Source organism: Noviherbaspirillum massiliense JC206 (assembly GCF_000312045.1).
In the GTDB taxonomy this organism is placed as follows: Bacteria; Pseudomonadota; Gammaproteobacteria; order Burkholderiales; family Burkholderiaceae_D; genus Noviherbaspirillum; species Noviherbaspirillum massiliense.
Map to the genome: position 1 here is coordinate 240,629 of NZ_HE978635.1, position 54,554 is coordinate 295,182.

A 54,554-nucleotide genomic window follows, 5' to 3' on the forward strand; every position below is an offset into this window, starting at 1 on the left:
GCTCGGCTTCGTATTCATCACGATGGGAATCACCATCGTCCAGGAACGCAGGACCGAACGCGTGCTGGAAACGCTGCGCGACCTGTCGAGCCCGCGTGCGCTGGTGATCCGCGATGGCGAGCAGGAACGTGTTCCGGGCCGCGAAGTCGTCAGGGGCGACCTGCTGGTGATCGAGGAAGGCGACCGGGTGGCGGCCGACGCGGCCCTGATCGAAGCCCACGACTTGCTGGTGGATGAATCGCTACTGACCGGGGAATCGGTGGCGGTGGCCAAGCAGGCGCCGGACAAGGCGCCCGGCCCGGAACAGACAGATTCGGGCGACGCAGGCAGCCGCGTGTACTCGGGCACCATGGTCGTGCAGGGCGGCGGGCTGGCGCGCGTGACCGCCGTCGGCGCGCAGACCGAACTCGGCAAGATAGGAAAATCCCTGCAGGCACTGCCGACGGAAAAGAGCCCCTTGCAGCGCGAGATCGGCATGCTGGTCAAGCGCTTTGCCCTGCTCGGCAGTGCCGTCTCGCTGCTGGTGTTCACCCTGTACGGCATCGCCCGCGCCGACTGGATGAACGGATTGCTGGCCGGGATCACCCTGGCGATGTCGGTGTTGCCGGAAGAATTCACCGTGATCCTGACGGTCTTCATGGCGCTCGGCGCCTGGCGCATTTCCCGAAGCCGGGTGCTGACCCGGCATACGCCGGTGATCGAAGCCCTGGGTTCGGCCACGGTCCTGTGCGTGGACAAGACCGGGACGCTGACGCAGAACCGCATGTCGGTCAAGGCAGCCGTCATCGATGGCCGGGAATTCGCGATCGAAGGCGCGCACCCCGACACGCTTCCGGACGAGGTGCGCCGGCTGCTCGAATGCAGCGTGCTGGCAAGCGAGATCATGCCTTTCGATCCGATGGAAAAGGCCATCCACCGCAGCCTGGACAGCCTGTCCCCGGACGCCGGAAAGGCACATCGCGGCTGGTCGCTGGTACATGAATATCCGCTGACGCGCGATTTCCTGGCAATGACCCATGTGTGGGAGGGGACGGATGGCTGCCGGGTGGCGACCAAGGGCGCGCCGGAAACGATTGCACGCCTGTGTCGGCTTGGCCCGGAGAAAACGAAAGAAGTGCTGGAGCAGGTGCGGCAACTGGCGGCGCAAGGCATGCGCGTGCTCGGCGTGGCCCGGGCATCGTGCACCGGCAAGCCCTGGCCTTCGCAGCCGGATGCCTTCGCCTTTACCTGGCTCGGGCTGATTGCACTGGCCGACCCGCTTCGCCCGCCAGTGCCGGCAGCGGTGCGGGAATGCCACCAGGCGGGCATTCGCGTGGTCATGATTACCGGCGACTATCCGGCAACCGCCCAGGCGATTGCCAAGGAAGCCGGCATTCCGTCACACCGCGTCATGACCGGGGCGGAACTGGAGTCACTCGACGCCGCTGCCCTGGCACAAGCCGTGCGCGAGGTGCAGGTATTCGCGCGCATCCGCCCGGAGCAGAAACTGCGGCTGGTGACTGCCTTCAAGTCGAATGGCGAGGTGGTGGCGATGACCGGCGACGGCGTCAACGACGCACCGGCGCTCAAGGCGGCGCATATCGGCATCAGCATGGGCGAGCGCGGCACCGATGTCGCGCGCGAAGCTTCCTCGCTGGTGCTGCTGAATGACGACTTCGCATCGATCGTGCATGCCATCGGACTCGGTCGCAGGATCTACGACAACCTGCGCAAGGCGCTGACCTATATCGTCGCGGTGCACCTGCCGATCGCCGGCATGGCGCTGCTGCCTCTGCTGCTGGGTGCGCCGCTGGCGTTCGCGCCGATTCATATCGTGTTCCTGGAAATGATCATCAATCCTGCCTGCGCGGTGGTGTTCGAGACGGAGCATGCCGAGAGCGGCATCATGCAGCGGCCGCCGCGCAGCATAGCCGAGCGCCTGTTCGGCGCACGTGATCTGGCGTTCGCCGTCCTGCAGGGACTGGGGCTGCTGGCAGTCGTTGCCGCCATATATTTCCTTGGCTTGCGTGCCGGTCTGCAGGCCGCAGAAGCCCGGGCTCTTGCCTTTACCTGCGTGGTGCTCGGCAACCTCAGCCTGATCGTCGTCAACCGCTCGATGCGGCATGGCGTGCTGGAATTGCTGCGCATCCCGAACCAGGCGCAATGGTGGGTGCTGGGAAGCACTGCCGTGGCGCTGCTGGCGGCGCTGTACATTCCTGCCCTGCAGAACGTATTCCATTTCGCGCCGGTGCAGGGGCGCGACCTCATGTGGCCGGTCGCCGCCGGCATTGCCGCCATGGCGTGGTTTGAATTCGTGAAATACGGCTTCAGACAAAAGACCTTGTAAACCGGCCGCGCAGTGCCTGTGGATGTGCTTCCCATATCTGCCAGGAAACGTAGAAAGCGAAGACTTTCTATGTTAGCGTTCTTGCAATCCCACCTGGAGAAAGGCAGACCACATGAGTTATGACCTCATCATCCGCGATGGCCTGTTTTTCGACGGCAGCGGGGCGCCCGGCCAGCGGCGCGATATCGGGATCAAGGATGGACGCATTGCCGCCGTCAGCGCAACGCCATTGGAGACCAGCGGCGCCGAAGTCATCGAAGCTGCCGGCCGCTGGGTCATGCCCGGCTTCCTCGACACCCACACGCATTACGATGCCGAACTGCTCGTTGCGCCCGCCCTGAAGGAATCGGTGCGCCACGGGGTGACCACCGTCACCGTCGGCTCCTGCTCGATCAGCATGATCCTGTCCGAGCCGGAAGACTGTTCCGACCTGTTTACCCGCGTCGAATCGGTGCCGCGCGCCCAGGTGCTGCCCTTGCTGCAGAAGCGCAAGACCTGGTCCACGCCACGCGATTACGTGGACTTCCTCGAGCGTCATCCGCTCGGGCCGAATGTCACCTCTTTCCTCGGCCACTCCGACCTGCGGGTGAAAGTGCTGGGCCTGGCACGCGCCGTCGACCCGAACGTGCACCCGACGGAAGAGGAAATGCGGCGCATGGAAGCGATCCTGGAAGAAGGCCTGGATGCGGGCCTGCTGGGCCTGTCCACCATGACCCTGCCCTGGGACAAGCTGGATGGCGACCGCTTCCGCTCGCGGTCCCTGCCTTCCACGTATGCGAGCTGGAAGGAATACCGGCGCTTGAACCGCATCCTGCGCCGGCGCGGCCGCATTCACCAGGGCGCGCCGAATGTCGTCACCAAGGTCAATGCGCTGCTGTTCCTGTTTGCCAGCTGTGGCCTGTTCCTGCGCAAGCCGCTCAAGACCACGCTGATCACCCTGATGGATCCCAAGGCCGACCGCTGGCTGCATCGCGTCGTCGGCAAGCTCGCGCATTTCGCCAACAAGGTTTTCGATGCCGATTTCCGCTGGCAAGCGTTGCCGACGCCGTTCGAGGTGTATGCCGACGGCATCGACCTCGTGATTTTCGAGGAATTCGGCGCCGGCCAGATGGCGCTGCACCTGACCGAGGAAATTGCGCGCAACGCGCTGTTCCAGGATGAAGCCTACCGGCGCAAGTTCCGCCGCGACTATGAAAAGCGCTGGTCGCCGCGCGTCTGGCACCGCGATTTCCACGATGCGCGCATCGTCGGTTGCCCGGATGCCGCGCTGGTCGGCCAGACCTTCGGCCAGGTGGCCGACGCGCGCGGCATCCATCCGGTCGATGCCTTCCTCGACCTGGTGGTGGCGCACGGCCGCCTACTGCGCTGGCATACGGTGATCGCCAACGACCGGCCGGAAGCGGTCAAGCGCATCATGCAGGAGCCGGCCATCCTCGTCAGCTTCGCTGATTCCGGCGCGCACATCCGCAACATGGCTTACTACAGCTTCCCCCTGCGCTTCCTGAAGCTCGTGCGCGATGCCGAGCGCGAGGGCCGGCCGCTGATGCCCATCGAAAAGGCGGTCTGGCGCGTGACGGGAGAGCTGGCCGACTGGTTTGGTGTGGATGCCGGCCATTTGCGCCTGGGGGATCGCGCCGACGTGGTGGTGGTAAATCCCGAGGCCCTGGATGCGCGCCTGGAGGCGTATCACGAAGCGCCGATGGAAGAGCTGGATGGCCTCATGCGCATGGTCAACCGCAGCGATGGTGCGGTCGACGCCGTGCTGATCAGCGGCCGGGTCGCTTTCCGCGACGGCCGGTTTGCGCCGGACTTTGGTCATGCACGCGGTTACGGCCAGTTCCTGCCGGCGGGTGCCGAGGTTCCGCCTGAAGCCCGGGGCAAGCTGGAGCAGGCTGCGTGAAAGCTTCTGCCGGCCCGCGCCGCTGCCCCTGAAGTCCGGATTCGCGCTTTTTACTCCGGCTGGAGCCGGCAGAACCAGCGAAAGAGTTTCGACTCGAACGACTGTTTCCGATTCTGTTTCACAAGTGCCGCCAGGTTTTGCTTGACCTTCCCGTTGTGGGAGGCTTTACACTTCATAAGTGTCCCGTCTGCAAGCATGGCCGTGTGCTAGACTAAAAATCATGAGTCGCATTCTCAAGACGTTAATTTTTTGGCTGCTGATCCTTGCCCTGCCCATCCAGGGCATGGCTGCTGTTGCCACTGCGTCATGCGGGACGGCTCATCACGATGCCTTGGCTTCCATCGCGGAGCATGACCATTCCGACCATACCCGGTCATTGGCTCAGGGTGGACATGATGCGCACGGAACTGCTGCCATGGACGGCCACCACGGGTCCGATAGAACTTCTTACGAGCACCAAGACCACAAGCACTCGTCGTGCAGCGCCTGTGCTGCATGCTGCTTCGGCGCGGTTGCTCCGCCTCCCTTTGCAGTCTGGAATCCTGCAATTCCCCCCTCGCAATCCGTCATCGTCGCATCTCCTGTTCTTGTCCTCGGTTTTGTTCCGCCGGGCATTGACCGCCCTCCACGGCGTCGTTCCGCCTGATCACAGCTAAGCGCAAACGCCAGGATCTGCCTGCGTCTTGAGCGCTTTGGTCCATCGCGCGCATCCCTGCGCTCGCATCAGAATTCGAGGAATACGATGTCAATACAGAAATTACTTGCCATGACGGCGGCTGCCATACTGCCGCTTGCCGCGATCGCACAAGAAAAACAAGCCGGCTGGAATCCCGCCGATCCGAATTCTCCCGCAACGCAATTCCAGTACGAGTCTGCGTTCAAGGCTTACCTTGCCGCCGATGACGAGGGCGCTCCGCCGGACCAGGGATGGCGCGCCGCCAATGCCGCGCTGGTTCCGCAAGACGGGCAGCAGGGCAGCCAACAAGGAGACTCCGCCGGACATGCCGGGCATGGGGCAGGTATGGAGGGCTCCATGAACGCCATGCCAAGCCATGCGCATCACATGATGTCCCCTGCACCCGTCCAGGCTGGCGCGGCTCCGGCAGTGGAACGGGAACCGGCCGGCCACGGCCACCATCATCACTAAGCGAGACTGCGATGACAATTAAAAAGTGTTCACGCTCCGCAATGGCAGTTGCCGTCGCGCTGGCCACACTTACCCTGGCGGGATGTGCAACATTTTCCAGGGACGGCGGCTTCGACACCGTGTCGGCGCTGACCAGGGAAAGAACCGGGCAAGGCGTGCAGAAGCCCGCCACCGATGCGGATGCCACTGCCCGGTCCCAGGCAAGGCAGTTGCTCACGAAGCCGCTCACACCGGATTCAGCCGTGCAAATCGCGCTGTTGAACAACCGGGGATTGCAATCCGCGTTCGCTGAACTGGGCATTGCCGAGGCTGAGCTGGTGCAGGCCGGCAGAATGCGCAACCCCGGTTTCTCCTTTGGCCGCCTGCAGGGCGGGGGCGAAATCGAAATCGACCGCAGCGTGATGTTCGACCTGGTGAACCTCCTGACCGTCCCCTGGCGCAGCGGCATCGAGCAGCGCCGCTTCGAGCAGGCCAAACTCGCCGCCGCGGCGCAAGCCGTGCAGCTCGCTGCCGACACCCGCCGCGCCTATTTCAACGCGGTCGCCGCCGCACAGACGGCGCAATACATGGAGCAGGTCAAGGACGCCGCCGAAGCCAGCGCCGAACTGGCGCGCCGGCTGGCCCGGGTGGGCAACTGGAGCAAGCTGGACCAGGCCCGCGAACAAGCCTTCTATGCCGACGCGACGGCGCAACTGGCCCGTGCTCGCCACAACGCCGTGGCCGCGCGCGAACAGCTGACGCGCCTGCTCGGCGTATGGGGCGAGCAGGTCGAATACAAGTTGCCGGAACGTCTTCCTGATTTGCCACAGGCGCCGAATGAGCTGGGCTACGCCGAACAGAAGGCCATGGAGCAGCGCCTCGATGTGCTGATGGCCAGGCGGGACGCGGAGGCGACGGCCAGTTCCCTGGGACTGAGCAAGGCTACCCGCTTCGTCAACGTGCTCGAAGCCGGCTACCAGAACAAGAGCCAGACTGGCCAGCCGCGGCAGAACGGCTACGAAATTTCGCTCGAGCTTCCGCTGTTCGACTGGGGCGGCGCGCGCACGGCAAAGGCCGAGGCGCTCTACATGCAGGCCGTGCACCGCACGGCGGATATCGCGGTACGTGCCCGGTCCGAAGTGCGCGAAGCGTATTCGGCCTACCGGACTTCCTATGACGTGGCCCGGCACTACCGCGATGAAGTCGTACCGCTGCGCAAGAAGATTTCCGACGAGGTCCTGCTGCGCTACAACGGCATGCTCGCCAGCGTGTTCGAATTGCTCGCCGATGCGCGCGACCAGGTCAGCAGCGTGAACGCGGCCATCGAAGCGCAACGCGACTTCTGGATTGCCGAGACCGACCTGCAAGCCGCCATCAATGGCAGCGGCGGCAGCCCCACCCCGCTCCGGGCATCCGCATCCGGCGGTGCCGCCAAAGAATAAGCTGAAAGGATTTGCATCATGGTATCTCGCAGAGATTTCTTCAAGAATGCTGGCGTGCTCGCCGTCGGCGCCGGTCTTGTGAGCCGTGTCGGCGCTGCGTCGCTGCCGGAAGCGGCCACCATGGATGGCCCGGCCACCAAGGCGCCACCTCCGCCACCCAATGGCCGCCCGTATCGACCGGTCATCACGCTCAACGGCTGGTCGCTGCCCTGGCGCATGAACAATGGCGTCAAGGAATTCCACCTGGTGGCCGAGCCAGTCGTGCGCGAAATCGCCCCCGGCATGAAAGCCAACCTGTGGGGCTACAACGGCCAGTCGCCGGGGCCGACCATCGAAGTCGTCGAAGGCGACCGCGTGCGGATTTTCGTGACGAACCGCTTGCCGGAAGCCACCAGCGTGCACTGGCACGGCCAGCGCCTGCCGAGCGGCATGGATGGCGTCACCGGACTGACGCAGCCCGCCATCCCGCCGGGCAAAACCTTTGTCTATGAATTTGTCGCGCAGCGCGCCGGTACCTTCATGTATCACCCGCACGCGGACGAGATGACGCAAATGGCAATGGGCATGATGGGGTTCTGGGTCACGCATCCGCGCAATCAGGCCGATCATTCGGTCGACCGCGATTACGTGATGCTGCTCAGTTCCTACGACATCGACCCGGGCACCTACACCCCGCGGGTCAACACCATGACCGAGTTCAACATCTGGGCAGTGAATACCCGCACCTTCCCCGGCATCGCGCCTATCGTTGCCGCCACTGGCGACCGCGTGCGCATGCGCATCGGCAATCTGACGATGACGAACCACCCGATGCACCTGCACGGCTTCTCGATGGAGGTCACGGGTACCGATGGCGGCTGGGTGCCGAAGAGCGCGCGCTGGCCCGAAACGGTGGTGGACATCGGTGTGGGCCAGATGCGCAACGTCGAGTTCATCGCCGATGTCGCCGGCGACTGGGCATTCCACTGCCACAAGTCGCATCACACCATGGGGCCCATGGGACATGCCGTCCCCACCATGATAGGCGTGAAGCAGGATGACATCGTCAAGAAGATCAACAAGCTGGTACCGGAATACATGGCGATGGGCGACAAGGGCATGGGCGACATGGGCAGCATGCAAATGCCGATTCCGGACAACACCTTGCCGATGATGGATGGGCAAGGGCCGTTCGGAAACATAGAAATGGGTGGCATGGTCATGGTCGTCAAGGTGCGTGATGGCCTGCCGCGCAACGACTACCGCGATCCGGGCTGGTATCAGCATCCGAAAGGGACCGTTGCCTACGAATGGACAGGCGAGGTACCGGCCGCTCCGAAGGCTCCCGCCGTCGACAGCGGCAAACCCGGCCTTGAACTCAAGGTCCGCAAGCCGCAGGGTCACAATCACTAATGCCTCTGACAGGAACCCACATGAAAGCGTCACGCAAATTTGCCCTATCCATGCTGTTCGCTGCGGCTGCCGCAGCGGGCACCACTGCAGCATGGGCACACGCGAGCCTGCAAAGCGCCGAGCCCGCAAAAGATGCGGAGGTCGCCGCGCCGAAGGAAGTGACGCTCCGCTTCAATGAGAAGCTGGAAGCTGCCTTCAGCACCGCCAGGGTGGTGGATGGCAATGGCAAGCCCGTGACCACCGGGAAGGCGACGCTCGACTCGACCGATCCGTCGGTCATGAAGCTGGCGCTGCCGCCACTGGCGCCGGGCAAGTACACGGTCCAGTTCGTGGTGGTCGGACACGACGGCCACCGCCGCAAGGGTGAGTACGCCTTCTCCGTGAAGTAAGGAATGGAATCGACCTTCCCCCAAGCGGCCTCGACGGCGCTCGTCAATATCAGCCTGGCGTGGATAGCCGGCGTGCTGGCTTGCCGCTTCTGGCTGATAAAGCGCACAGCACGGTGGCAATCAGCCGTCGCCCAACGACTGTCGCGAGCGACGACCATCGGACTGGCGGCCTGCATGGCGGCGATTGTGCTGTCACTGTGGACCGAGTCTGCGCTGATGGGGGATGTCCCATGGCTCGACGCTTGGCCTGCATTCCGCGACATGCTCGTCTCTACCCACTATGGTCATGCGGGCATCGCTGCGCTGGGGATTCTCGCGCTCGCGATCGCTGCACAGCTGGTCCTGTGCAGGGCCTGCAGCGAACGATGGTGTCTGATTATTTTGAGCAGCCTGTTTGCATTGCTGGGCGTGGCAAGGGTGGCCATTGGCCATGCCTACGAACACGGCCCCTTCAGTCTGGCCGTCGTCGTGGAATGGCTGCACATCGTTTCCATGTCGCTTTGGGCGGGTATCGTGTTTGTCGCAGGCTGGCTGGCGCTGCCCGGCGTGTTACGCGCGGAAGCGCAACCCACGACTGAACGCACGGCGTTTCTGACGTCGATGTCCGACTGGGCTGCCGGCGCGCTGGTCGTCATCCTTGCGACAGGCGCTTACAACGCATTCCGAGTGCTCGGAAGTCCAGCAGATTTTGTCCGGACGCCATACGGTAACGTTCTTCTGCTGAAGCTTTGCCTCGTCATTGCTGCCATCGCCCTGGGTGGCTTCAACAAGTTCGTCGGTCTGCCGGCGGTCTTGCAGTCCGCAGACGGTCAGCAAGGACTACGCACCGTGATTGCAGTCCTGCGCGTGGAGTCGATTGCCTTACTGCTTGTCCTGGCAGCCGCAGCCGTGCTGACGAGCAGTGCTCCGCCAGGCACCTGATATCAACCCTGTTATCGCTGTTCCAAGGAAAGGAAACACATCGATGAAAATTATTGTAAAAGCCGCATTTGCCGCCGCCGTACTCCTGACGGCTGTGTCGACCAGTTTTGCCCAGTCCGCCCAGGCCAGCTCCGCCTCGGTCGATGCGATGTCCACGGGTGAAGTGAAGAAGGTCGACAAGAGTGCCGGCAAACTCACCATCAAGCATGGCCCGCTGAAGAACCTGGGCATGGATGCGATGACCATGGTCTTCCGCGTGAAAGACCCGGCCATGCTGGATCAGGTGAAGGTGGGCGACAAGATTAACTTCGTTGCAGAGAACCCGAACGGGCAGTTGATGGTCACCCGGCTTGAGAAGCGGCAGTAAGCGGTTCACGCGCCAGCATGGAATCATGCCGGCGCTTGCGCTAGAGGTGTGACTAGCTCGTGACCTCCACAAGAAGAAATGGTCATGCTTGCCTTCCGAGCACGCATACAGAATGTAGGGCGCGCCACGCACGCCGGGATGGCATGGTGCGCGCGGCGCACCCTACGTTCCCTAGCGGATGGGCCGATTCCCCGAATGTGGATTCCACAAGTCTGAAAGGGAAAGAAAGTAGGGTGCGCCATGCGCACCGGAAATGCATGGCGTGCATGCCGCACCCTACTTCCCCAAGGCGTATTGAACTGCGTTCCGGGTGACGTCATGCCGGCAAAAAAGAGCGCGAAGAGGGCGCTATTTTCTGCCCTGTGTTTTTCATCAAATCATGAACTGCGCATGAAGAAATTGTCATGCATGTCTTTTACGAACGCATGCAGCAGGCCTGAGCGGTGCAAGACAAATCGACCGTGGAGAAAGCATGACGAGCACTTCCAGGACGCTCCTGGTTCTCACCCTGATGCATGCAGTCCTTTCGGTTCTCCAGGCGCGGAGAGGGCGAGCGCAGCAACCATGCGCGATGGACATGATCCGATGTCCTCCACGGCGGACCGGCTGCGCGCTGCTTCCGAACTGCTCTAGTCCACGCAATGCTACCCGTGATCGGAAAAGTCCTTGACCTTCCCACCAATGGAAGGTCTACAGTGAAAGTACATCAATCATCGGAGGTACCGCAATGTATGTTCTTCAGGTAGAACGGATGAAGTGCGGAGGCTGTGCCGGCCGTGTCACCAAAGCCGTGCAAGCCATCGACAATGCCGCCAAGGTGGACGTGGACCTGGCGAACAAGTCGGTTCGCGTCGACTCGCAAGCGAATGTCGAGGCAATCGTGTCCGCCATCGCCACGACGGGCTATCCAGCAACGGTGAAAGTTCCGGCATGAGGGCAAGCCGGCGGGGCGGTTCACCGCTCCGCAGGCATACTTGCAGGCCGGCTTGATAGGCGAAATGCAATTGCTACTCTGCAAGGCGCCATCCCTCGCATCGGGAGCGCCTGCCAGATCCAGTCATGGCTGTCTGGCCCTGTCCACTCCAAACAAGGAATGGCTCCCAGAATCAACGTAAAGAAGGAAACGACATGAAACGGCGCATCTTTTTGCAGGCCATCGTTGCCAGCACTATCGGCTTGAGCGTTGTGGCGAGTGCTGCGAATCCCGTCATTGAGGTCTACAAGAGTGCCTCCTGCGGCTGCTGTGAAGGCTGGGTAAAGCATCTGCGCGAAGCGGGTTTCACCGTCAATGCACATGACGTTGCGAATCCCTCGGACTACCGGGAAAAGGCCGGCCTGCCGAATGAACTTGGTTCTTGCCACACCGCGATGGTTCAAAACTATGCGATAGAAGGGCATGTGCCGGCAGCGGAAATCAAACGCCTGCTGGCAGAAAAGCCCAAGGCGAAAGGCTTGGCAGTCCCGTCCATGCCAATGGGTTCGCCCGGAATGGAAGGCGCCCGGAAGGACGCTTACGATGTTTTCCTGGTACGCGCGGATGGCCGCTATACCGTCTATAAGCATTACAACTGATTGAACGAGGGCCAGGCCGGGATGGCATGAAAATGCGAGCAGCGGCAAGACTGGCATGCACATTGCAATGCCGGCCGCAGCCATCCCCCGGTTAAACGCGTGAAGTACGTGTCTTGAGCAACTGCCCTTACCCGGCGCTTCTGCCGACTATCAGAACGGCTGCAACGGCGCTGAAGACCGCTCCGGCATAAAAGGTGGTCGATGCGCCCCAATGTTCCCAGAGTCCGCCGGCGATCGTACTGGCGAGCAGCATCGCAATCCCGCTGGCCAGGTTGAAGAAGCCGAACGCAGTGCCCCTCAAGGCGACAGGCGCCGTTTGCGCAACCATTACGGCAAGCAGCCCTTGCGTCATCCCCATATGCAGCCCCCACAGGCCGACCCTAAGGAGCACAGGAATCCAGTGACTGCTTTGCGCCAGCACGATGTCCGCCATGATCAGCAAGCCAAGTCCGATAAGGAGCAGGATTTTGTGGCTCATCGAGTCGGCCAGTTTCCCGAACGGGTAGGCAGACAGCATATACACGATGTTCATCGCCACCATGACGAGCGGTATCAGGGCTTGCTGCATGCCGCCTTGCATGGCCCTCAGTACCAGAAAGGCTTCGCTGAACCTGGCCAAAGTGAAGAAGGCGCCGATTGCGACAATCCACCAATAGGCGGCAGTGAGCTGCTCGAGGATATCGGACTGTATAGGATTGACCCGCCTTGACGCAGGTCCGCGCTCCGGCTCCTTCACGCCAGCCGCCAGCAACAGCACGGCCAGCCCCGCGGGAATGACGGCAATCCAGAAGATGCGGCGAAAGTCGTTGGCCCACAAAAGCATCAGTCCTGCGCCGACCAGGGGGCCAAGAAACGCACCCGCGGTGTCCAGCGACTGGCGCAAGCCGAATGCCGCGCCTCGATATTCGGGAGGCGTGATATCCGCGACCAGGGCGTCGCGGGGAGCGCCGCGGATGCCTTTCCCGATGCGGTCGAACACCCGTGCCGTCAGGACCACATTCGCCGATGTGGCGATCGCGAAGAACGGCTTGCTCAGCGCGCCAAGTGCATAGCCCGCGACCGCAAGCCATTTCCGCTGGCCCAGGTAGTCGCTGAGGACACCGGAAAAGACCTTCACGATCAGCGCCGTGGCCTCCGCCAGCCCCTCGATGAATCCCACCGTGGCGACACTTGCTCCCAGCCCGGAGACGAGAAACATGGGAAGCAGGCTGTGGATCATTTCCGAGGAAATATCCATGAGCATGCTCACGCAACCGAGAACCCAGACCGACGCGGGAATCTGCCGCAATGTCGCAAATCGTTCTTCTGCCATGGACTTCCCGCCTTTTGCCGATATTCCGTTATTGGGATTGAAGGGCCTTGGTAGCGGCCCGGTACTTCCAGTATGTGTGTACGCCGACCAGACAGAGCGCGAGCCAGGCGACTGCCTCCGCCATGCCGGCGAGGACGTCGCTCAGATAATGCACGCCCAGGTACATGCGACTGAGCGACACGAGTGCGACCAGCGCAAAGGTGGACAGGACAATCGCCACCCGCCACCGCCATGAGCTTGTCTGCGATACCAGGTACGCTGCCAGCAGGCCGAAAAAGAGAGTGCTGCCCGAAGCATGGCCGCTGGGGAAACTGTACGAGTTGAGCGTGAGGATCGGATGTTCAAAGCTTGGGCGGGCGCGCTGAAAGGCATACTTCATCAGCACATTCAACAGTGCGCCACTGGGAACCGTGACCAGCAGGCACGTGAACCAGTACCAGCTTCGTTTCCAGATGAAGTACAAGGTCGCAACCAGAAGGTATATGGGAATGGCGACCGGTCCGTTGAGATGACTGACTGCCAGCATGAATTGGGTTACCGACGGCGTTGCCCGCTCGTGAAACCAGTTCGTCACCTGTACATCCACGATGGTGAGCGGGTCGCCGGTCAGCATATCCTCGGCGATACCGCCAAAGAGCCAGCTTGCGCCAACCAGGACCAGCGCACCCAGGGTCAGATGCAAGCCGAGGTAGCCGCTCGGTGACAGGCGCGCCCGGACAAATGCGATTTGTGGCGCATACCGCTGGCGATACCGGACCACGCGGGGCTGTGTCAGGAGCCGATACCACCTCTGCCGCAACTCCTGTTCGTTGCGTGTCGCCACCCGGTAAAGCCAGACAAGGCAGAAGCCAAAGAGAGCGATGCCGCCAACGATGGCACTTGCCTCGCCGATCCAGTGTTGAGCGAAGCGCCAGCTCTCGCCCAGGAAGTAGCCGAGCAACACGGTGGCCGACGACCACAGTACGCCGCCCAGCGCGTTATAGGCCAGGAAGATCCGGTAATTCATGCGTGTCGAGCCGGCGAGGAAAGGGACGATCGCGCGCGCGAAGCCGACAAAGCGGCCAAGAAGGACCGACTTGCCGCCATGGCGCTTGAAGAAGGCATCCGCCTTGTCGATCCGTGCTTGGTTCAGGCCGAAACGACTGCCGTAGCGGAGCAAGGCTGGCCGGCCAAAGTGCCGCCCCATTTCATATCCGATGCTGTCCCCGATCACCGCGCCGACTGCCACCGCCCAGATGGCAAGGTCCAGGTCCAGGACGCCCTGTGAAGCGAGAAAGCCGGTCACCAATACCAGGCTTTCTCCCGGTACCAGGAGGCCCAGGAAGGCCGCCGACTCGAGCGCAGCGCCGGCAAAGATGATCAGATACCCGAAGTACCCGATACGGCTGATGAGGTTGATGAGGTAATCAAGCATGCAGAGTGACCCGCGGCCAAAACTTCAGGATGCCATGCCGCGGGTGCGAGCATAGCAATAACGAACGGGGTGATTGGCATCGATGTGCCGGCTCAGTTTCCCGCGCACCCAGCTGTACCGGTTCCATCAGGGTTCAAATTAGTGCCCATAAAACATAAAAAGCCTGCCTGGCATGGCGCGATGCGGCAGGCGGCGCGGCAGGGCATGGGAGCAATTCCTTGGACCTTGCAGGGGCGCTCCGCTGTTTCTTTTCATTTTCAGCATTTCCCTTGTTGTTTTCATTATGTGTAGTAGAGTTATCTACATGAGTGTAAATACAACAACATGGCTGCTGCTGGTCGCGACATTGCCTACAGCCAGCACCACGGCGCGAATGCGGCTATGGCGCGGGATCAAAGCGTTGGGATGCGCGACCTTGCGCGACGGCGTCTATCTGCTTCCAGAAGGAAACGAGCGTGCCGTGGCACTCGCCGAACTCGCCAGTCAAACCAATGCTGAAGGCGGCCAGGCGTGGCTGATGAATCTCAGTACGAGGTCTGCCGACGACGAGGCGGCCTTCCATGCCCTGTTTAACCGGGCAGAAGACTATGCCGAACTTGCCGCCCGCCTTGCCCAGGCCAGAAAGGCTTTGGCAGCGCAAGGACGTGCGGAGATCGCCAGGACCGTGAAGCGGCTTCGCAGGGAGCTTGAGGCCATTCAGCGCATCGATTTCTTTCCTAACGACGCATCGCTTGCCGCACAGGCAGCCTGGGCTGATTTCCAGGAGATCGCCGACACGTTTCTGTCTCCGGATGAACCGCATGCCGAGATGCGGCCCATTCCACGCCTGGATCGGGCCCGCTACCAGGGGCGTACCTGGGCGACACGGCGGCACCTCTGGGTCGACCGGGTGGCGAGTGCATGGCTGATCAAGCGTTTCATCGACCGCGAGGCGAGGTTTCTCTGGCTCGACAGCCCGGCCCATTGCCCGCCGGACGCGCTGGGCTTCGACTTTGACGACGCGGCATTCACCCATGTCGGGGACAAGGTCACGTTCGAAGTGCTGCTCGAAAGCTTCGGCCTGGAGAACGACCGTGGCTTGTCGCAAATCGCGTCGCTCGTACATTTTCTCGATGTCGGCGGGACTGCTCATCCCGAAGCCACCGGGTTCGAAGCCATTCTGTCTGGCGCGCGGGAACGCCTGCGCGACGACGATGACCTGCTCAGGGAGTTCAGCCATGTGCTCGATTCGCTTCACCGCCATTACAGCAAGGAGACGACAACATGACTGATGTTCACCAGGCTCCGCGGTACACCCTCTGGCAGATGGTGCTGTACATGCTGCGCCTCGGTGCGCTGGGTTTTGGCGGCCCGGTCGCGCTGGTGGGCTACATGCATCGCGACCTTGTGGAAGACAGGAAGTGGATTACCGACAGCGACTACAAGGAAGGTCTGGCTCTCGCGCAAATGGCGCCCGGCCCCCTGGCGGCCCAGCTCGGCATCTATCTCGGCTTCGTCCACTACCGTATTCTCGGCGGGACGCTCGCCGGCCTCGCCTTCGTCCTCCCCTCATTCCTCATGGTAGTGGCGCTCGGCTGGGCGTATGCCCGGTTCGGCGGCCTGTCCTGGATGCAAGCGGTGTTTTACGGCGTCGGTGCAGCCGTGATCGGCATTATCGCGATCAGCGCGAAAAAGCTGACACAGAAAAGCATCGGCAAGGACAAGCTGCTTTGGGCGATTTACCTGTTGCTGCTGGTCGTCACGGTGGTGACCGAGTCGGAAGTAGCCTGGCTTTTCATCGCGTCCGGCGTCGTCGTCTGGTTGCTGCGCGCTCCGCCGAAATGGCTGACACGCAGCAGCGTCCATGGCGCCGCGCTTGCTCAAATGCCGTTCGCGGGTGCGTGGTTCGGGACAGCCGATGCCTCGCTGCTGACGCAAATCGGGCTGTTCTTCGGCAAGGCCGGTGCCTTCGTGTTCGGTTCCGGCCTGGCCATTGTGCCGTTCCTGTATAGCGGAGTGGTGCAGGAGCACCACTGGCTCAATGAAAAGCAGTTTGTCGATGCCGTGGCGGTCGCCATGATTACGCCCGGACCAGTGGTGATCACGGTCGGATTCATCGGCTACCTGATTGCCGGCCTGGCAGGGGCGACCGTCGCAGCGCTCGCCACATTCATCCCCTGCTACCTGTTCACCATCATCCCGGCACCGTACTTCAAGAAATACGGCAAGTTGCCCGGGGTGGTTGCGTTTGTGGACGGCATCACTGCAGCGGCCATCGGTGCCATTACCGGCTCCGTGATAGTGCTGGCGCGGCGTTCCATCGTCGATATTCCGACAGCTGTCATCGCCATCGTCGTGGCGGCTTTGCTCTGGCGATTCAAAAAACTCCAGGAACCCGTGGTCATCATCGCGGCCGCAGTTGCCGGCTTGATTTTGTATCCGCTTATGCACAACTGACATACCACCATACAGCCCATTTAGAAGCCCGGTTGATGTTTCTGGATGACTGGCGGCGCGGCTAGACGCGGGACAGGCCAAGTCCGCACAAGCAACGATCGAGTTCACTTTCCTGGAGGTGTCGTCATGAAATGGATTACCCGAGAGCGCCCGAAAATCGACCGCATTGCCTGTCCCTGGCTCATCGCCCGCTTCATCGACAAGGAACCCGAGTTCCTGTATGTCCCTGCGAAGGAGGTGCTGGCCGTTGCGGAAAAAGCCGGCGCCGTCCCCTACGACATCCCAGGCGTAGAGATGTCCCATGTCGGAGACCTCTGCAGCTTCGACGCCTTCCTGAACAAATACGACCTGTCTGACCCGGCGCTGCAGCAGCTGGCCGAAATCGTGCGGGGCGCCGACACTTCCCGGCTGGACCTCACGCCGCAGTCGTCGGGCCTGTTTGCGCTTTCCCTTGGTCTGTCCGCCATCTGTTCGGATGACCAGGAAATGCTGCGGCACGGGATGGTCATGTATGACGCGCTGTATGCATGGTGCCGGCAGTGTCAGGCTGAGACGCACAATTGGCCACCGGAGATGCGATGAAATGGGCTGGCCGCTGTATTGCCGCGCTCGCCCTGGGATTGCTGAGTGCGACAGGCGGCATGGCCGAGGATCGGGCAGAAGCAGGCCGCCCGGCAAGCCCCATCCTGCGCCACGTGGCCGACTACCCGTTGCCCGGAAGGCCAACTCGCTGGGACTACATGAGCCTGGATAAGGACGCGGGACGCCTGTACATCGCGCATTTGGGCGACAGCAGTGTCGTCGCGATCGATACGCAGACGAAGGCGGTCCTTGCGTCGGTCCAGAACATTGGCCAGGTGCATGGCGTTCTGGCGGTTCCGGAGCTTGGCCGGGTCTATGCAAGCGCCACCAGGACACACGAGGTGGTTGCCCTGGATGCCAATACATTAAAGGTGACCGCGCGCATTCCGGGCGGCAGGTATCCGGATGGTTTGGCCTATGCGCCGGAAGGCCACAAGCTCTATGTCTCTGATGAGACAGGAAAGAGTGAAACCGTCATCGACACGCAGACCAACAAGCGCATCGCCACCATTCCGCTCGGAGGCACGGTTGGCAACACCCAGTACGATTCCGTTTCGAAGCACATCTTCGCGAATGTGCAGGGGACGAACGAGCTGGCTGAAATCGACCCACAAAACGATACGGTGATACAGAGACTTCCTGTCCCGGGTGCAGAGGGAAACCATGGCCTGCTCATCGAGCCGGAGCTACGCCTTGCGTTTATCGCCTGCGAAGGAAACGACCGATTGCTGGTGATGGACCTGCGCAGCAAGCATGTCGTGGCGCAATTCGCCGTCGGCAAGGCCCCGGACGTGCTGGCCTACGACACGAACCTCGGCCTCCTGTATGTGGCCGGCGAGGCAGGCACGGTGTCGGTGTTCAGGGTGACCAGACAGGGAGTGATCAGGCTCGGGGACCAGCAGGTTGGCGCGAATGCGCACACCGTGGCAGTGGACCCGGCAACCCACGAAGTCTTTTTTCCCTTGAAAGAAGTCGGCGGCAGGCCTGTGCTTCGCGTCATGCGGCCATCCTTCTAGCACATGCTGAATGCAGCAAGTGCAATAGTACGATCATGCCGCGCTCGTCCCCGTCGCCTGCGCGGTGCACAAGCATCAGGCCATGTAGCCGTTTCATCGTGGGCGCTTGTCTGCTTCGAGCCAGATTTCCCCGGTCCTTCTTGTAATGCGCCCGTCCTGCTCAAGCCTGGTCAGGGCCCGATAAAGTGCTTCATGGGTGAGTCCGAGTTCTTCGGCAAATTGCTTCAAGGTGCCGTCTTGCTTCCAGCGCCCGGACGCCTCGCAGCGCAGGCACAAGGCCTGCAGCACGCGCTCCGGCGCAGACCGAATCTGGCGGACTTCCAATCGGGTGCGGAGGCCTTGAACGCGATGCGCCAGTTCCGCGGCAAACTTCCACATTTCTTCCGGATCTGCCTTGAGCTGGCGGACGATTTCGCCCTTCGGATAGACCAGGACGGTACTGTCCTTCGTCGCCACGGCATTACAGTGGTAGCGCGGGGAGAACAGGGATGCCTCGGCGAACAGCTCACCCGGACCGACGGTATGCATCGGCACTTGAGCACCGTTTGGCGTCACGCGCAGAAGCCGCATCTGACCCGACATCAGCCGGAACACCGCGAAGGGTTGATCGCCTTGCCGAAACAAGGCAGTCCCGGCCCGGAGTGTACGCATCTGCGGCGCTACACCGGCAAGCCGAGGCAAGGTGGCCTGGTCGCGAGGCAATGGAGGCGCCGGCTTCGGAGTCGATATTTTTTCCATATGATTGCAATCATATGGGAATGCGCAGGGTGCGCCAATAATGGCGATCGATTTTCAAGGAGAAGTCAATGAAACGCCTATATTTTGCTATCGGGCTGCTGGCCGCATCGCCCGCATTTGCGCAGCATGCTCACCATGCCGACGCACAACGTCATGCAGACGTGGCCGAGCGCGGGGCAGCGGTCATGCCGTTTGACCTCGCGTCAACCACGCACGTCTTCACCAAGACCGCTACCGGCGGCATCCAGCGCGTGGTGGCGAAGAACGGAACCGATGCGACGCAAGTCAATCTCATACGCGACCATCTTCGCGACATTCAAGCCAGATTCCTGCAGGGCGACTTTTCGGGGCCCGCACATATCCACGGCGCGGGCATGCCGGGGCTGTCTCGGCTCCGGGCCGCCAAACCGGGCCAGCTCGCCATCGACTATCGCGACGTGAAGGGCGGCGCGGAACTCGAGTACAAGACGAAAGACCGGCAGCTCGCCGCCGCCATCCATGAATGGTTCGACGCCCAGCTTTCCGACCATGGTAGGGACGCGGTGGAAGGGCATGTTCACAGTCACCATCATTGAACGAGCGCAGGTCAGAAGCTGCACGGGACGACAGGGAGGGCCTGTGAATGGCAGGGCGAGGCACCGGCACGCAGCCGTTCCGCGGGCGGACGATCCTTGCCTGCTGCTTGCAAGCTGGCGAATGCTGAACGCGACGGGTGCAAGTCGTCCGCCATGACGGCTATCATTCAACACTCTTGTCGCTCCCATGGAGAGCGGGCAAAGCCCAGGACAGAATAGAGCCATCAAGACCAGGAAAGGATGAATCATGAAACGACGTATTTTTCTGCAGGCGGTCGCTGCCGGTGCCATCGGCTTGCATCTTGGCGCCGCTGAGGCTGCTCCAGTGGTCGACGTCTACAAGAGCGCAACTTGCGGCTGCTGCGAAGGCTGGGTGAAGCATTTGCGGGACAACGGCTTTACCGTCAAGGCCCATGACGTCGCCAACCCTGAAGACTACCGCAAGAAATATGGCATGCCGCAGTCGCTCGGTTCCTGCCATACCGCGATGGTGCAGGGCTATGCGATCGAAGGCCATGTGCCGGCCAGCGACATCAAGCGCCTGCTCGCCGAGCGACCCAAGGCGAAGGGCCTGGCCGTTCCCGACATGCCGCTCGGCTCGCCGGGCATGGACGGCCCGCGCAAGGATCCGTATGACGTGCTGCTGGTGCAGCCGGACGGCCGCCATTCCGTCTACAGGCATTACAACTGACATCATTGATGCCCGGGCAGTGAAGCAGAGCGGCAGGATAGGCTTTACTGCGGACAAGGCGGGGAGCCAGCTGATCGTCACCACCATCGAGGTGAGGCAATAGTGCGCGCAGCGGGCAGGGCCGTGCCAGTCCTGCCTGAAAGGCCGGGATTTCTGCCGGATCGCCTTGAACAAATCAGGGGCAATCCGCTCTTATCCCAGACACGACGAGAAGCGCCCGCCAGGCGCCGGATACGCAAGGGAGGACGATCGACCATGTTCAATTTTTGCGAATCTTGGAGAACACCATGGCAGAACAACAGTTTGAATCCTGTATCGAAGCCTGCAACGACTGCGCGGACGCCTGCGACTACTGCGCCGCCTCCTGCCTGAAGGAGCCGGACCCGAAGGCAATGGCGCACTGCATCGCGCTTGACATCGATTGCGCGCAGATGTGCCGCATGGCGGCATCCTACATGGCGCGCGGCAGTGAATTCGTCGATCTGCTGTGCCACGCATGCGCGGAAGTCTGCGACGCCTGCGCCGAAGAGTGTGCCAAGCATCCCATGACGCATTGCCAGGAATGTGCCCAGGCCTGCCGGAATTGCGCGGATGAATGCCGGCGCATGGCCTCCGGCGCCCAGGCGCAGGGCATGGGCCAGACGGCCGGCACGGTCGCTCATTGATTGCGGGCGCCGCGGTCTCGCCGAGATCGATGGCGCGCCTTTTCAAACTTGTCCGGCAATTTTTGATCTGGGTCATTCATTTTCCGCAGGTCATCTTCTAGCATCGATCCCCAATAGGATTTTCCTGCCGGACATTGCCGGACAAGTCCGGTTCTTGCCGTTTTCTAAATTCATCCAAGGAGACCCATCATGAAACCGGCACGTCCCGCCTCATTCCTAGGCGCAATCGCGCTGGCTGCATCAAGCCTGACCGGCTGTGCAGGCTATTCGCAGGGGCCGCATGGCCGGCACCATTCCGGCGACATGGCTGCGCAGGGATCCATGCCCATGGGCGGGCCGCAAGGCGGGCACATGGGGAGGATGAACAGGGATGATGCGTGCGGGATGGAAGCCATGCACGAAAGGATGATGAGCGCGAGAACGCCGGAAGAGCGGCGGGCCCTGATGGCCGAGCACATGCGGTCCATGTCCCTGGAAATGATGCAAAGGCACATGGAGATGATGCAGATGGAGATGGACATGATGAGGCAGCAGATGGGATCTCAGGCGCCGGGCAGATGATCTACACTTGCGACTCCTTAACCAATGCAAGCCAAGGACTGGCGCATGAACAATAACAACCATGGTCAGCATGAGCATGCGCATCACCATGGCCACGCCGCTTCCGCGCATGGAGCCGAAGCAGTGCAGGAAGCCGGGAAGCCGTTCGTCGACCCGGTATTCGGCATGAAGGTGGCTGCCGACCCGCAGAAAAAAGTCGAATACGAAGGCGGCGAATACTACTTTTGCAGCGCTGCCTGCATGGAGAAGTTTCGCGCCAATCCCCAGGCCTATGTGGCGCCGAAAGCGCTGCAGCCCGCACGGGAGGCCCCAACGGGCACCGTCTATACGTGCCCGATGCATCCCCAGATCCGGCAACCCGCTCCCGGCGATTGCCCGATCTGCGGGATGGCACTCGAACCGGTGCTGCCCTCGCTGGAAGAGGAAGACAATCCCGAGCTCACGGATTTTCGCCGGCGGTTCTGGTGGACGCTGCCGCTGTCGGCCATCGTGATGACATTGGCCATGGCGTCGCACCGCTTTTTTCATGGAGGGCTGCCTTACCAGAACTGGATAGAGCTGGCGCTGAGCACTCCGGTCGTATTGTGGGCGGGCCGGCCCTTCCTTGAACGCTGGGCCCAGTCGATCGCGCGGCGCAGTCCCAACATGTGGACCCTGATCGGGTCCGGGGTAGGGGCCGCGTATGGCTACAGCCTGGTTGCCACGATTGCGCCCGGACTGTTTCCTGCGGCATTCATGGAGCATGGGCGGATCGGCGTCTACTACGAGGCTGCCGCCGTCATCATTTCCCTGACGCTGCTCGGACAAATCCTCGAGCTGAAGGCGCGCTCCCAGACATCGGCGGCCATCAAGTCGCTGCTGATCCTGGCGCCAAAGACGGCGCGCCGGATCCGTGACGACGGCGCGGAAGAGGATGTCCCGCTCACGCATGTCCATATCGGCGACCTGCTGCGGGTTCGTCCCGGCGAAAAGGTGCCGGTGGATGGCGTGGTGGTGGAGGGCGAAAGCGCAGTCGATGAATCCATGCTGACCGGCGAACCGATTCCCGTCACCAAGCGGCCGCAGGACAAGGTGATCGGCGCGACCCTCAATACCGGCGGCAGCCTGGTGATGCGTTCGGAAAAGGTGGGGTCCCAGACCATGCTGGCGCAGATCGTGCAAATGGTCGCCCAGGCCCAGCGCTCCCGCGCGCCGATGCAGCGCCTGGCGGACGTGGTCGCCGGCTACTTCGTCACCATCGTGGTCGGCATCGCCCTCCTTACCCTGTTCGGATGGGGCGTGTTCGGCCCCGAGCCGAGCTGGGTGTTCGGCTTCGTGAATGCGGTCGCGGTGCTGATCATTGCCTGTCCCTGCGCACTGGGACTGGCGACGCCGATGTCGATCATGGCGGCGACCGGCCGCGCAGCCACGCAAGGCATCCTGTTCCGCGATGCGGCCGCCATCGAAGGCATGCGCAAGGTAGACACGCTGATCGTCGACAAGACCGGCACCCTCACCGAAGGAAAGCCGGCCTTCGACCGGGTGGTTGCCGCGCCGGGCTTCAGGGAAGACGACGTGCTGCAGATCGCGGCAAGCATCGACCAGGGCAGCGAACATCCGCTCGCCCAGGCCATCGTCGCCCAGGCGCGCCAGCGCGGCCTGGCCCTGGACAAACCGGAATCCTTCGAATCTTCCAGCGGCATCGGGGTGCGCGGCATGGTGTCCGGGCGTCGCATCGCGCTCGGGAATACTGCGCTGATGGACAGCGAAAACGTGGACTGGCGCGTCCTGCGGGAACCGGCGGAAGAACTGCGCAGCGAAGGCGCCAGCGTCATCTACCTGGCGGCAGACGGCGCGCTGGCCGGCCTGATTGCGGTATCCGATCCGGTGAAATCAACGACGCCGGAAGCCCTTGCCAGCCTGAGGGATGCGGGCATCCAGGTGGCGATGGCTACCGGCGACGGCGTAACGACGGCGCAATCGGTGGCGAAGAAGCTCGGCATGCCGGAGGTGCATGGCGAGGTCAAGCCGCAGGACAAGCTGATGCTGGTGGAACGGCTGCAGAAGCAGGGCAGGATCGTGGCGATGGCCGGCGACGGCATCAACGATGCACCGGCGCTGGCGAAGGCCGATGTCGGCATTGCCATGGGCACCGGGACCGATGTGGCGATTCACAGCGCGCATCTCACTTTGGTGAAGGGAGACTTGCGCGCCATTGCCCGGGCCCGCCAGCTGTCGCTGGATACGGTGCGCAACATGCGCCAGAATCTCGGTTTCGCCTTCGTCTACAACGCACTCGGCATTCCCCTTGCCGCCGGCCTGCTCTATCCCTTCACCGGGAAACTGCTGTCGCCCATGATCGCGGCGCTGGCAATGAGCCTGAGCTCGGTCTCGGTGATTGCGAATGCGCTGCGCTTGCGGGGAACAAAACAAAGTTAAAACGGATTGCATGAATGCGCCACATCGTCACATCTGCGTTCATGCAATGCATTTCATGCATTATGCATATCAATGAGGGAGCTCATGTCCAGGAAAAAATTATTGCCGGCACTCGCCCTGATCACCCTTTCGCTCGGCCTGCACCCGTACAGCCTGGCGCAGCAATCCAGCGTACCGGGCTTGCAGAAGCGCCTCGGTGACCTGCTGTCCAGCCCAAAGGAAGATGAATTGCTGGAACCCGCGCAGGCCTTCAGGATGCAGCTGAAATTCAAGGGGCCGGCGACGCTGGTCGCCGATCTCATTCCCGCGCCAGGCTATTACCTGTACAGGGACAGGATCCGCTTTGCAATCAGGAATGGAAACGGCATTGCCATCAAGGCAGTCAAGCTGCCGCCGGGCGAAATCAAGAACGATCTTTCTTTCGGCAAGGTCGAGACCTACAGGCAACCGGTGCAAGCCGAAATCCTTCTCGACCGTGCCCCGGGTGCGAAGAATTTCACGCTCGCTGCTTCTTACCAGGGATGCCATGAAAAAACAGGCGTCTGTTATCCGCCGGTCGATACGGCAGTGAACCTGAGCGCGCCCTGATCCCGGCGCCTTGTCCGGCGGGGCGGAGGCGGCGTGCAAGCTGCGCGGATTTCCTGCAAGACCGGTGAAAGCATGTTCGGCGGACACTGGTCAAACAAATCAATCGGAAGCCGCTTATTCGCTGTCCAGCCATCGAAAATTCAAACTTATTTTTTTGGACGGTCCCCGCTAGAGTGATAACGATAACAAGGAATACGAACAATCCGCTCTTATGGAAAAGCCCGCATTTTTGCGTGCCGGAATGCCACGCCTGCCAGTCATGCGCCCATTCGCCGCGCATCGCCTTGCGCAAACAGAGTGCGAGGACGCGGCGCGACGACCGGCAGGCATCGTGATGGCGTTGAGCGGCTTTGCTGCAGGTGCTCGTTCTGATGAGGAACAGTGCCCCGGCGTGCAAGATCGTCGATGAGCAAGGATGTGCGGACGTGTCGCCCTCTGGCAGCCCGAAGAGCGTCATGCGGATTCGGCCCGGTGCCGAACCGATGCGCTCGCTGCTGATCGGCGCGCTGCCTCCGCCCTGGCATGAAACCACGGCATTGTTCAAGCAACTGGTGGATGACTTGTCGGGCGTGCCGGAGATGCGCACCGCAGTGATCGATACTGCCCGCAGGGGCATCGGGCACTGGTCGGGAAAGTTCCATGCCCCGCGCATGCTGGGCATGCTGTTGCGTGCCGTGCGGAAGGCGGATGTGATATCGCTGCACGCGTCGGTGAACGAAGCCCTTCTGCTCGGGCCGCTGGTCTGGATGGCATGCAGGATCTTCCGCAAGAGCTGGATCTTCCGCGGCTTCGGCGCCGAATTCGATCTCTGGTACCAACAGGCGTCCAGGGCGAGGCGGATGGTATTCCGGCGCACGGTGCTGCGCGCCGATGTCACCCTGTTCGAAACCAAGGCATCGGTAGCGCATTTCGCGAAAATCTCGCGCCGCCAGGTGCGGTGGTATCCGAATAACCGGCCATTTGAGGAGTCGTCCCGGCCGCTGCGGCATCAGGCCGGCTCGGCGCTGCGCTTCCTGTATGTCAGCCATGCCGCCATGGACCGGGGCATGCGCATGCTGATGGAAGCAGTGGATGACTTGCACGGCCAGGTCCAGATCGATGTGTATGCGCCGCCGGACCTGGGCATGCGGGAGGCTTTGCACGGCAAGAACATCGCCTATCGCGGTAGCCTGGCGCCCAGCCAGGCGGCACAAGCGATGCAGGCTTACGACGTGCTGGTGCTGCCGGTGCATGAGGAGCGCGAAGCCTATCCCGGCATCATCCTTGAAGCCTTTCGCGCCGGCCTGCCGGTCATTGCCGCGCGCGCGCGAGCCATTCCGGAAATCGTCGACGACAGTTGCGGCCTGCTGGTCGCGCCGGGCGATGTGAGCCGGCTCAGCGCGGCAATGCAAGTCTTCATCGATGATCCGCAGCGCCTCACAACGCTGAGCGAGGGAGCGCTGGTCAAGGCGCGCGAGTTTTCTTCCCGCTTCTGGAGCCGCGAATTCGTGCGGCTCAACCGGGAACTGATCGTGATCGCGTGATCGCCGCGCAGATATCGCAGAGGACCGTTCCGCTTATGCCGCATCCAGCGTGGGATAGTCGATGTACCCTTGCGCGCCGCCGCCATAAAAGGTTTGCGGATCGGGCGTGTTGAGCGGCGCATTCTTCCTGAACCGGTCCACCAGGTCGGGATTGGCAAGGAACAGCTGGCCGAATGCCACCAGGTCCGCCAGTCCCGCTTTCAGCACCGCGTTCGCGCGCTCGCGGTTGTAGCCGCTGGCGACGATCAGGATGCCGGGATAGAGCGGGCGGAAGAAGCGCGCCGAAAGGTCAGGCATCGGATGCTCGCCCTGCGGCTGCGCCGGCTCGATCAGGTGCAGATAGGCCAGCTTTCTCGTTGCAAGCTGCCGTACCGCATAACCGAAGGTTTCCTGCGGATTGCAGTCGCACATGTCATTGAAGGTGCCGCCCGGCGACAGGCGCACGCCGACGCGGTCGCTGCCCCAGACGTCGGCCACCGCATCCACCACTTCAAGCAGCAGCCGCGCCCGGTTCTCGATGCTGCCGCCATACTGGTCGGTGCGCTGGTTGGTGCCGTCTTCGAGGAACTGGTCCAGCAGATAACCGTTGGCGCCATGAACTTCTACGCCGTCGAAGCCGGCCGCCTTCGCGTTCGCTGCGCCATGCCGGAATGCCTGGATGATGTCCGGTATCTCATCAGTCTCCAGTGCGCGCGGCGCCGGTATCGGCTTCAGGCCGTCGGCGGTATAGGTCGATACGCCGCGCGGCGCGATCGCAGAGGGCGCGACCGGCAAGGCGCCGTTGAGGAAATCCGGATGGGAAATGCGGCCGACGTGCCATAGCTGCATGAAGATCAGGCCGCCGGCGCGATGCACCGCATCCGTCACCTTTTTCCATCCTTCCACTTGCGCATCGGTATGGATGCCGGGTGTCGCGATGTAACCTTGTCCGCCGGCACTTGCCTGCGTGGCTTCGGTGATGATCAGCCCGGCGCTGGCGCGCGAGCTGTAATAGGTTGCCGCCATCGAGGAAGGCACATTGCCCTGCTCGGCGCGGCTGCGCGTCAGCGGTGCCATCACCATCCGGTTCTTCAGGTGCAGCTTGCCCATCATCAGCGGCGTAAACAGATCGATTGCTTGCGTGTCCATGGATTGCCATTCCTTTCTCGCGGGCCGGGCGTCATGCCCGGATTCAATTGCGGCGCTCGCGGGCCCGCTTTGCCTTCATGCATATCGGTGTTTGAAACGAGCCGTGCCGGCTGGTTCCATGCCCGCGCCTGTTGCCTGCGGCACTGTCCAGAACTTCGCCGCTCCCATCCTGTCCACGCTTGACACCCGTATCAACGTCAATCCTGCCCTCGGGATTGCGACAAAGGAGGCATCATGAAAATGCGTCGCCTCGGCAAGAATGGCCCGGAAGTGTCGGCCATCGGTCTGGGTTGCATGGGGATGAGCGATTTCTATTCGCACCGCGACGACCAGGAATCGATCGCCACCATCCATCGCGCCATCGAGCTCGGCATCACGCTGTTCGATACCGCCGACATGTATGGTCCGCACACCAATGAGGCATTGCTTGGCCGGGCCATCAAGGGCGTGCGCGACCGGCTGTTCATTGCTACCAAGTTCGGCATCATGCGCACGCCGGAAAACCCGAACGATTTCCGCGTCTGCGGCCGCCCCGACTATGTGCGCCAGGCAGTGGACGGCAGCCTGAAGCGCCTCGGCATCGATACCATCGACCTGTACTACCAGCACCGGATCGATCCGGACACGCCGATCGAGGACACCGTGGGCGCGCTGGCGGGCCTGGTGAAGGCAGGCAAGATCCGCTACATCGGGCTGTCCGAAGCATCGTCGCAGACGCTGGAGCGGGCAATGAAGGAGCATCCGATTACCGCGCTGCAAAGCGAATATTCCCTGTGGACGCGCGACCCGGAAGATAACGTGCTCGACACCTGCCGTCGGCTGGGCATCGGCTTCGTCGCCTACAGCCCGCTCGGGCGCGGTTTCCTGACCGGCGCCATCCGCAAGCCGGAAGATTTTGCGCCGGACGATTACCGCGCGCGCAGTCCGCGCTTCCAGGGCGAGAATTTCCACAAGAACCTGCAACTGGTGGACAAGGTAAAGGAATTTGCCGCGCAGCTCGGCTGCACGCCGGGGCAGCTGGCGCTGGCATGGGTGCTGTCGCGCGGCGACGATATCGTGCCGATTCCCGGAACCAAGCGGCGTACCTACCTGGAACAGAATGTGGCCGCCGTCGACTTGCGGGTGGACCCGCAGCAACTGGCAGCGCTCGACGCGGTCTTCCCGAAAGATGCGGCGGCGGGTCTGCGCTATCCGGAAGCGATGATGGGCGCGGTCAATCGCTGATCGGGTACAAGCGCAGGCGGCGTAAGGCGGTCTTTCTTCTTCATGAAAGAGAGGTGCATCATGATCCTCCTGACAGGCGCCAGCGGCACGATAGGCCGGGCGACGCTGGATGCGCTCAAGGCAAGCGGACAGCGCTTCAAGGTGGCGACGCGCTCCCCGAAAAAAATCGCGGAAGGCATCGAGTCGGTGAAATTCGACTGGGATGATCTCGACACCTATCTGCCGGCCATGCAGGGCGTGGACAAGCTGTTCCTGCTGACGCCGAACATCGAACGCCAGGTCGGCTATGTCCTGCAGGCAGTGGCGGCAGCCCGGCGCGCGGGCGTGAAGCATATCGTGCGGCTGTCGGTCATGGGCACCGATGCCGACCCGGGCATCATCCTCGCGCGCCAGCATCATGCGGCGGAGCGGGAACTCAAAGCCAGCGGCATCGCCTGGACCATGCTGCGCCCGACTTTCTTCATGCAAAACTTCATCAATTACTACGGCGCCGATCCGGAGCGGGACAGCCAGGTGTACCTGCCGCACGGAAGCGGCAAGGCCGCGTGGGTGGATGCGGTGGACGTGGGCCAAGTGGCGGCGAAGGTACTTGCCGGCAGCGGCTACGAAGGCCGGGTGTTCGAGCTGACCGGGCCGCAGGCCTTGTCGACGGAGGAAGCCCTGAAGATTCTCGGCACCGAACTCGGCCACAGCTACACGTACGTCGACGTGCCGGAAGCCACCGTGCGCGAGGCGATGGAAAACGCCTCCATGCCGCTATGGCTGGTGGACGGTTTCATGGAACTGCATGCCATGGTCAAGCATGGCCATTCGGAGAGCCTGGCTGGCGGGGTGGAAGAAGTCCTCGGGCGCAAGCCGCATTCACTGCAGCAATGGGCGAAAGGCTTGCGCCAGACGGTCGCCAGCACCTAGCGACAGCCTGGCCAGGCAGCCCTTCTATTTCCGGGTGAGCGCGGCTTCGATCAGGTCGATTTCCCGCAGCAGCCGCTGGTGCAGCGGATCGTCGATCAGCCCCGAGATGCGCAACCGGTAGAGTTCATCGCGTTCGGCGCGCAGCGCCTCGATTCTGAGCCGCCGCTCCGCATCCGCAATTGCCGTGGCCCGTTCCGACTCTTCCTGGACCGCATGGCCGTAATCGAGGCGTTTCCGGTACAGGTCGATGACGCGCGACGCGGCCTCCGGCATCCATGGATCTTCCTTGTTCGTGCGCAGGGCTGCCGTGCGCACTTGCTCGACGCGGCGGATGGCCGCCTCCGCGGCGGCGCTGCGTGCATGCCCTTCCTTCTTGCCCTGCGGGGCTTGCGGCGCGAATTCCAGGCCGCTCGTCAGCAGGGGCAAGGCCACGCTTGCTATCAGCAGCGACAGCAGGATCACGCCCATTGCCAGGAAAATCGCGAGGTCGCGCGCCGGGAAGGGCGTGCCGTCGGACATGGTGAGCGGCAGGGTCAGGATGCCTGCCAGCGTGATTGCGCCTTTTACCCCGGCGAAGGCGGTGACCAGAAGCATGCGCTTGAACGGCCTGCGGCCTGTGTCCACGCTGCGCGGCGCGCGGAAAAGGGTCAGCCGCAGCGACGCCCACACCCAGAGGAAGCGCAAGGCCGCCAGGGCCAGCGTGATCAGGATGACATACACGAACAGGTTCCACGTGTCGTCGATGGACGCGCTTTGCGCAGTCTTCGCAGCGGCGGCCAGGATGCCCGGCAACTGTTCGCCCAGCAGCACGAAAATCGCTCCGTTCAACACCATCTGGAGCATGTCCCACACCACATGGCGCTGGATACGCGTGGTCGCCAGCGGGCGTCCGATCAGGTCGGCGTAATGCATGGTGATGCCGGCGACCGCGGAGGCCAGGATGCCGGAGACATGCAGGTGCTCGGCAGCCAGGTAGGCGGAAAACGGAATCAGCAGGCTGATCAGGATCTGGATGCCGGGATCTTCGCCGGCGAACCGGACCAGTTGCTGGTTCGCCAGTCCGATGACCAGGGCAACCGCGATGCCGACGAGCAGTCCGCCGCCGGCCACCTGCACGAAACTCCAGGAGGCGGAGGTCAGCGAAAAGCCGCCGGTCAGCGCCGCCGCCACCGCAAAGCGGAAGCACACCAGGCCGGAAGCATCATTCAACAGCGATTCGCCTTCCAGGATATGCATCAGGCGCGAGGGGATGGGCGCGCGCGAAGCGATGGCCGACACCGCCACCGGGTCGGTGGGGGAGAGGATGGCTGCAAGCGCGAACGCGACCGCCAGCGGCATGGCGGGAATCAGCCAGTCGATGAACACGCCCATGCCCACCACGGTGAAGATCACGAGGCCGATGGCCAGCGTGAGGATGGGACGCAGGTCGCGGAAAAAGGCGCCTTTCGGAATGCGCCAGCCGTCGAGGAAGAGCAGCGGCGGGATGAAGAGCAGGAAAAAGATTTCCGGATCGAGTGGCACGTTGAAGCCAAACGCATAGGACAGGGCGGCGCCGGCGGCGATCTGCACCAGCGGCAAGGGCAGCTTGACCGGCGACAGGCGCGCAAGGAAGCCGCTGACCACCACGGCCAGCAGCAGGACCAGCACCATCGTGACTGTTTGCATGATTTCTCCTGGATGACGCGATGCATTTCATGGCATCGCACGCGGCGGTACTCCCGCTTGTGCCAGGCAGCAGCACGTCGCGCATGCCTGCGACGGCAACGCCAATCCGCGCGGCTGGATTCGAAGAAAGTGCAGTGAAGGATGCGGATGATGAAAAATTTCTTCGAACGATGATGGCTCCCCATCGATCCGGCCCTGTTTGGACTACGTGAACGCTGGAAAGATCGACGCCGCAAGAGAAGTTCGCCTGCGACGTTGGGTCATCAGAGGCAGTCTTGCGAAAAGGGAAATGCTGCAGGAGAGTCCGTAGCCGATCGCAGCCTCGATTTTACTGCCGGGAAAATTATTTTCCTAAGAAGAAGGATGGTTTGCTGGGGGCTGGAGCAGCGTGGCGGCGTCGTCGGCGGCATCCCTCCGGTGACGGAAAAGCCCATGTCACGCCTAATTCTGACCTCCAGGTGGATATTGCGCTGCCAGCGCATGCGGCAAGTACACGCCGGGGTAGCCTGCCTGCCGATCGGCTTGCCATAGCGCCCGCGAACACCGTAGCTGTTCCTGGAGCGAACAGCGAAAACCATCGGGCAGCATGAGGACGCAGTCCTTTCCTCCCTTGCCTTCGCGAACAATGATCAGCTTCCGGTCAAAATCGAGATCCTTCACGCGCAGCGACAATGCTTCGCGCAGCCGCAAACCGATGCCGTAGAGCAGGCGCGCAAGGAAGCCGGTGACCCCGTCCATTAGCGACAGAATTTGCCGTACCTCGTCGACGGTGAGCACCACCGGGATGTGTTTGGTCGGCACCGGGCGGCCAATTTCCTGTAGCCACGGCAATTCCAGATCCAGCACTACCTTGTACAGGAATAATAACGCGCTGAGCGCCTGGCGATAGGTCGAGGGCGACGTCTGCCGGCCATTGGCCAGCACGAAAAGAAAGGCTTCGACTTCTTTCCCTCCCGCCTCTTTCGGATGCCGCAAATCCTGCCAGCGGATGTACCACCGGATCCGGCACACATAACTCTTTTCAGTACGCAAGCTGTAATGCAGGTAGCGCAACCGCTCGCGCACCTGGTCCAGCAGCCGCGCGGACCTCAAAACCGGCTTGCTTGGTTTTTCGTTTGCGTTAAGACTGTGCATATGTACAGCAGGGGCGGCGAAAGCCGAGTCTGCAAGCCGGCTGGCAGAAAACGGACAAGGGATGTTATACGACAAGACGCCATGTTAAATTGGCATTTTGCGATCTATAACAAGTTAAACGGATAAATGCATGGGCAGCTGGAAACCAGTTGGTGTAGTAGTTGAAGGTGAGTCGCTTTTCGTAGACGGCATCGACGTCTGGAACAGCGGTTGGACGCGAGCCGACCAGCCCGCGGTATCGCTGGCCCACCCAAGCTATGTGAACCAGATGCACGAAATGCCGGTATATCAGATTTCTGAAGATGGAAAAACCATTACTTTTGCATGCACCGAGGTTTCAGCTAATGTCTATGCTTTTTATGTTCCCGTTTAACACATCGCTCGACCCGGACGCTACGCGCCGGTCAGCTTAGCGCTAGGCTTCGGATGGATGAGACAAAAGACATCGAAACCGTTTCGCAGTACATGAAGGCGGCAGCAGACGGACCATTTTTTCCTGAATGGGAGTTCCAAACCCTCTTTGGACTAGAGCGCGCGACTGTAAGAGAACTCGCAAATAAATTGTCGGCGACTACTCCAGTAACGGAAGACATGATTATTGCTGCGTGCAATACTTTTGCGAACCTATTTGGTTATCCATGTGGTTTTTCCAGAGAGTGGAAAAAGTGGGTAACGGTACCGCCGGAGCAAGCGGAGCTGGCCTTTGAAAGATGGCGGGCGAAATATGCACCAGCCTAACTTGGCAATCGACATCGGCTGCTTCGCGGCCGGTCATCTCAAACCTTAGGTAGCACAGAAGACACATCGCAGCTGTCACAGCGCTGAGAATAGGTGCCAACGGAAATTCGCTTGATGAAAGGTAGAGCACCATGGCCAAGTATCTGATCTCCTTCCTTAGCGCGGCGATGGCCGTAACGGACGGCGAGTGGGAGGCGGTGAGCCGCGACGCGCACGCCGTGATTGACGAGGCGAAAGCTGCCGGCGTCTACGTCTTCAGAGGCGGAATCGACGAAAACGTACCGCCCATGCTCGTCGCGGCAGATGGCGTGGTCGCCGAGGGTGGCTATCCGTGGGCACCTCCGCTAGACGGCGGCTTCACCGTCCTAGAGTTGCCCTCGCGCGACGAGGTCGTCGCGTGGGCCGCGCGCATCGCTAAAGCTTGTCGCTGCCCCCAGGAGCTGCGCGTCTTCGGGTTCGACCCGCAGTCCTGAGGGCAGCACAGAAATCGCGCAGACAGTGCAGCCTAACAAATCATCCAAGCCGAGTTTGCTTCGCGGCGCGGCTTGATTCCGGTGTTGTGTCCACCCGATCCAATCGTTATGTAACAGAGACCTTTATGATCAAAGTTAGTATTCTGTATCCTAATCAAAGTGGTGTCAGGTTCGACTTCAAGTACTACACCGAGGTCCATATGCCGCGGTCTATTCAGCTACTGAGCGCACATCCTGGTTTTAGGAGCGTCTCTGTTGAGCGTGGCGCCGGTGGGGCAGCGCCTGATTTAGCGCCAGCGTATATCGCCATGTGTCACTTCCAGTTCACAACCGTCGAGGCATTTTTAGAGGCTTTCATGCCTCACGCTTCAGAGCTACAAGGCGATATGCCAAACTACACCGATGCTGAAGCCGTCATTCAATTTAATGAGGTTCTTATTGAGCAAAGGAAATAGCTTGTGGCTCGACACGGATGGCGCGTCGCGGTCCCGTTTGGCTCGGCGTTAAAGCTAGATGTGAATAGCGAGGCTACAAGCCTTTAGATTAAAAGAGATCAGGCCCAAGCCTCTAAAGTGATTAGGTGGTGTATCTGATATGGAAGCGATACAGTCATTCTTTCTCATGATTGCGATCCTGCTAGGGTCAGTCTTTTTCACCGTCTTTGGACGCGATTTGTTGCGAAGGATGTCCCCACAAAATTGGGAGAAAATCAGCGGGCGCATTTGTAATGCGGTCGTCGAGCAAACTCAGGATATGGACGGGCCAAAACGGTTCAAAGGTAGAGTGGACTATGACTATGTCTACCGCGCTGTCATACGACGTGGCTGCCATTTTATCGGTGACCGATATACTGGATATCATGAGGCCAATGAATTATTGAAATGCTATATGCCCGGACATCCTATCGATGTCTTTGTTTACAAAAATGACCCTCAACACAGTTCTTTACATATCAAACTGCATCCCATGTACTTCGTGGCGCCCTTGTTTGGACTGGGCTTTGTATGCTTCGGTATTTATCGGTTATGGGCATTGGTTGCGCAATAATGCGAGTTAACTTATCGCTTAACAGGGATGCCGCCTCGCGGCCGTCTTCAGCTTGGCGTTAGCAGGCATTTGGAGCCCACATGGAACGTTATGTAGCTTTTCTCCGAGGCGTCAGCCCGATGAATTGCAAGATGCCGGAACTCAAGCTGTGCTTCGAAGCCGCAGGCTTTAGCGGGGTAAAGACGCTGCTGTCCAGTGGGAACGTGGCGTTCTCGGCCAAACCGGAGATCGTGCCCATTCTGGAAAAGGCAGCACAGGAAGCGATGACGAAGCACCTTGGTAGGGTATTTTTGACCATTGTCCGGCCATCAGTTTTTCTTAGGGGGCTCGTCGAACGGATGCCTTTCAGAGAATTTGACTTCCCTGCAAACTCGAAGCCGGTCATCACGTTTCTGCGAAAACCGTACGAAGAAGCAATTGTTCTCCCAATCGAGCAAGCTCAAGCCTCAATTTTGAGGCTTGAGCGCACCGAAGTTTTCTCGAGCTATGTACCAAATGAGAGGGGGCCGGCTTTCATGGCCTTGCTTGAGAAAACATTCGGCAAAGAGATCACAACAAGAACGTTAGACACAGTCAGAAAGTGCTCTGTGGCATAGAGCGAGATTCGCCTCCAGCAGCTCCAACATGATTGTGCGCAGCTCAACCATCAAATCAGATAAAGCCCGCCAACTGGTTGTTCATAAGAACGTTATAAGGCAGCTATGAATCAAGCTTCTAGGAAGGTGAATTGTGCAGAGCATGGAGAAGCAGAAATTTCCTTCGTCTGCATTCACATTGCCAAGGCCATTGACGGCGGAGAGAAAGTAGGCTTCTTTTGGTCAGAGGCAGAAGAAGGCCTGCCACCGATTGCATGGTGCGGTGCTTGCGAAGATTGGCTTCTCCAGAACGGCGAAGAATGGAGTGAGTCATTTAAGAGCAGAGCAGATTTCAAACTCATTTGCGCAGGCTGCTTCACGCTTGCCAAGCAAGTTATTTACGGTAGCTAGGTTTAGCGTTCTAACCACTCGTTCAAAGCGAAAGATAGACTCTGCGCGGTTATTTTGCCGCATAACTCCAACGTAAGCCCCATAACATGAGACGACTCGCAGCCATATTTCTACTCACCTATTCGGCATTTTGTGCCGCTGCGGACTGTCGTCCGGAAGGCGACTACCAGAGGCCGGGTAAGCATGACGATGAATTGACGGTAACTAAAGACAATGATGAATTCGAGCTGGGTCTTTCCACTTCGGGCCAGTTGATGGCTGACGGTGTTCGTACAATTGGCGCCATCAAAGGGCCATTGTCGATGTCAAGCGATGGTTGCGTCGGCGCGCTTATCAGTCCGGATGACGACTGCACCTTGTTTGTAGAGTTTGGCGTCTCCTCGGCAACGGTGCACCAATTTGGCAGTTGTAATTTCGGGAATGGAGCCTGGGGTGGCGGAAAGTACAGAAGGCTCAAGCAGCCGCGGAGTTAAGGCTTGGCTCGTCATTCAGCCACGTCGCCTGATCGCGCCCGTCAATAATGCGTTGAATGCCTGCTTCGGGCAAGGCGAGGGTTCGGTGCGGGTCGGCATACGTTCTTTTCCTTATTCGCATTGGGATTCCATTCTTTGAAGAAGAATCCGCCGAAACCCATCTCCATGTATCCAGCCACAGCCATCGCTCCTGGCCTGATGACTGTCAGCGCCATGGGCATACACACCCGCGTTCTCTGACGGATATCACGACGAATCGTGCTCGCATGCCTTTGGGCTGCAGTCGCTCCGGAAATCGAATCGAACTCCAAACGCCTTGAAAAGTGGGATTATTCCCTTGGCGGTTTTGATTCTTGATGAATACGGAAAACCATTCAAAAAACCGGCCCGCATGGATGCTTCTGTACTAATCTGGCAGTGCACGCGTTGAAGGGCCTCATCTTTTCCGAACAATTTCCGTGGGGGATTAGGGTATGGGCATGCTGAGTGAGTTTAAAGAGTTCGCCCTGAAGGGGAATGTCATGGACCTTGCGGTCGGTGTCATTATCGGTGCCGCATTTGGCAAGATCGTCGATTCCCTGGTGAATGACATCATCATGCCGGTGATCAGCAAGGTGTTCGGCGGACTGGACTTCAGCAATTACTTTATTCCGCTCGCCGGGCAATCTGCTTCCACGCTGGCCGAGGCCAAGCAAGACGGCGCGGTGCTTGCCTACGGCAACTTCATCACTGTTGCACTCAACTTCCTCATCCTGGCCTTCATCGTCTTCCTGATGGTCAGGGCGGTGAACCGACTCAGAAGATCAAGCCCCGCGGCTCCCAAGGCGCCTGCGGAAGAAGTGGTTCTTCTGCGTGAAATCAGGGACAGCCTGAAAAGATAAGCCTGTCCCTTAACGCGTTAAGCAATGGGAAGAGGATGGCTATTCATTCTTCCCAAACATGCCACCAAGGCTGGATCCCATGCCGCCAAGCTTGCCAGCCATGCCCGCGTCGCCGCTCATCAGGCTATCGATTTGAGAGCCAACCGGCCCGGGTAGCTTTTCCTTCAGGAAGTCGACCACTGTTTCCACGGCAGTCGCCGCCTTGTCTTCCGGCAGTCCCGTTCTTTCGATCAGACGCTGAATCATCTCGTTCATGTTCATTCCTCTGGAGTGGTGGGAATGTGAGCACCGTGCTCATTCCATGATTACAGCGAAACATGGATAGCGGGATGTAGCGAGCATTATCTACAGGGCGGTTGAATTACCTCAATGTCCTTACCTTCGTCCCGAGGGCATTCCATTGCAACCACGTGGCAGTCGCCGGGGAATTGTTCCGGGTATCAAGAAGGCTGCGTCTGGAGCCTGCTGGTCCAAGCCCAAATAAGCGAACTCGAGGATGGCAGGTCGTGGCTGCCGGTGCGATCTTGCCGGGCGGACCGCTGCAGCCGCCGCTCGCAGCCCATCCGGCCTAGCGTCACCAACAAAGCCTGCTTCGCTGGAAAGCGGCGATGCCCCAAGCCGTTGATCTGCTACGGGCTTGCGAACATCGCCGGGCACTATGCCTTCACAGCGTCGGGATGAGAACCTTGTCGATGACATGGACGACGCCGTTGCTTGCTTCGAGGTCGGTCACTGTGACGTTTGCCGTCGTGCCGGTCGCATCCTTGATGGTAATGGCGGAGCCGTTGCCGAACTGGATGCTCTGCTGCGCCAGGGTCGAGACCGGCACGCCGAACGGGAGGTCCGCCGCGCGCAGTTCGGAGTCGAGCGCATGGTATTTCAGCACGGTAGCCAGCTGCGTAGCGCCGAGACCTGACGGCGCCTTGGCAAACGCTGCATCGGTCGGGGCGAGTACGGTGAAAGGGCCGGTGCCGTTCAGCACACTCTGCAGGCCGGCAGTGCTAACGGCCTTGGCGAGGGCGGTGAGGTTTGGGTTCACCTGGGCCATCTGTACGACGGTAAGCACGCCGGGCGGCACCAGCACCTTGTCGATTACGTGGATCACGCCGTTGCTCGCCGCGACGTCGGCGGTGGCGACGTTGGCAACCGTGCGCGCAGCGTCGGTGAGCTTGATGCCGTCGCTGCTGTCGAGCGCCAGGCTGACCGCACAATCCGCGCGACGATACAGCGTCTCCTGAATCGGGCCGTTGGTGCTCAGGATGGCTGCGTTCTTTGCGGCAGGCAGTACGTGATAAAGGAGCACGCTTTGCAAGGTGGACGCGGGCAAGGCATTGACCATCGCGTTCGCATCGGCAAATCCCAGCCCGGCCGCCAACCGGTTGAACGCGGCGTCGGTCGGCGCAAATACCGTCAGGCGGCGGTTGGCATCACTCAGCGCGGCGCCCAGGTTGGCCTTGGTGGCCGCTGCAAGTAATGCATTGAAGCCGCGCTGCTGCGCAACCTCGACAATGCTGCCGGCAGATTGGGCGTTGCCCATGCCGCCGGATTGCTGGGCGGATGACGCTGCGGACTGGGCAGGTGGCGCATCGGTGGCGCCGGCGTTGCCGCCGCAGGCGGCCAGCACTGTGCCCGTCAACAGGAGGATGAGGAACTTGGCAGGGTATTTCATGGCAGTCTCCTGACGGGCGACGTTTGCCCGTCGTACGTCGTATGCAGGAATAGGTGGCTTGCATTGCCGGCTCACCAGGAATGCGAGCCCAGGTCGCGGTCGAGGGGGCGAAACGAACGGGAGCGATCTCGGACACACGCCTCAATAGTGCTGTCGCCCCATCTTGCTGCTCGTATAGATTGAGTACAGCGCGCACAGGCCCACGACTACGTAGACGATTCTCGAGAGCGGGCTCATTTCACCGAACAGGCTCGCTACCAGATCGACATTGAACAGGCCGACCAGGCCCCAGTTAAGTCCTCCAATGATCAGCAAGCTCATTGCGATCCAGTCGGCCGCGCTCATCCTGCTTCCCGCCGCCGCACGCAAGCTTGCCCGGCGTTCCGGGGTAAGGCGTCTTTCCATGGCTTGACTCGTCTCTATGGTTTCCATATCGATCTCCTTGAAAATTGAAAAAAATCCACTCGGGCATCCTCTCGGCTGTATGCTCATTCGGTCCTGCGATCGGAAATGTCCAATACAAACCGGAGTCAAATCAGTCTTGTTCACGAAAGCCGGTTTGTCAATGTTTTGTATTAGACAAAAACGGTGCGTACAATGACCTTAATTCCGATCCACCTGCACCGCGTGACAAGCTTTTTCTTATGGAACATTCTGGTAAGCCATCTTCCCGCCTGGGCATCGGGGCAGTCGAACGTGAAACCGGCCTGTCGAAGGAAACCCTGCGCATCTGGGAACGGCGCTACGGTTTCCCGCAGCCTGTTCGCGACGGCGGCGATGTGCGCAGCTATCCGGCCGAGCAGATCGAGAAACTGCGCCTGGTAAAGCGCCTGCTCGACCAGGGCCATCGCCCGGGAAAAATCCTCGGGCTTGGCATCGGAGAGCTGCAGGCACTGGCGGCCGCTGCCCATCCCGTCCGCGAAGTAGCCGCGGGCGCCACGCCCGGCGAGGAATTGTCGCCTTATCTGGCGTGTTGCCGGGCACATCGGCGCGACGAGTTGCGTCAGGCGCTTATGCAGGCGCTGTTACGGCTGGGCATCGAGCGATTTGTCCTGGACGTGCTGGCACCGCTTACCACACTGATCGGTGTTGAATGGGCCAACGGCAAGCTCGCGATTTCCGAAGAGCACCTGTACACGGAATCGGTGCAAACCGTGCTGCGCCCGGCGATTTCTTCCCTCCAGGCGTCCCTTGCCACTGATGACGCCGGGCCGCGCGTCCTGCTCACGACCTTTCCGCAGGAGCAGCACGGGCTCGGTTTGCTGATGGCGGAAGCCTTCTTCACCCTGGCAGGAGCCCATTGCATTTCGCTCGGCACGCAGACCCCGATCATGGAAATCCTGGGCGCGGCGCACAAGCAGCAGGCGGACATCATTGCCCTCTCGTTTTCCACTGCCACGCATGCCGGGCATGCATTGGAGAGTCTTGGCGCACTGCAGTCCAAAGTGCCGCAGGGGATGGAGATATGGGCCGGTGGTGGCAGTTGCCATGCACTGCAGCGCCGGCTGCCGTCCGGAATCAGAGTGCTGGATCTGCCATCGCTTCGAGACGCGGTATCGGAGTGGCGAAGCAGGCATGCCGGGAACAGGTAGGCTGAGGCGAGATTCCCGCATGGGCATGCGGTTGAATCAGCGCTCTGGCTGGTCGCTGGCCCAAGGTGCCGCACTACACTGCCCAAAGTGCAAGCTGTACGCGCCACGCCTGCCCGGAAGTGCGACGCTGTCCGGGCCTGGCCTCGCACAGGCCGGTACCCTGACCAAGCTGGCTGGAAGCCAATTTACTAACCGTCAAGGATAAAGTTGGCGGTATGCGACCGGGGACTTCGAAGCGTACAGGCCGCGGGACGGTCGCAGGATTTCATATCGGAGCTGGTTTAAGTTGCCGCTGGCGAGCAGATGAATCCGTCCATTTACCCGTACGCAAGGGAATGATGCGGGCGTTGTGCTGGCGCGCGAGTGCCTGCGCTTCCTCCGTGAACACGGTGCCGACAATGAGCACGCCGTCGGGCGCCGGTTCTCCCATTCTGCGCAAGGCCCGGGCAAGCGGCGCGGACATCACGACGTCCCGCTCACCGTGGTCGCACAGGATCAGCGTGTAGATACCGTCGGGGCGTGTTTCTTTCGCCGCAGCGTCCCGGTAGGCGGGCGGAACGGCATCACGTATCCCGCTGCCTGGCACTCTTGCTCGAATATTCGCTTTCATCGAGTTTCTCCGTGTCGGGCTTGGACCTCGGACAACCCCTTCGATTCCCTGTCGCCGATGCCAGGTGGGCACAAGTCTGCACCGACAGTTTCTTCCCCATGCCTGTCGACACCTGGCGACGGATTGCCAAAGGGGAACTCCAGGTGGTCAAGCGCGCCTGGCGTCCGGGCGCAGCCAGACGTCGATGTGGCAGTGTCCCATCAACGGGTACTGTTTCAGCAAAATCGATGCGAGAATAGGAGCAGCTTCTTACGCAGCATGACGCCAATGACAGCTGGCGCTCTTTTTCCCATTTCAACCCGCATGTACAGGCCGCAGTAGCGGCCGTGCATCTTTCCCGGGAAATGCATATGAAGTATCAAGCCATAGCAGCAGCGCTTGCGCTTGCCGGACTGCTTGTGTGGAGTGGCCGGGCACCGGCCGCGACCGATACCTCCCCACCTGCAGCAACTGTCGCAACGTCGACCTTGCCGCGAGATCTCAATCCGCAAGTACCGGAAGCGGACATCGCTTCCGCAGTATCCGGGAATACCGCTTTCGCAATTAACGCATTGCGGCAACTCGATCCAACGGGCCGACAAAATACCGTCTTTTCACCCTACAGCATCACGCAAGTGGGAGCGATGATCGCGCTCGGGGCCAAGGGCAACACCCTGAGCGGGATTCAGCAGGCTTTGTCATTCGCCTCACCGCCAGCGCGGCTTGCCCCGGCACTCAATGCCATTGATCTGCAACTGGAAACCAAGACTTCGGGCGCGTCAACGAACGGCCTCGGACCATCTCCGAGCCTGAGTATCGTGAATGACGTCTGGATGCAGAGCGGGTTTGGCATCCTTCCCTCTTTTCTGGATACGATCGCCGTGAACTTCGGCGGCGGCACGCAGCTGCTTGATTTTATTGGCGCGCCGGAGAACGCACGCACCAGCATCAATTCCTATATCGGGCAGCAAACGAACAGCCGGATCACGGACTTGATGCCGCAAGGTTCCATCACTTCCGATACCCGTCTGGTGCTGACCAACGCAGTCTGGTTCAAGGCGAACTGGCAATCCCCATTTCCTTTGCAAAATTCCCGCAGCCTCCCCTTCACCGGGTGCACAGGTAGCACGTCGACCGTGCCATTCTTGTCCCAGCAATCGCCATTCGGGTATGCACAAAGCGGCGACTATCAGGCGGTGGATTTGCCATACGTCGGTGGAGACATATCGATGCTGATCGTCATGCCGACACCCGGGACCTTCGATACCTTTCTGTCTGAACTCACGGCCGCCAAGCTGGGAGAGGTCGTCAATAAGCTGTCGCGTCAAACCGTGGCATTGTCCTTGCCGAAATTCAAATTCGATACATCGGCTGGCCTTATCCCGTCATTACAGGCACTCGGCATGGTCGATGCATTTAATCCAGCCACTGCCGACTTTTCGGGCATTGACGGCCAGCGCGATCTGTTCATCAGCGCGGCAGAGCACAAGGCCTACATCAACGCCGATGAGAATGGCACGGAAGCCGCTGCCGCGACAGGGATAGGGATCTCCATCACCAGCGCCCCCGTGCCGAGCCAAATAGTGCCGTTCGTCGTCGATCATTCTTTCCTTTTCATGCTCCGTGATCGCGCGACGGGGCTGGTTTTATTCATCGGGAAGGTAGTCTCCCTTTAAAAGAGCAGGTACAAATCAATGTGTGTCTTGTCTGGGCGGCCTTAAGGTTTCGTTCTTCCTCAGCCTTGCTTGGCCGGCTTCACTCCAGGAACAGCTTTACCCGGTCTTGGGAAGATACGCCCTCCTGATGAAATCCCTGACCCAAACGATCACATGATGAATGTGGTCAGTCGTCATCAACTGCGCAACATGGCGGATGGATGTCCGCGACGGCACCCGGACCGGCTTATAGATGCGGATCTGCCATGCCTGCACTGCCGTCGGGACCTTGTACTGTGCATGGAAACTGGCGAGGTCGCGAGGTGATGATGCCAAGGACCGTGTCTTTCCCTTTCACTGCCGGCACCGAGGAAATCCGGTTCCTCTCCCGGATGTGCTCGACCTGTTCCGCCGTATCGTCCATCCGCACTGCGCAGACGTTCTTTTCCATGATGGAAGACACGGGTTGGGGCAGAAGCGTATTGAGTGCGGGCATGGTCGCGGCCGGGCAAGGAGTGTCCAAATAAGACTCGCAGGAAGGCGGAATCGTTCATCGACCAGTGAGGCAGGCTCGCCCTTGAGCTATCTCAATCCCTTGCAGGCAATAGGGAACACACTTGCAGACGGCCCCAGCGTACGGAGGAAGCCATGGCGGAAAGACTGGATATCGGCGATATCTGCAACCGGGTAGTTGTCTTCACTACCGAAGACATGACTGTGAAGCAGGCTGCCGAGCTGATGCGCGACGAGCATGTGGGCAGCCTGGTCGTGATTCGCGATGCGGACCTCGGCCGCATCGTTGTCGGCATGGTCACCGACCGCGACATCGCCATCGTGGCCGTGGCGCGCGATTTCGAACCGCAGACGCTGCGCGTCGCCGACATCATGAACAGCCCGGCGATCACGACACGCCCGGATGCCTCCGTCAACGAAGTCCTGGGCCTGATGCGCCAGCACGGCATCCGGCGGGTTCCGGTCACGAGCGATCAGGGTGTGCTGATCGGCATTATCACGCTCGACGATTTGCTCGAGATCTTCGCGGAAGAGATGCAGGTCTTCGTGCAGGCAATGACTGCCGGGCGCCATCACGAGGCGCGCACGCGCGTCTGACTTGCTCGATTTAACGGAGGCGGCGACGCTGCCAGACCGGGCGAGGAAAATTTTCCGGTGCTCTTGCAACGAAATCGTTTTCTCTTTTCGTTCACCGAATCAGGGGTATGGCGTCATGAACGGTCTGCGACGATTCCATACCTGCATTCCAGACGATCAAAATTCGGTCGGCGGCCAGCTTGAGCCCTTCGACATAGGACGGAATCAAGACCAGCCCTGCTGCTTCCTCACTGACCGGCCTGCACCCGAAGCGACGACCGGATCGGCCCTGACTCGAAGAAGATGCGGTGAACGGAGGGATACTCTGCCTTGACCGCCGTTTCCAGGCGGTCGATCGCCCGGTCGACTTCATCGATGCTGAGCCCGCGCCGGAATCGCACTGCCGCAGCCAGCAGGATGCGGTCGGGGCCGAGCTGCATGGTGAGCAGGTTGCCGACGGTTTCGACCGCGGGATCGGAAGAAAAAATCTTTCGCAGGCGGACGATCTGCTCCCGGTCGATGCTTTCTCCTACCAGCAGTCCGCCGGTTTCGCGCGCCAGGGTGAAGGCGGCGCCGGCCAGCACCAGGCCGATGAGTACCGACGCGGCGGGATCGAAATAGGGATTGTCGAGCGTGTGGCCGAGCCAGATGCCGAGCGCCGCGATCGCGATGCCGATCAGGGCGGCGGAATCCTCGATGAAGACGGCGATGACGCTGGCATCCTTGCTACGGCGCATGGCCTGCCACAGGCTTTCGCCGCTGCGCCGCCGGGCGTGGAGTTCGCGCCGCGAAATATTCCAGCTGTATCCCTCGAACAGGGCTGCCAGGCCCAGCACCACGTAATTCCAGGTCGGGTCTTCCAGCGGCGGCGGATTTTGCAGGCTGACGATGCCCTGGTAAAGCGAGATCCCGCCGCCGAGCGAAAACACCGACAGCGCCACGATCAGGGCCCAGAAATACATCGCCTTGCCGTAGCCGAAGGGATGCCATTCGTCGGCCGGCTTGCTGCTTTGCCTGACGCCCAGGAGCAGGAGCAGTTCATTGCCGGTATCGACCGTGGAATGCACGCCTTCGGCCAGCATGGCGGAACTGCCCGTCACGCCCGCCACAATAAATTTACTGATTGCAATCCCGAGGTTGGCGGCAATGGCGGCATAGATCACCTTTTGCGAGCCTCTTGGCTTCGCCGGCGCACCGGCTTGCTGTTCTTGCCTGATGAATTGCTTCGCTGCCATGGCGTGCTCCGCTCGGATTGTCGTTCGGTATGGCGGCTAAGACAGCGGGGAGGTGCGTTTCGTGCAATCGCGGGCACGGACTTTCCCGCGCAGCGGAACCTATGGACGACGGGCATGGACAAAACGGCATCGGTTGCAACGACACCATGGAGAAAGTCATGACGAAACACGGTAACAGCAGCAGCAAGGCGGATGAGGCAGCGGCGCTGCAGCGCCGGATACAGCGGGAAGTGGATCAGCTCGATGCGCAGCGGCAGTCGGGCGGCAAGCAATCGGGCGAAGGCGCGGTGCAGGCCGGCACACGCAGGCAGCCGGAGCCGCCCTTCCCGGAACAGCATCTGCAAAAGCCGGGCATCGAATCGGAACTCGATCCCGCGCCGCAATTCCTTGCGCCCGACTACAAGGGCAGCGGCAAGCTGGAAGGCAGGGCCGCGCTGATTACCGGCGGCGATTCCGGCATCGGTCGCGCGGTGGCGGTGCTGTATGCGCGCGAAGGCGCCGATGTCGCCATCGTGTATTTGAATGAACACGGCGATGCCGACGAGACCAGGCGCTGTGTCGAGAAGGAAGGCCGGCGCTGCCTGCTGCTGCCGGGTGATGTGCGCGACGTGGAATTCTGCAAGGCGGCGGTCCAGCAAACCATCGATGCCTTCGGCAAGCTCGACATCCTCGTCAACAATGCCGCCTTCCAGGAACATGTGTCGGGGCTGGAAGAGCTGAGCGAGGAGCATTTCGACCTGACCATGCGGACCAATATCTATGGCTATTTCCACATGGTCAAGGCGGCATTGCCGCACCTGCAAGCCGGCTCAGCCATCATCAATACCGGCTCGGAGACCGGCATTTTCGGCAACGAGACCCTGCTGGACTATTCCGCCACCAAGGGCGCGATCCACGCCTTCACCAAGTCGCTCGCGACCAACCTGGTGTCGCGCGGCATCCGGGTGAATGCCGTGGCACCGGGCCCGGTGTGGACTCCGCTCAACCCGGCCGACCAGCCGGCGCAAAAGGTGGCGCACTTCGGCTCGGCCACCGACATGAAGCGCCCGGCCCAGCCGGAAGAAGTGTCACCGGCCTATGTCTTCCTGGCGTCGCCGGTGTGCTCCAGCTATATCACGGGGATCGTGCTGCCGGTACTGGGCGGGGTGACGGGCAGCGCGTGAATTCCCTCCCTTCGGCGGGTCGCAGGGGTTTCGCACCGCATGCGCTGCGCCAGCGGAGACGTGCACCGCACGTGGGGATAGGGCGAACAACACCCGCTAATGCAACCCATCCCATCCAGACCTTCCCCTTGAAGGCGAAGGAGCTGTGAATCTAGAGCGGTTTCCACAAGCCTGAAGAAGGAAAGTAGGGTGCGCCGTGCGCACCGGGATGGCATGGTGCGCGCGGCGCCCCCTGCTTCTGAGTGGCCCGCGGTGCTTGCCTGTTGTCGCGTGGACGGGGATCGAGGTGTTGGGCATCCCTGCGCAGGCAGGGATGTGTTGTCATTGTCAGTGCCGGGAGCGCTGACCCGGCATGTTGGGCGCGCCCTTTGCCAATCCCTGACAGGGCGCGGGGGGAAGGATCACGACGCCGGCGCCGGCGGCACATTGCCGCGCTTGCTATTCTGTTCTTCCGCCTTGAGGGAATCCTTCACCCGCTGCAGCCGGGCGTAGGCTTCCGGGTCTTCCTCGGCGAGTTTCTTCTGGCGCCAGTTATAAAAAATCATCAAGCCCAGCGTGGCTGCTGCGCCAATGGCGAGTTTTCCTTTATGCTCGCTCAATAGGCTTTTCGCGCTTTTTTTGGCCGACGCGTCGTCGGCCTTTGCCTGGTTCTCCTCGGGTGTGGCCGGCTTTACGGCACTGGAATCGTTTTCCATCATGTTCAGCCTTGAAAATTCCTTCTGGAAGCGCAATTGCGATTCCAGTGAGTGTCTAAAAAATCGGATAGGTCCATTGGATGTTCCTTTGCTGAAATAGTTTCGGGATCTGAACACTTCTGTTCAGTTTTCGTACCGAGTGCGTTCCAGGTAAAGCCGGAAAGAATCTGAAAGGAAAACAATTTTGCATGACATGCAGGAAAAGGATGCGCTGGGCGAGCCGCCCCAGCTCGGGTTGAGCAAGGTGCTGGCCGTCCTGTCGGCGGCGAAGTATCCGCGCCTGGCGTTCGTCGACCTTGAAACCACCGGCGGCGCAGCCAACGAAGACCGCATCACCGAGATCGGCATCATCGAAGTCGATGAAGACGGCGTGCGCGAATGGACCAGCCTCGTCAATCCGCAGGTGCGCATTCCGGAATTCATCCAGTCGCTGACCGGCATCACCGATGAGATGGTGCGCGACGCGCCGATCTTTGCGGAACTGGCCGACGAAGTCGCGGCGCGGCTCGCGGACCGGGTCTTCATCGCCCACAATGCGCGCTTTGATTATGGTTTTCTCAAGAATGAATTCCGCCGCACCGGCCACAACTTCCGGCCCCCGGTGCTGTGCACGGTGCGCCTGTCGCGCAAGCTGTTCCCGGGATTTTCCCGCCACAACCTCGATGCGCTCGCGGAGCGGCATCGGCTGCAAGTCACCGAGCGCCACCGCGCGCTCGGCGACGCCCAGCTGATCTGGCAGTTCTGGCAAAAGATTCATGAAGCGCACGAGCCCGAGGCGATCGAGGAAGCGGTATCGAAGCTGATCAGCCGGCCCACCCTGCCGGCGCGGCTGGATGACCTGCAGGTCGAGGCGATCCCGAAGACGCATGGCGTCTACCTCTTCTATGGCGAAAACGACCTGCCGCTCTACATCGGCAAGGCGAACAACCTGCGCCGCCGCGTGCTTTCGCACTTCAGCGGCGATCATGTCACTTCGAAGGAACAGGCGCTGACTCAGCAGATCGAGCGCGTCGAATGGATCGAGACCGGCGGCGAAGTCGGCGCGCTGCTGCAGGAAGCCGCCCTCGTCAAGCAGCTCATGCCCTCCTATAACAAGCAGCTGCGCGCCAATGAAAAGATCTGTTCCTGGCGCCTGCTGATGCGCAAGGGCCGGCTGCAGCCGGCGCGCGCAACCATCGACGACCTGTTCTTCGCCTACGACCCGCAGCTGTACGGCCTGTACACCAGCGCGCGCCAGTCCACCGAAGCCCTGAAGGCGATCGCCGAGGAACACGGCCTGTGCCCGGTCCTGCTCGGCCTGCAGAAGGGCGAAGCCGGCAAGCCCTGCTTCGCCAGCCAGGTCGGCAAATGTCGCGGCGCCTGCTGCGGCAAGGAGAGCATCGAATCCCACAACGAACGCCTGCAAGCCGCCATGCAGCCGCACCACCTGCAACCCTGGCCGTATGCCAGCGCCATCGGCATCCTCGAAGGCGACATGCTGCATGTCGTCGACGGCTGGGCCTACCTCGGCTCCGCCCGCCCCGCGTCCGAAGCCTACGCCCTGCTGCAGAAAGGCCAGCAGCGCTTCGACCAGGATGTGTACCAGATTCTGCAGAAGTGGCTGCCGAAGCTGGGGGAAGGGATAGTGCGCTTCTGAGTCTGCCGCCGGCAAAGCCCGGAAACGGGTTGTGCTAACCGTGCGCCTGCATGGCAACTCCTCCTGACCTGTTTATATCTTCCCATCTGGAAGAATCCACATGGTCGATCGGGGAAGTCACACCATGCCCGCCCTTGTTGAGGACGTGTGCATAGATCATCGTCGTACTGACGTCGCTGTGGCCGAGCAGCTCCTGAACGGTCCGGATGTCGTATCCCGCTTCCAGCAAATGCGTGGCAAAACTGTGCCGCAGCGTGTGGGTGGAAGCGCTCTTGGTTAATTGTGCCGCCAGGACGGCACGCTTGATGGCGCGCTGGATGCCCTGTTCATAAATGTGGTGGCGCCGGACAATGCCGGTGCGCGGATCAAGCGATTCATGGCCGGATGGGAAGACCCAGAACCAGCCCCATTGCGTGCCTGCCGAAGGATATTTCCGTTCCAACGCCCCGGGCAGCATGACTCCATTGCGCTTGTGCAAACGGTCGTCGTCGTAGCATTGCCTCGCGCGTGCGGCTTGTTCGCGCAGTGGCTGCACCAAGGACAGGGGAAGCATGGTCAGCCGGTCCTTGCCGCCTTTGCCTTGTCGCACCGTGATTTCCCTTCGCTGGAAATCCACATCCTTGATGCGCAACTGCGCGCATTCCATGAGCCGCATCCCGGTTCCGTACAGTAATTGCGCGATCAGGAGATAAACGCCTTCGAGTCGGGCAAACACCCGCTCGATTTCCTGGCGGGTCAGGACAGTCGGCTTTCGTACCGGCTTCACCGGACGCGTAACTTGATCGAGCCAGGGCAATTCGATTTGCAGCACATTCTTGTACAGGAAGAGCAGGGCACAGAGTGCCTGGTGATGAGTAGATACAGAAACCTTGCGTTCATTGGCAAGGAAGGAAAGGAAGGCGTGAATTTCTGCGGCTCCCATCTCGGCGGGATGACGCATGCCATGAAAGCGGATATACCATCTTGCCCAATAGACATAGACGCGCTCCGTCCGCAGACTATAATGCTTGTCGCGAATGCAACGCCTGAGTTGATCCAGCAGTTTCGGTCGCTGCTCGGAAGCTAAGAGGGGGTTGACGTCTTTCATGGTTAATTGATACTGGTGTTATATACAGTATTATCTCGGGAGCCAGGAACGACGCGCCTTGCGGAGGATCAAGCAGTTTGGTTTATCAATCACCTGTCCAGATTATCAATCAGTCTGTGACATATAAATCTAGTTAGGCTGAACATGGATGAGTTCGTAATCAAGTCTGAGAAGGAAGTAACGCTCACATTTCACTCACGGCGATTCAACTTCGACGGCTGGCTTGATACTTATTCTGTGTCTGCTAAAGCTCGTAATTTCAATGCACTCATTGAAGTAGAGAATCCGCCGTACGGTTTATCCCCGGCTGGGTTCTTTGGCGGCCTTGCCAACGAATGGTCAGGGTGGAAGGGAGAAAAAGGATGGGGTGCTATTGAGGGGGAATACAACTTATTAGCTACCAGTGATTCTCTCGGCCACATCACGTTAGTAGCCGAGCTAAATCTTAACGATGTAGTGCCAGGCTGGTCTGGCTCCGTATCACTTATCGTTGAAGCAGGCCAGCTTGAACAGTTAGCCCATGACGCGAAGGAGTTCTTCAATGAAAAAGCCTAACTCAACAATGGACGCGGACAAGGCGCACGCGCCTTGCCGGTCATCTCAGCGTTAGCCGCTACGAGGAATTCGCAGCCATGGGACTTTTGACATTCAGCATCAACGTCACCCTCGACGGTTGCGTCGACCACCGGGAGGGGATCGCCGATGACGAGACACACACCTTCTTCACTCGCCTCATGGACGAAAGCGGGGCGATGCTGTGGGGCCGCGTTACCTACGAGATGATGGAGAGCTACTGGCCGGCGGTCGCCCGAGGCGACGTGAAGGCGCTGTCGCCAATCCGCGAGTGGGCGGTCAAGCTGGAGACTAAGCCGAAGTACGTGGTGTCGTCGACGCGGACGGTCTTTCCGTGGACCAATACCCACCACATCGCCGGCGACCTTCGCACGGAGGTGCAGAAACTGAAGGATGCGACTCCGGCCGGTGTGCTCCTTGGCAGCGGCAAGCTCGCGACCGAGTTGGATCGACTGGATCTGATCGACGAGTACGTGTTTCTCGTTCACCCCAGAATCGCCGGGCACGGCCCGACTCTGTACCAGAGCGGGCTGCTCAGCACGCGACGGCTCGATCTGATCTCCGCGAAGCCGCTCCGTAGCGGCGCGGTCGCCATGCACTACCGGCGCGAGTGTGGCTAACAATTCACTCAACCCGTCGCGGCTTCGCGGCGCACCTTAATTCAGGCGTTAAATGCAAAGCCCCCTTGCCATTACCGCTCGCCTAATAATGTTTGCTGCATCCCTGGGCACTACGTTATTTGGGTTAAAGCTTCTCATGGACACGCTTTGGTTCCGTGCTAACAGCGTCGTAGTGCAAGGCAGCTATCTCGGAGATAGGGTCGATGAAGCGCTGACTGGCGACGCCTTATCCCGGCGTATGTATCGAGCGCGCGTTACCTTTCATTGCCCATTCACTCAGAAAAAGCGGACTGTGGTGGCATTCGCAGCATCCAGTGCTCAATCGGTGAGGTGGCCTGGTGAAAGAATGTCTGTACTTGTACATAGAGCACCTCCTCACCAGGCGAGGGTAAATACATTTGGAAATCTATACTTTTTGCCGCTTGCAATGATTGCGTTCACCGCTCCTCTGGCATGGGCCATTGCGTTTATCACGCTTTCCCAATAGGCTGTCACAACAGATGTTGACAGGACTTGCACACCTGCATTTAACACTTCATTGGACCCCGAAACGCTTACAGTGCGGTTCATTTAGGCGTTAGATGGAATGATCATTATTCACACTTGTACTGCAATATTCACTTCAGGAATTGAATGTCAAAAGTTTATATCTATGTCAGCGATGCCGATATTAATGTAAGTTACGCGGTCATTGATCTTGAAAATCTGCCCGCTCCTACACCGAATCAATTGCTCTTATCTCAGGATCAACAAGGAATTGATATCGCTGCCTATCTGAGCTCGGATCAAGTGCGGGCAATCCGTATTGTGAAAAACATCTTTACAAATGTAATCGACAAAGAGGCCGGGGAATTTTTGCTGCACTTGGCTCGCTTCTGCAAGAGCGTCTCGCCCTCCGCGACGGGAAAAAACGATTGGGTCGTGATGATTTCGAACGAAAAGGCCAACGTGGTGAGGGTGACGCCAGAGTATGCAGCCCAGGCACATAGGAATGTGCTCGGCCTCCAGTAAATCGATTCATGTATATGAAACCATTTAACGCACCGCTCAACCGGGACCCACAACCAAGTACAGTCGCGTCGCGGCCGCTGTAGTGGTCCGTTACCCGGCGTTGGACTCAAACCATGATACGGGCACCAGCGATACAGAAATTTTGGCCGACGACACAATCGCTTGATTTGGTCAGGGGCTCTGTCGATCTGGTTGCGACAGGCATTGAAGCGGAAGTCCGAAGATTTGCCGCGGGAGCGCGAATCGAGGCCGGCTGGCGCCGATTCGCAGATATATCTGAAGCTTTGTCGTCCTGTATGGAATACACCAACATCCCGACAATGTTTATCGTATTCCCGACAAACTCGCCATGGTCAGTCATTTGGAACAACAGCTTCCTCTGCGATGGGTATGACTCGTTGTGCTGGTGTCTCACAAAAAATCATGGTTTAACGACGCTCCACTGGGCATCTCACGACGAGAGCACGACTTTTCAACCCGGTACAAGCTTCATATATAGAACCATTCACGATGGAACGGTCTGTGAACGCTCCGTTTCTTGCACTCAGGAAGACGCACGCTGGCTTTTCACTCAGAGCGGCGTTTCACTGCCGGAAGAGAACGTATCCCTCTATGGTGCAAAACGAAAAAGAGACCGGCTGAATGAGGCTGAAATGGTTCAGCTGTTGGGCCGATTCGGGGCCCGGCCATGGGATGAGAGCTTCTACTGTTTGCCGAAACAGGATTGTTTCGTACTACACCGAACAGAATTTCCAAGTTCTGTCGTACGGCGCTCGCCCGGAGAGGTGATATATGCCGTCTGACATTCCTTTGCTGGACTCGGGAACACGCAAACAGGTGGGCCAATTTAAGCGTAAGTGAATGAAGGCGCAACTATGAGATTACGAGACTTGAAAAACCTTGGCCCGAAATCGGAAGAATGGCTGCCGAAGGTTGGGATTCATAGTGTCAAACAGTTGCAGGCTTCAGATCCTTTTGAGGTTTATGCCAGGTTAAGAGCTGCAATTCCGGGCGCAAATTTAAACGCCTTATATGCAATTATCGGTGCGGTTGAAGACAGGCATTGGCTGGACGTAAAAGAAAAGAACAAGACTGAAATTCTTTTACGTCTGGAGCAGATGGGCTTGGCGCCAAAATAAACCTGGCAAAGCCGCGACTCGCCGCTCAACCCGTACACGTAGCAAGGACGCACCGTTTTGTGGCAAGGGACGTGGGTCCGTAAACGGCGTTATGCAATATTGGAGGTGTCCGTGTCTCTAAGAGTGCATCAGATCAAGCCAGATGAAGTCGCCCTAATGGAGGCGTTGTCATCGACCTTCGGCGACGCCTTTGCCGATGTGGAGACTTACACGGGCTATCGGCCACGTCCCGACTATCTGCGGCGGCTACTGGAAAGCGAGTATTTCATTGCGCTAGCTGCCTTGAAAAATGGCCAGGTCGTTGGCGGCCTTGCTGCATACGAGCTTAAAAAATTCGAGCAGGAGCGTAGCGAAATCTATATCTATGACCTGGCTGTCGCGAAACAGCACCGGCGCGAAGGAATTGCGACAGCGTTGATTGAAGGACTCAAGAAGATTGCGCAATCGCGCGGAGCCTATGTGATATTTGTGCAGGCGGATACTGCCGTTGAAGACGCGCCAGCCATTGCGCTGTACACCAAGCTGGGAGTACGCGAAGACGTCTTGCATTTTGATATTCCGGTCGGGCGAAAACATGACGTTCCATAGCTGATGACATTCAATGACGGGCACCAGTGTCGGAGAGCGCGTTCTGGCGAAAAGCACAGGCAACCTGATCGCCAAAGCTTGGGAAAAGCCGTAACATGCGCATTGGCGCATATGGCTTTGCCGCTGGTTGTCGTACACCGTGTATCAAGCTTTCAGCCACCCTTTCAATTCAATAAAAAATGAAAAAAGTCCTTCTTGCTGCAGTGCTTCTGGTTGCGTTCTTCGGACATGCAAAGATTTCTTTTTCCGAACCCAAGGTAATGGCATGGATCGCCAACCATTCGGCAAAAGCAATGTCCGGCGATCCTTCCGCTTGCGAAGACTATACGGCTGACATGGAAGTGACGCTTACAGCGGCAGGGGCCAGAGGCACATGGGAAGTCGAAGGCGGAAAAAAGGAAATGTGCGGTTACATGAGGCAGGCCGCAGCAGCGTTCACCGTGCTCCAGGCTCGCACCGAGACGCAATTCGACCAGGTGAAGATCACCCCTTCCGGTTTTCCATGGATGAGTGCGAAAGTGAATTACATCCAGCGCACCAGCGTGAATGGCAGCAACCTTCCGTCAGTTACCATCGAGAGCGAGGATACCCTGGTCCTGGTGCGCACGCTGTCCGGAATAAAAATCAAGGCCATCGAGTCGCACTCTACCGGAGGGATCTGATCCGCTGCCGCCACTGCAGTGCGCAGACGAGCTTCGGCATCAGGTGGCTGGAATAGCGTGAGGGTAACCATGAAATGGATCAGTCGCGTTAGCCGTCCCGTGATCTCAATCGCAGCCCTTGCAACGGTGCTGTTTGTCAGCTCGCTCAAGCCGGCCAGCGGCACTGCGTTTGCGGTCTTCTCCGCCTGGCTGATTGCACCCCACGTCGGCATGATTGCCGGATTATGGTGGTTACTGCGGAAGGGAACAGGGTCTGCTTCCTGGCACGTGATCGGAGTCATAGTGGCGGCCGGAGGGATTCTTTATCTTGCCGACATCGTTTTTGGGGAGCCCGATGCGCAGGGAGCTATCGCGGTATTGATGGCCCCTTTGCTTCAAGGCGCGGCATTGGCTACGATGGTTCCTGTCGCACCTTGGTTGCAGGAGCGCTTGCATACCTGAGGTGTTACTGAGTCAACCCGAGCCCACAGCAAAATGCTGCAGTTAGTAGTTACTGGGGGCCAGTTGGGCCGGAGTCCGGGCCCGCAGGCAGACAGCCAGTGGCACCATGATAGCGAGCATTTTTGATCGATGGAGGAAGCATGCCGTCGCGAGCGCTTCAGATTATTGCCTTGACGCTGACCGCCTTGGGTCTGGCGCCGGGCGCTGCCCATCTGATGGAAATGCCAGTCAAGCTTGCCTATCCGCCGGCCATGTATGCCAGCGTTACCAGCACGCTTTATGCCTGGTTTGGCCTGGTGGGCGGCCCGGTTCAGGTGGCTGCCGCGCTGTCGGTGGCGGTGCTGGCGCTTCAGGCACGGCGCCTTTCGGCGAGTCGTCTTGCGACCGCTTCCGCTGCCGCCCTGCTAGCCTCACTGCTTCTCTGGGGTTTGATTGTTGCTCCCGTCAATGCAGCGTGGGCGAACGCCGCCGGTTCTGACCCGGCCGAGTTCGCAG

60 protein-coding genes (2 of these 60 running past the window's edge) are annotated in these 54,554 nt (G+C 60.3%); 45 read left to right on the top strand and 15 right to left on the bottom strand.

The window, feature by feature from the left end; translation table 11 throughout:
• The 10 genes from HGHM_RS16625 to HGHM_RS16675 form a co-directional block, all read left to right on the top strand.
• Positions 1–2,326, top strand: partial view of an HAD-IC family P-type ATPase gene (locus HGHM_RS16625; RefSeq protein WP_026076123.1) — the 3' portion only. The gene continues 215 nt to the left of window position 1, outside the view; only the last 2,326 of its 2,541 coding nucleotides appear in the window; its start codon lies beyond the left edge, outside the window; its stop codon occupies positions 2,324–2,326.
• A gap of 112 nt (positions 2,327–2,438) precedes the next feature.
• Positions 2,439–4,226 (top strand): N-acyl-D-amino-acid deacylase family protein, encoded by a 1,788-nt coding sequence (locus HGHM_RS21680; protein WP_019142690.1) that lies wholly within the window; start codon positions 2,439–2,441, stop codon positions 4,224–4,226.
• A gap of 742 nt (positions 4,227–4,968) precedes the next feature.
• A complete protein-coding gene (locus HGHM_RS16640; RefSeq protein WP_148415718.1) occupies positions 4,969–5,373 on the top strand; it encodes a hypothetical protein in 405 nt (134 codons plus the stop codon).
• An 11-nt stretch (positions 5,374–5,384) separates the two neighbouring features.
• Entirely contained in the window at positions 5,385–6,794 is a 1,410-nt protein-coding gene (locus HGHM_RS21685) for a TolC family protein (protein ID WP_148415720.1), read from the top strand.
• A gap of 18 nt (positions 6,795–6,812) precedes the next feature.
• On the top strand, positions 6,813–8,186 hold the full coding sequence (locus HGHM_RS16650) for a multicopper oxidase family protein (RefSeq protein ID WP_019142694.1): 1,374 nt from the start codon (positions 6,813–6,815) through the stop codon (positions 8,184–8,186).
• Between the two features lie 20 nt (positions 8,187–8,206).
• Entirely contained in the window at positions 8,207–8,575 is a 369-nt protein-coding gene (gene copC / locus HGHM_RS16655) for a copper homeostasis periplasmic binding protein CopC (protein WP_026076124.1), read from the top strand.
• A 3-nt stretch (positions 8,576–8,578) separates the two neighbouring features.
• Positions 8,579–9,496, top strand: a complete 918-nt coding sequence (locus HGHM_RS21690) for a copper resistance D family protein (protein WP_019142696.1) — start codon at positions 8,579–8,581, stop codon at positions 9,494–9,496.
• A 43-nt stretch (positions 9,497–9,539) separates the two neighbouring features.
• A complete protein-coding gene (locus HGHM_RS16665) occupies positions 9,540–9,863 on the top strand; it encodes a copper-binding protein (protein ID WP_019142697.1) in 324 nt (107 codons plus the stop codon).
• Between the two features lie 727 nt (positions 9,864–10,590).
• The gene (locus tag HGHM_RS16670) at positions 10,591–10,797 is read left to right on the top strand and encodes a heavy-metal-associated domain-containing protein (protein ID WP_019142698.1); all 207 of its coding nucleotides are present in this window, start codon (positions 10,591–10,593) and stop codon (positions 10,795–10,797) included.
• Between the two features lie 194 nt (positions 10,798–10,991).
• Complete coding sequence (locus tag HGHM_RS16675; protein ID WP_019142699.1) at positions 10,992–11,435, top strand: DUF411 domain-containing protein; 444 nt, start codon at positions 10,992–10,994, stop codon at positions 11,433–11,435.
• Positions 11,436–11,562: 127 nt separating this feature from the next.
• Here HGHM_RS16675 and HGHM_RS16680 read toward each other — a convergent pair whose 3' ends face one another.
• Both HGHM_RS16680 and HGHM_RS22725 read right to left on the bottom strand, forming a co-directional pair.
• Positions 11,563–12,747, bottom strand: a complete 1,185-nt coding sequence (locus HGHM_RS16680) for an MFS transporter (protein WP_019142700.1) — start codon at positions 12,745–12,747, stop codon at positions 11,563–11,565.
• A 28-nt stretch (positions 12,748–12,775) separates the two neighbouring features.
• Positions 12,776–14,161, bottom strand: a complete 1,386-nt coding sequence (locus tag HGHM_RS22725) for a bifunctional DedA family/phosphatase PAP2 family protein (protein ID WP_019142701.1) — start codon at positions 14,159–14,161, stop codon at positions 12,776–12,778.
• A 304-nt stretch (positions 14,162–14,465) separates the two neighbouring features.
• Between HGHM_RS22725 and HGHM_RS16690 the strand changes: the two genes are divergently transcribed.
• The 4 genes from HGHM_RS16690 (at position 14,466) to HGHM_RS16705 (ending at position 18,195) form a co-directional block, all read left to right on the top strand.
• On the top strand, positions 14,466–15,428 hold the full coding sequence (locus tag HGHM_RS16690) for a chromate resistance protein ChrB domain-containing protein (RefSeq protein WP_026076126.1): 963 nt from the start codon (positions 14,466–14,468) through the stop codon (positions 15,426–15,428).
• Complete coding sequence (locus HGHM_RS16695) at positions 15,425–16,597, top strand: chromate transporter (RefSeq protein WP_019142703.1); 1,173 nt, start codon at positions 15,425–15,427, stop codon at positions 16,595–16,597. Before HGHM_RS16690 ends, HGHM_RS16695 begins: the two co-directional genes overlap by 4 nt.
• Before the next feature lie 126 nt (positions 16,598–16,723).
• On the top strand, positions 16,724–17,179 hold the full coding sequence (locus tag HGHM_RS16700; RefSeq protein WP_019142704.1) for a chromate resistance protein ChrB domain-containing protein: 456 nt from the start codon (positions 16,724–16,726) through the stop codon (positions 17,177–17,179).
• Positions 17,176–18,195: a YncE family protein gene (locus HGHM_RS16705; protein WP_019142705.1), complete on the top strand. Its 1,020-nt coding sequence runs from the start codon at positions 17,176–17,178 to the stop codon at positions 18,193–18,195. Before HGHM_RS16700 ends, HGHM_RS16705 begins: the two co-directional genes overlap by 4 nt.
• A 93-nt stretch (positions 18,196–18,288) precedes the next feature.
• On the opposite strand, the gene HGHM_RS16710 is transcribed toward HGHM_RS16705, so the two are convergent.
• Positions 18,289–18,846: a Crp/Fnr family transcriptional regulator gene (locus HGHM_RS16710; protein WP_218918056.1), complete on the bottom strand. Its 558-nt coding sequence runs from the start codon at positions 18,844–18,846 to the stop codon at positions 18,289–18,291.
• A 155-nt stretch (positions 18,847–19,001) separates the two neighbouring features.
• On the opposite strand from HGHM_RS16710, the gene HGHM_RS16715 reads away from it, so the two are divergent.
• From HGHM_RS16715 to HGHM_RS16755, 7 genes are all read left to right on the top strand, one after another.
• Complete coding sequence (locus HGHM_RS16715) at positions 19,002–19,508, top strand: hypothetical protein (protein ID WP_019142707.1); 507 nt, start codon at positions 19,002–19,004, stop codon at positions 19,506–19,508.
• A gap of 247 nt (positions 19,509–19,755) precedes the next feature.
• Positions 19,756–20,199 (top strand): DUF411 domain-containing protein, encoded by a 444-nt coding sequence (locus HGHM_RS16720; protein ID WP_019142708.1) that lies wholly within the window; start codon positions 19,756–19,758, stop codon positions 20,197–20,199.
• A 287-nt stretch (positions 20,200–20,486) separates the two neighbouring features.
• The gene (locus HGHM_RS16730; RefSeq protein ID WP_019142709.1) at positions 20,487–20,864 is read left to right on the top strand and encodes a four-helix bundle copper-binding protein; all 378 of its coding nucleotides are present in this window, start codon (positions 20,487–20,489) and stop codon (positions 20,862–20,864) included.
• 189 nt (positions 20,865–21,053) lie between these two features.
• On the top strand, positions 21,054–21,425 hold the full coding sequence (locus HGHM_RS23510) for a hypothetical protein (RefSeq protein WP_019142711.1): 372 nt from the start codon (positions 21,054–21,056) through the stop codon (positions 21,423–21,425).
• Positions 21,426–21,470: 45 nt separating this feature from the next.
• Positions 21,471–23,843 (top strand): heavy metal translocating P-type ATPase, encoded by a 2,373-nt coding sequence (locus HGHM_RS16745; RefSeq protein WP_034349303.1) that lies wholly within the window; start codon positions 21,471–21,473, stop codon positions 23,841–23,843.
• Positions 23,844–23,927: 84 nt separating this feature from the next.
• Positions 23,928–24,431 (top strand): protein-disulfide reductase DsbD N-terminal domain-containing protein, encoded by a 504-nt coding sequence (locus HGHM_RS16750; protein WP_081583632.1) that lies wholly within the window; start codon positions 23,928–23,930, stop codon positions 24,429–24,431.
• A gap of 455 nt (positions 24,432–24,886) precedes the next feature.
• The gene (locus HGHM_RS16755; RefSeq protein WP_161603790.1) at positions 24,887–25,954 is read left to right on the top strand and encodes a glycosyltransferase; all 1,068 of its coding nucleotides are present in this window, start codon (positions 24,887–24,889) and stop codon (positions 25,952–25,954) included.
• A 33-nt stretch (positions 25,955–25,987) separates the two neighbouring features.
• Here the strand turns inward: HGHM_RS16755 and HGHM_RS16760 are convergent, their stop codons facing one another.
• On the bottom strand, positions 25,988–27,082 hold the full coding sequence (locus HGHM_RS16760; protein WP_019142715.1) for an alkene reductase: 1,095 nt from the start codon (positions 27,080–27,082) through the stop codon (positions 25,988–25,990).
• Positions 27,083–27,316: 234 nt separating this feature from the next.
• On the opposite strand from HGHM_RS16760, the gene HGHM_RS16770 reads away from it, so the two are divergent.
• Positions 27,317–28,306, top strand: a complete 990-nt coding sequence (locus tag HGHM_RS16770; protein ID WP_019142717.1) for an aldo/keto reductase — start codon at positions 27,317–27,319, stop codon at positions 28,304–28,306.
• A gap of 60 nt (positions 28,307–28,366) precedes the next feature.
• Positions 28,367–29,218, top strand: a complete 852-nt coding sequence (locus HGHM_RS21700) for an SDR family oxidoreductase (RefSeq protein WP_019142718.1) — start codon at positions 28,367–28,369, stop codon at positions 29,216–29,218.
• A 24-nt stretch (positions 29,219–29,242) separates the two neighbouring features.
• On the opposite strand, the gene HGHM_RS16780 is transcribed toward HGHM_RS21700, so the two are convergent.
• Together HGHM_RS16780 and HGHM_RS16785 are read right to left on the bottom strand one after the other, a co-directional pair.
• A complete protein-coding gene (locus HGHM_RS16780) occupies positions 29,243–30,883 on the bottom strand; it encodes a Na+/H+ antiporter (protein ID WP_019142719.1) in 1,641 nt (546 codons plus the stop codon).
• Between the two features lie 441 nt (positions 30,884–31,324).
• Positions 31,325–32,092, bottom strand: a complete 768-nt coding sequence (locus HGHM_RS16785) for a phage integrase N-terminal SAM-like domain-containing protein (RefSeq protein WP_245549289.1) — start codon at positions 32,090–32,092, stop codon at positions 31,325–31,327.
• Between the two features lie 55 nt (positions 32,093–32,147).
• Between HGHM_RS16785 and HGHM_RS23260 the strand changes: the two genes are divergently transcribed.
• The 9 genes from HGHM_RS23260 to mscL all read left to right on the top strand — a co-directional run bounded on the left by HGHM_RS23260 (position 32,148) and on the right by mscL (position 36,615).
• The gene (locus HGHM_RS23260; RefSeq protein WP_148415724.1) at positions 32,148–32,390 is read left to right on the top strand and encodes a hypothetical protein; all 243 of its coding nucleotides are present in this window, start codon (positions 32,148–32,150) and stop codon (positions 32,388–32,390) included.
• A 53-nt stretch (positions 32,391–32,443) separates the two neighbouring features.
• The gene (locus tag HGHM_RS23265) at positions 32,444–32,755 is read left to right on the top strand and encodes a hypothetical protein (protein WP_148415726.1); all 312 of its coding nucleotides are present in this window, start codon (positions 32,444–32,446) and stop codon (positions 32,753–32,755) included.
• 131 nt (positions 32,756–32,886) lie between these two features.
• Positions 32,887–33,228: a YciI family protein gene (locus HGHM_RS16790; RefSeq protein WP_019142721.1), complete on the top strand. Its 342-nt coding sequence runs from the start codon at positions 32,887–32,889 to the stop codon at positions 33,226–33,228.
• A 125-nt stretch (positions 33,229–33,353) separates the two neighbouring features.
• Positions 33,354–33,683 carry an EthD family reductase gene (locus tag HGHM_RS16795; RefSeq protein ID WP_019142722.1) on the top strand — a complete coding sequence of 110 codons (330 nt, stop codon included), beginning with the start codon at positions 33,354–33,356 and terminating at the stop codon, positions 33,681–33,683.
• 139 nt (positions 33,684–33,822) lie between these two features.
• Entirely contained in the window at positions 33,823–34,275 is a 453-nt protein-coding gene (locus HGHM_RS16800; RefSeq protein WP_081583598.1) for a DUF3592 domain-containing protein, read from the top strand.
• 80 nt (positions 34,276–34,355) lie between these two features.
• The gene (locus HGHM_RS16805) at positions 34,356–34,871 is read left to right on the top strand and encodes a DUF1697 domain-containing protein (protein WP_075111755.1); all 516 of its coding nucleotides are present in this window, start codon (positions 34,356–34,358) and stop codon (positions 34,869–34,871) included.
• A 105-nt stretch (positions 34,872–34,976) separates the two neighbouring features.
• Positions 34,977–35,261 carry a hypothetical protein gene (locus HGHM_RS16810; protein WP_019142725.1) on the top strand — a complete coding sequence of 95 codons (285 nt, stop codon included), beginning with the start codon at positions 34,977–34,979 and terminating at the stop codon, positions 35,259–35,261.
• 86 nt (positions 35,262–35,347) lie between these two features.
• On the top strand, positions 35,348–35,734 hold the full coding sequence (locus HGHM_RS16815; protein ID WP_019142726.1) for a hypothetical protein: 387 nt from the start codon (positions 35,348–35,350) through the stop codon (positions 35,732–35,734).
• Between the two features lie 473 nt (positions 35,735–36,207).
• The gene (mscL, locus tag HGHM_RS16820) at positions 36,208–36,615 is read left to right on the top strand and encodes a large conductance mechanosensitive channel protein MscL (protein WP_019142727.1); all 408 of its coding nucleotides are present in this window, start codon (positions 36,208–36,210) and stop codon (positions 36,613–36,615) included.
• 39 nt (positions 36,616–36,654) lie between these two features.
• Here the strand turns inward: mscL and HGHM_RS16825 are convergent, their stop codons facing one another.
• The 3 genes from HGHM_RS16825 to HGHM_RS16835 form a co-directional block, all read right to left on the bottom strand.
• Positions 36,655–36,870, bottom strand: coding sequence for a hypothetical protein (locus HGHM_RS16825; protein ID WP_019142728.1), 216 nt, complete (start codon positions 36,868–36,870; stop codon positions 36,655–36,657).
• Between the two features lie 409 nt (positions 36,871–37,279).
• Positions 37,280–38,284 (bottom strand): fasciclin domain-containing protein, encoded by a 1,005-nt coding sequence (locus HGHM_RS16830; protein WP_019142729.1) that lies wholly within the window; start codon positions 38,282–38,284, stop codon positions 37,280–37,282.
• Positions 38,285–38,425: 141 nt separating this feature from the next.
• Positions 38,426–38,689, bottom strand: a complete 264-nt coding sequence (locus tag HGHM_RS16835) for a DUF378 domain-containing protein (RefSeq protein ID WP_051155356.1) — start codon at positions 38,687–38,689, stop codon at positions 38,426–38,428.
• 239 nt (positions 38,690–38,928) lie between these two features.
• Here HGHM_RS16835 and HGHM_RS16840 point away from each other — a divergent pair, with 239 nt between their 5' ends.
• Positions 38,929–39,876 carry a MerR family transcriptional regulator gene (locus HGHM_RS16840; RefSeq protein ID WP_019142731.1) on the top strand — a complete coding sequence of 316 codons (948 nt, stop codon included), beginning with the start codon at positions 38,929–38,931 and terminating at the stop codon, positions 39,874–39,876.
• A gap of 265 nt (positions 39,877–40,141) precedes the next feature.
• Here the strand turns inward: HGHM_RS16840 and HGHM_RS16845 are convergent, their stop codons facing one another.
• Positions 40,142–40,486 carry a hypothetical protein gene (locus tag HGHM_RS16845; protein ID WP_148415728.1) on the bottom strand — a complete coding sequence of 115 codons (345 nt, stop codon included), beginning with the start codon at positions 40,484–40,486 and terminating at the stop codon, positions 40,142–40,144.
• A gap of 350 nt (positions 40,487–40,836) precedes the next feature.
• Between HGHM_RS16845 and HGHM_RS16855 the strand changes: the two genes are divergently transcribed.
• Positions 40,837–42,141 carry a serpin family protein gene (locus HGHM_RS16855; RefSeq protein ID WP_019142734.1) on the top strand — a complete coding sequence of 435 codons (1,305 nt, stop codon included), beginning with the start codon at positions 40,837–40,839 and terminating at the stop codon, positions 42,139–42,141.
• 96 nt (positions 42,142–42,237) lie between these two features.
• Here the strand turns inward: HGHM_RS16855 and HGHM_RS23270 are convergent, their stop codons facing one another.
• Entirely contained in the window at positions 42,238–42,456 is a 219-nt protein-coding gene (locus HGHM_RS23270; protein ID WP_148415730.1) for a hypothetical protein, read from the bottom strand.
• Positions 42,368–42,616, bottom strand: a complete 249-nt coding sequence (locus HGHM_RS23885; RefSeq protein WP_407635409.1) for a CBS domain-containing protein — start codon at positions 42,614–42,616, stop codon at positions 42,368–42,370. Before HGHM_RS23885 ends, HGHM_RS23270 begins: the two co-directional genes overlap by 89 nt.
• 152 nt (positions 42,617–42,768) lie before the next feature.
• Here HGHM_RS23885 and HGHM_RS16865 point away from each other — a divergent pair, with 152 nt between their 5' ends.
• A complete protein-coding gene (locus HGHM_RS16865; RefSeq protein WP_019142736.1) occupies positions 42,769–43,230 on the top strand; it encodes a CBS domain-containing protein in 462 nt (153 codons plus the stop codon).
• 227 nt (positions 43,231–43,457) lie between these two features.
• Here the strand turns inward: HGHM_RS16865 and HGHM_RS16875 are convergent, their stop codons facing one another.
• Positions 43,458–44,444 (bottom strand): cation diffusion facilitator family transporter, encoded by a 987-nt coding sequence (locus HGHM_RS16875; RefSeq protein WP_019142738.1) that lies wholly within the window; start codon positions 44,442–44,444, stop codon positions 43,458–43,460.
• 158 nt (positions 44,445–44,602) lie between these two features.
• Between HGHM_RS16875 and HGHM_RS16880 the strand changes: the two genes are divergently transcribed.
• Positions 44,603–45,607, top strand: coding sequence for an SDR family oxidoreductase (locus HGHM_RS16880; protein ID WP_034349310.1), 1,005 nt, complete (start codon positions 44,603–44,605; stop codon positions 45,605–45,607).
• A 401-nt stretch (positions 45,608–46,008) separates the two neighbouring features.
• Here HGHM_RS16880 and HGHM_RS16885 read toward each other — a convergent pair whose 3' ends face one another.
• Positions 46,009–46,305: a hypothetical protein gene (locus tag HGHM_RS16885; RefSeq protein ID WP_154652083.1), complete on the bottom strand. Its 297-nt coding sequence runs from the start codon at positions 46,303–46,305 to the stop codon at positions 46,009–46,011.
• A 190-nt stretch (positions 46,306–46,495) separates the two neighbouring features.
• On the opposite strand from HGHM_RS16885, the gene HGHM_RS16890 reads away from it, so the two are divergent.
• On the top strand, positions 46,496–47,938 hold the full coding sequence (locus HGHM_RS16890; RefSeq protein ID WP_019142741.1) for a 3'-5' exonuclease family protein: 1,443 nt from the start codon (positions 46,496–46,498) through the stop codon (positions 47,936–47,938).
• A 34-nt stretch (positions 47,939–47,972) separates the two neighbouring features.
• Here HGHM_RS16890 and HGHM_RS16895 read toward each other — a convergent pair whose 3' ends face one another.
• Positions 47,973–49,025: an integron integrase gene (locus HGHM_RS16895; protein ID WP_051155344.1), complete on the bottom strand. Its 1,053-nt coding sequence runs from the start codon at positions 49,023–49,025 to the stop codon at positions 47,973–47,975.
• 144 nt (positions 49,026–49,169) lie between these two features.
• Between HGHM_RS16895 and HGHM_RS16905 the strand changes: the two genes are divergently transcribed.
• The 8 genes from HGHM_RS16905 to HGHM_RS16940 all read left to right on the top strand — a co-directional run.
• On the top strand, positions 49,170–49,580 hold the full coding sequence (locus HGHM_RS16905; protein ID WP_019142744.1) for a DUF6228 family protein: 411 nt from the start codon (positions 49,170–49,172) through the stop codon (positions 49,578–49,580).
• Between the two features lie 77 nt (positions 49,581–49,657).
• Entirely contained in the window at positions 49,658–50,218 is a 561-nt protein-coding gene (locus tag HGHM_RS16910; protein ID WP_019142745.1) for a dihydrofolate reductase family protein, read from the top strand.
• Between the two features lie 633 nt (positions 50,219–50,851).
• Positions 50,852–51,229 (top strand): hypothetical protein, encoded by a 378-nt coding sequence (locus HGHM_RS16915; protein ID WP_019142746.1) that lies wholly within the window; start codon positions 50,852–50,854, stop codon positions 51,227–51,229.
• 875 nt (positions 51,230–52,104) lie between these two features.
• Positions 52,105–52,368 (top strand): TfoX/Sxy family protein, encoded by a 264-nt coding sequence (locus HGHM_RS16920; protein WP_019142747.1) that lies wholly within the window; start codon positions 52,105–52,107, stop codon positions 52,366–52,368.
• A 111-nt stretch (positions 52,369–52,479) separates the two neighbouring features.
• A complete protein-coding gene (locus HGHM_RS16925; RefSeq protein WP_026076133.1) occupies positions 52,480–52,956 on the top strand; it encodes an AAC(3)-I family aminoglycoside N-acetyltransferase in 477 nt (158 codons plus the stop codon).
• Positions 52,957–53,135: 179 nt separating this feature from the next.
• Positions 53,136–53,618, top strand: a complete 483-nt coding sequence (locus HGHM_RS16930) for a hypothetical protein (RefSeq protein WP_019142749.1) — start codon at positions 53,136–53,138, stop codon at positions 53,616–53,618.
• A 69-nt stretch (positions 53,619–53,687) separates the two neighbouring features.
• The gene (locus tag HGHM_RS16935; RefSeq protein WP_148415732.1) at positions 53,688–54,059 is read left to right on the top strand and encodes a hypothetical protein; all 372 of its coding nucleotides are present in this window, start codon (positions 53,688–53,690) and stop codon (positions 54,057–54,059) included.
• Positions 54,060–54,199: 140 nt separating this feature from the next.
• Positions 54,200–54,554: the 5' portion of a hypothetical protein gene (locus HGHM_RS16940; protein ID WP_019142751.1), read on the top strand. The gene runs 134 nt beyond the window's last position; the window shows 355 of its 489 coding nt (coding positions 1–355); it begins with the start codon at positions 54,200–54,202; its stop codon lies beyond the right edge, outside the window.

What these genes read in the sequence shown, in the direction of transcription:
- HGHM_RS21680 (WP_019142690.1), top strand. Translation starts at nt 2,439, where the DNA reads ATGAGTTATGACCTCATCATCCGCGATGGCCTGTTTTTCGACGGCAGC.
- HGHM_RS16640 (WP_148415718.1), top strand. Translation starts at nt 4,969, where the DNA reads ATGTCAATACAGAAATTACTTGCCATGACGGCGGCTGCCATACTGCCG.
- HGHM_RS21685 (WP_148415720.1), top strand. Translation starts at nt 5,385, where the DNA reads ATGACAATTAAAAAGTGTTCACGCTCCGCAATGGCAGTTGCCGTCGCG.
- HGHM_RS16650 (WP_019142694.1), top strand. Translation starts at nt 6,813, where the DNA reads ATGGTATCTCGCAGAGATTTCTTCAAGAATGCTGGCGTGCTCGCCGTC.
- copC (WP_026076124.1), top strand. Translation starts at nt 8,207, where the DNA reads ATGAAAGCGTCACGCAAATTTGCCCTATCCATGCTGTTCGCTGCGGCT.
- HGHM_RS21690 (WP_019142696.1), top strand. Translation starts at nt 8,579, where the DNA reads ATGGAATCGACCTTCCCCCAAGCGGCCTCGACGGCGCTCGTCAATATC.
- HGHM_RS16665 (WP_019142697.1), top strand. Translation starts at nt 9,540, where the DNA reads ATGAAAATTATTGTAAAAGCCGCATTTGCCGCCGCCGTACTCCTGACG.
- HGHM_RS16670 (WP_019142698.1), top strand. Translation starts at nt 10,591, where the DNA reads ATGTATGTTCTTCAGGTAGAACGGATGAAGTGCGGAGGCTGTGCCGGC.
- HGHM_RS16675 (WP_019142699.1), top strand. Translation starts at nt 10,992, where the DNA reads ATGAAACGGCGCATCTTTTTGCAGGCCATCGTTGCCAGCACTATCGGC.
- HGHM_RS16680 (WP_019142700.1), bottom strand. Translation starts at nt 12,747, where the DNA reads ATGGCAGAAGAACGATTTGCGACATTGCGGCAGATTCCCGCGTCGGTC.
- HGHM_RS22725 (WP_019142701.1), bottom strand. Translation starts at nt 14,161, where the DNA reads ATGCTTGATTACCTCATCAACCTCATCAGCCGTATCGGGTACTTCGGG.
- HGHM_RS16690 (WP_026076126.1), top strand. Translation starts at nt 14,466, where the DNA reads ATGAGTGTAAATACAACAACATGGCTGCTGCTGGTCGCGACATTGCCT.
- HGHM_RS16695 (WP_019142703.1), top strand. Translation starts at nt 15,425, where the DNA reads ATGACTGATGTTCACCAGGCTCCGCGGTACACCCTCTGGCAGATGGTG.
- HGHM_RS16700 (WP_019142704.1), top strand. Translation starts at nt 16,724, where the DNA reads ATGAAATGGATTACCCGAGAGCGCCCGAAAATCGACCGCATTGCCTGT.
- HGHM_RS16705 (WP_019142705.1), top strand. Translation starts at nt 17,176, where the DNA reads ATGAAATGGGCTGGCCGCTGTATTGCCGCGCTCGCCCTGGGATTGCTG.
- HGHM_RS16710 (WP_218918056.1), bottom strand. Translation starts at nt 18,846, where the DNA reads ATGCGTACACTCCGGGCCGGGACTGCCTTGTTTCGGCAAGGCGATCAA.
- HGHM_RS16715 (WP_019142707.1), top strand. Translation starts at nt 19,002, where the DNA reads ATGAAACGCCTATATTTTGCTATCGGGCTGCTGGCCGCATCGCCCGCA.
- HGHM_RS16720 (WP_019142708.1), top strand. Translation starts at nt 19,756, where the DNA reads ATGAAACGACGTATTTTTCTGCAGGCGGTCGCTGCCGGTGCCATCGGC.
- HGHM_RS16730 (WP_019142709.1), top strand. Translation starts at nt 20,487, where the DNA reads ATGGCAGAACAACAGTTTGAATCCTGTATCGAAGCCTGCAACGACTGC.
- HGHM_RS23510 (WP_019142711.1), top strand. Translation starts at nt 21,054, where the DNA reads ATGAAACCGGCACGTCCCGCCTCATTCCTAGGCGCAATCGCGCTGGCT.
- HGHM_RS16745 (WP_034349303.1), top strand. Translation starts at nt 21,471, where the DNA reads ATGAACAATAACAACCATGGTCAGCATGAGCATGCGCATCACCATGGC.
- HGHM_RS16750 (WP_081583632.1), top strand. Translation starts at nt 23,928, where the DNA reads ATGTCCAGGAAAAAATTATTGCCGGCACTCGCCCTGATCACCCTTTCG.
- HGHM_RS16755 (WP_161603790.1), top strand. Translation starts at nt 24,887, where the DNA reads ATGCGGATTCGGCCCGGTGCCGAACCGATGCGCTCGCTGCTGATCGGC.
- HGHM_RS16760 (WP_019142715.1), bottom strand. Translation starts at nt 27,082, where the DNA reads ATGGACACGCAAGCAATCGATCTGTTTACGCCGCTGATGATGGGCAAG.
- HGHM_RS16770 (WP_019142717.1), top strand. Translation starts at nt 27,317, where the DNA reads ATGAAAATGCGTCGCCTCGGCAAGAATGGCCCGGAAGTGTCGGCCATC.
- HGHM_RS21700 (WP_019142718.1), top strand. Translation starts at nt 28,367, where the DNA reads ATGATCCTCCTGACAGGCGCCAGCGGCACGATAGGCCGGGCGACGCTG.
- HGHM_RS16780 (WP_019142719.1), bottom strand. Translation starts at nt 30,883, where the DNA reads ATGCAAACAGTCACGATGGTGCTGGTCCTGCTGCTGGCCGTGGTGGTC.
- HGHM_RS23260 (WP_148415724.1), top strand. Translation starts at nt 32,148, where the DNA reads ATGGGCAGCTGGAAACCAGTTGGTGTAGTAGTTGAAGGTGAGTCGCTT.
- HGHM_RS23265 (WP_148415726.1), top strand. Translation starts at nt 32,444, where the DNA reads ATGGATGAGACAAAAGACATCGAAACCGTTTCGCAGTACATGAAGGCG.
- HGHM_RS16790 (WP_019142721.1), top strand. Translation starts at nt 32,887, where the DNA reads ATGGCCAAGTATCTGATCTCCTTCCTTAGCGCGGCGATGGCCGTAACG.
- HGHM_RS16795 (WP_019142722.1), top strand. Translation starts at nt 33,354, where the DNA reads ATGATCAAAGTTAGTATTCTGTATCCTAATCAAAGTGGTGTCAGGTTC.
- HGHM_RS16800 (WP_081583598.1), top strand. Translation starts at nt 33,823, where the DNA reads ATGGAAGCGATACAGTCATTCTTTCTCATGATTGCGATCCTGCTAGGG.
- HGHM_RS16805 (WP_075111755.1), top strand. Translation starts at nt 34,356, where the DNA reads ATGGAACGTTATGTAGCTTTTCTCCGAGGCGTCAGCCCGATGAATTGC.
- HGHM_RS16810 (WP_019142725.1), top strand. Translation starts at nt 34,977, where the DNA reads ATGAATCAAGCTTCTAGGAAGGTGAATTGTGCAGAGCATGGAGAAGCA.
- HGHM_RS16815 (WP_019142726.1), top strand. Translation starts at nt 35,348, where the DNA reads ATGAGACGACTCGCAGCCATATTTCTACTCACCTATTCGGCATTTTGT.
- mscL (WP_019142727.1), top strand. Translation starts at nt 36,208, where the DNA reads ATGGGCATGCTGAGTGAGTTTAAAGAGTTCGCCCTGAAGGGGAATGTC.
- HGHM_RS16825 (WP_019142728.1), bottom strand. Translation starts at nt 36,870, where the DNA reads ATGAACGAGATGATTCAGCGTCTGATCGAAAGAACGGGACTGCCGGAA.
- HGHM_RS16830 (WP_019142729.1), bottom strand. Translation starts at nt 38,284, where the DNA reads ATGAAATACCCTGCCAAGTTCCTCATCCTCCTGTTGACGGGCACAGTG.
- HGHM_RS16835 (WP_051155356.1), bottom strand. Translation starts at nt 38,689, where the DNA reads ATGGAAAGACGCCTTACCCCGGAACGCCGGGCAAGCTTGCGTGCGGCG.
- HGHM_RS16840 (WP_019142731.1), top strand. Translation starts at nt 38,929, where the DNA reads ATGGAACATTCTGGTAAGCCATCTTCCCGCCTGGGCATCGGGGCAGTC.
- HGHM_RS16845 (WP_148415728.1), bottom strand. Translation starts at nt 40,486, where the DNA reads ATGAAAGCGAATATTCGAGCAAGAGTGCCAGGCAGCGGGATACGTGAT.
- HGHM_RS16855 (WP_019142734.1), top strand. Translation starts at nt 40,837, where the DNA reads ATGAAGTATCAAGCCATAGCAGCAGCGCTTGCGCTTGCCGGACTGCTT.
- HGHM_RS23885 (WP_407635409.1), bottom strand. Translation starts at nt 42,616, where the DNA reads ATGCCCGCACTCAATACGCTTCTGCCCCAACCCGTGTCTTCCATCATG.
- HGHM_RS16865 (WP_019142736.1), top strand. Translation starts at nt 42,769, where the DNA reads ATGGCGGAAAGACTGGATATCGGCGATATCTGCAACCGGGTAGTTGTC.
- HGHM_RS16875 (WP_019142738.1), bottom strand. Translation starts at nt 44,444, where the DNA reads ATGGCAGCGAAGCAATTCATCAGGCAAGAACAGCAAGCCGGTGCGCCG.
- HGHM_RS16880 (WP_034349310.1), top strand. Translation starts at nt 44,603, where the DNA reads ATGACGAAACACGGTAACAGCAGCAGCAAGGCGGATGAGGCAGCGGCG.
- HGHM_RS16885 (WP_154652083.1), bottom strand. Translation starts at nt 46,305, where the DNA reads ATGATGGAAAACGATTCCAGTGCCGTAAAGCCGGCCACACCCGAGGAG.
- HGHM_RS16890 (WP_019142741.1), top strand. Translation starts at nt 46,496, where the DNA reads ATGCAGGAAAAGGATGCGCTGGGCGAGCCGCCCCAGCTCGGGTTGAGC.
- HGHM_RS16895 (WP_051155344.1), bottom strand. Translation starts at nt 49,025, where the DNA reads ATGAAAGACGTCAACCCCCTCTTAGCTTCCGAGCAGCGACCGAAACTG.
- HGHM_RS16905 (WP_019142744.1), top strand. Translation starts at nt 49,170, where the DNA reads ATGGATGAGTTCGTAATCAAGTCTGAGAAGGAAGTAACGCTCACATTT.
- HGHM_RS16910 (WP_019142745.1), top strand. Translation starts at nt 49,658, where the DNA reads ATGGGACTTTTGACATTCAGCATCAACGTCACCCTCGACGGTTGCGTC.
- HGHM_RS16915 (WP_019142746.1), top strand. Translation starts at nt 50,852, where the DNA reads ATGTCAAAAGTTTATATCTATGTCAGCGATGCCGATATTAATGTAAGT.
- HGHM_RS16920 (WP_019142747.1), top strand. Translation starts at nt 52,105, where the DNA reads ATGAGATTACGAGACTTGAAAAACCTTGGCCCGAAATCGGAAGAATGG.
- HGHM_RS16930 (WP_019142749.1), top strand. Translation starts at nt 53,136, where the DNA reads ATGAAAAAAGTCCTTCTTGCTGCAGTGCTTCTGGTTGCGTTCTTCGGA.
- HGHM_RS16935 (WP_148415732.1), top strand. Translation starts at nt 53,688, where the DNA reads ATGAAATGGATCAGTCGCGTTAGCCGTCCCGTGATCTCAATCGCAGCC.